General features: G+C 36.8%; 56 protein-coding genes, 2 tRNA genes, 2 pseudogenes and 2 other annotated features (1 of these 62 running past the window's edge). Of the genes and pseudogenes, 8 read left to right on the forward strand and 52 right to left on the reverse strand.

All coding sequences use genetic code 11. The features are described 5' to 3' along the window. The 4 genes and pseudogenes from exsA to nadB form a co-directional block, all read right to left on the reverse strand. Nucleotides 1–896, reverse strand: a pseudogene (gene exsA, locus ACXY7N_RS24095) (spore coat assembly protein ExsA); the annotation flags it as partial. 279 nt (nucleotides 897–1175) lie between these two features. Further along, the gene (gene nadA / locus ACXY7N_RS24100) at nucleotides 1176–2282 is read right to left on the reverse strand and encodes a quinolinate synthase NadA (RefSeq protein WP_488592645.1); all 1107 of its coding nucleotides are present in this window, start codon (nucleotides 2280–2282) and stop codon (nucleotides 1176–1178) included. Nucleotides 2283–2312: 30 nt separating this feature from the next. After that, nucleotides 2313–3146: a carboxylating nicotinate-nucleotide diphosphorylase gene (gene nadC, locus ACXY7N_RS24105; protein WP_098560915.1), complete on the reverse strand. Its 834-nt coding sequence runs from the start codon at nucleotides 3144–3146 to the stop codon at nucleotides 2313–2315. 19 nt (nucleotides 3147–3165) lie between these two features. Beyond that, the gene (gene nadB, locus ACXY7N_RS24110) at nucleotides 3166–4695 is read right to left on the reverse strand and encodes an L-aspartate oxidase (protein ID WP_016086151.1); all 1530 of its coding nucleotides are present in this window, start codon (nucleotides 4693–4695) and stop codon (nucleotides 3166–3168) included. Nucleotides 4696–4847: 152 nt separating this feature from the next. Between nadB and ACXY7N_RS24115 the strand changes: the two genes are divergently transcribed. The 3 genes from ACXY7N_RS24115 to ACXY7N_RS24125 all read left to right on the forward strand — a co-directional run bounded on the left by ACXY7N_RS24115 (nucleotide 4848) and on the right by ACXY7N_RS24125 (nucleotide 7269). Next, nucleotides 4848–5990 carry an IscS subfamily cysteine desulfurase gene (locus ACXY7N_RS24115; protein ID WP_016135378.1) on the forward strand — a complete coding sequence of 381 codons (1143 nt, stop codon included), beginning with the start codon at nucleotides 4848–4850 and terminating at the stop codon, nucleotides 5988–5990. Next, nucleotides 5990–6532 (forward strand): transcription repressor NadR, encoded by a 543-nt coding sequence (locus ACXY7N_RS24120; protein WP_016086149.1) that lies wholly within the window; start codon nucleotides 5990–5992, stop codon nucleotides 6530–6532. The genes ACXY7N_RS24115 and ACXY7N_RS24120 overlap by 1 nt, the downstream gene beginning before the upstream one ends. A gap of 89 nt (nucleotides 6533–6621) precedes the next feature. After that, nucleotides 6622–7269, forward strand: a complete 648-nt coding sequence (locus tag ACXY7N_RS24125) for an MOSC domain-containing protein (RefSeq protein WP_016135379.1) — start codon at nucleotides 6622–6624, stop codon at nucleotides 7267–7269. Nucleotides 7270–7362: 93 nt separating this feature from the next. Here ACXY7N_RS24125 and pheA read toward each other — a convergent pair whose 3' ends face one another. From pheA to hemA, 32 genes are all read right to left on the reverse strand, one after another. Next, nucleotides 7363–8214: a prephenate dehydratase gene (pheA, locus tag ACXY7N_RS24130; RefSeq protein ID WP_016086147.1), complete on the reverse strand. Its 852-nt coding sequence runs from the start codon at nucleotides 8212–8214 to the stop codon at nucleotides 7363–7365. A gap of 96 nt (nucleotides 8215–8310) precedes the next feature. Next, the gene (locus ACXY7N_RS24135; protein WP_488592646.1) at nucleotides 8311–10224 is read right to left on the reverse strand and encodes an ABC transporter permease; all 1914 of its coding nucleotides are present in this window, start codon (nucleotides 10222–10224) and stop codon (nucleotides 8311–8313) included. Nucleotides 10225–10273: 49 nt separating this feature from the next. After that, nucleotides 10274–12196, reverse strand: coding sequence for an FtsX-like permease family protein (locus tag ACXY7N_RS24140; RefSeq protein WP_488592647.1), 1923 nt, complete (start codon nucleotides 12194–12196; stop codon nucleotides 10274–10276). After that, nucleotides 12171–12947: an ABC transporter ATP-binding protein gene (locus ACXY7N_RS24145; RefSeq protein WP_000114530.1), complete on the reverse strand. Its 777-nt coding sequence runs from the start codon at nucleotides 12945–12947 to the stop codon at nucleotides 12171–12173. The genes ACXY7N_RS24140 and ACXY7N_RS24145 overlap by 26 nt, the downstream gene beginning before the upstream one ends. Before the next feature lie 93 nt (nucleotides 12948–13040). Continuing rightward, a complete protein-coding gene (locus tag ACXY7N_RS24150; protein WP_088084377.1) occupies nucleotides 13041–14123 on the reverse strand; it encodes a HAMP domain-containing histidine kinase in 1083 nt (360 codons plus the stop codon). Continuing rightward, on the reverse strand, nucleotides 14113–14820 hold the full coding sequence (locus tag ACXY7N_RS24155) for a response regulator transcription factor (protein WP_016135383.1): 708 nt from the start codon (nucleotides 14818–14820) through the stop codon (nucleotides 14113–14115). The genes ACXY7N_RS24150 and ACXY7N_RS24155 overlap by 11 nt, the downstream gene beginning before the upstream one ends. 137 nt (nucleotides 14821–14957) lie before the next feature. After that, complete coding sequence (obgE, locus tag ACXY7N_RS24160) at nucleotides 14958–16244, reverse strand: GTPase ObgE (RefSeq protein ID WP_000497121.1); 1287 nt, start codon at nucleotides 16242–16244, stop codon at nucleotides 14958–14960. After that, nucleotides 16244–16792 carry a sporulation initiation phosphotransferase B gene (locus ACXY7N_RS24165; RefSeq protein ID WP_016086142.1) on the reverse strand — a complete coding sequence of 183 codons (549 nt, stop codon included), beginning with the start codon at nucleotides 16790–16792 and terminating at the stop codon, nucleotides 16244–16246. The genes obgE and ACXY7N_RS24165 overlap by 1 nt, the downstream gene beginning before the upstream one ends. Before the next feature lie 63 nt (nucleotides 16793–16855). After that, nucleotides 16856–17146 carry a 50S ribosomal protein L27 gene (rpmA, locus tag ACXY7N_RS24170; RefSeq protein ID WP_000944957.1) on the reverse strand — a complete coding sequence of 97 codons (291 nt, stop codon included), beginning with the start codon at nucleotides 17144–17146 and terminating at the stop codon, nucleotides 16856–16858. A gap of 3 nt (nucleotides 17147–17149) precedes the next feature. Next, nucleotides 17150–17494 carry a ribosomal-processing cysteine protease Prp gene (locus tag ACXY7N_RS24175; RefSeq protein WP_002008596.1) on the reverse strand — a complete coding sequence of 115 codons (345 nt, stop codon included), beginning with the start codon at nucleotides 17492–17494 and terminating at the stop codon, nucleotides 17150–17152. Nucleotides 17495–17505: 11 nt separating this feature from the next. Further along, nucleotides 17506–17814: a 50S ribosomal protein L21 gene (gene rplU, locus ACXY7N_RS24180; RefSeq protein ID WP_000270907.1), complete on the reverse strand. Its 309-nt coding sequence runs from the start codon at nucleotides 17812–17814 to the stop codon at nucleotides 17506–17508. A 14-nt stretch (nucleotides 17815–17828) separates the two neighbouring features. Then, nucleotides 17829–17906: a sequence feature (ribosomal protein L21 leader region), on the reverse strand. A gap of 77 nt (nucleotides 17907–17983) precedes the next feature. Beyond that, the gene (locus ACXY7N_RS24185) at nucleotides 17984–19372 is read right to left on the reverse strand and encodes an Rne/Rng family ribonuclease (RefSeq protein WP_016135384.1); all 1389 of its coding nucleotides are present in this window, start codon (nucleotides 19370–19372) and stop codon (nucleotides 17984–17986) included. Between the two features lie 67 nt (nucleotides 19373–19439). Next, nucleotides 19440–20300, reverse strand: a complete 861-nt coding sequence (spoIVFB, locus tag ACXY7N_RS24190) for a stage IV sporulation intramembrane metalloprotease SpoIVFB (protein ID WP_016086140.1) — start codon at nucleotides 20298–20300, stop codon at nucleotides 19440–19442. Further along, complete coding sequence (gene spoIVFA, locus ACXY7N_RS24195; protein ID WP_016086139.1) at nucleotides 20293–21039, reverse strand: stage IV sporulation protein SpoIVFA; 747 nt, start codon at nucleotides 21037–21039, stop codon at nucleotides 20293–20295. Before spoIVFA ends, spoIVFB begins: the two co-directional genes overlap by 8 nt. A 133-nt stretch (nucleotides 21040–21172) precedes the next feature. Beyond that, nucleotides 21173–21970, reverse strand: a complete 798-nt coding sequence (minD, locus tag ACXY7N_RS24200; protein WP_000503311.1) for a septum site-determining protein MinD — start codon at nucleotides 21968–21970, stop codon at nucleotides 21173–21175. A gap of 2 nt (nucleotides 21971–21972) precedes the next feature. Beyond that, entirely contained in the window at nucleotides 21973–22659 is a 687-nt protein-coding gene (minC, locus tag ACXY7N_RS24205) for a septum site-determining protein MinC (RefSeq protein ID WP_016086138.1), read from the reverse strand. Nucleotides 22660–22694: 35 nt separating this feature from the next. Next, a complete protein-coding gene (mreD, locus tag ACXY7N_RS24210) occupies nucleotides 22695–23240 on the reverse strand; it encodes a rod shape-determining protein MreD (RefSeq protein ID WP_016086137.1) in 546 nt (181 codons plus the stop codon). Between the two features lie 14 nt (nucleotides 23241–23254). Further along, nucleotides 23255–24106, reverse strand: a complete 852-nt coding sequence (gene mreC / locus ACXY7N_RS24215; RefSeq protein ID WP_016086136.1) for a rod shape-determining protein MreC — start codon at nucleotides 24104–24106, stop codon at nucleotides 23255–23257. Nucleotides 24107–24147: 41 nt separating this feature from the next. Further along, nucleotides 24148–25167 carry a cell shape-determining protein MreB gene (mreB, locus tag ACXY7N_RS24220; RefSeq protein WP_000466737.1) on the reverse strand — a complete coding sequence of 340 codons (1020 nt, stop codon included), beginning with the start codon at nucleotides 25165–25167 and terminating at the stop codon, nucleotides 24148–24150. Between the two features lie 157 nt (nucleotides 25168–25324). Then, nucleotides 25325–26002, reverse strand: a complete 678-nt coding sequence (gene radC, locus ACXY7N_RS24225; protein ID WP_016135385.1) for a DNA repair protein RadC — start codon at nucleotides 26000–26002, stop codon at nucleotides 25325–25327. Between the two features lie 47 nt (nucleotides 26003–26049). Next, nucleotides 26050–26625 (reverse strand): Maf family protein, encoded by a 576-nt coding sequence (locus tag ACXY7N_RS24230; RefSeq protein ID WP_353811027.1) that lies wholly within the window; start codon nucleotides 26623–26625, stop codon nucleotides 26050–26052. Nucleotides 26626–26846: 221 nt separating this feature from the next. Then, entirely contained in the window at nucleotides 26847–27809 is a 963-nt protein-coding gene (locus ACXY7N_RS24235; RefSeq protein WP_353811026.1) for a stage II sporulation protein B, read from the reverse strand. 165 nt (nucleotides 27810–27974) lie between these two features. After that, nucleotides 27975–29276 (reverse strand): bifunctional folylpolyglutamate synthase/dihydrofolate synthase, encoded by a 1302-nt coding sequence (locus ACXY7N_RS24240; protein WP_016086106.1) that lies wholly within the window; start codon nucleotides 29274–29276, stop codon nucleotides 27975–27977. 93 nt (nucleotides 29277–29369) lie between these two features. Beyond that, entirely contained in the window at nucleotides 29370–32015 is a 2646-nt protein-coding gene (locus tag ACXY7N_RS24245) for a valine--tRNA ligase (RefSeq protein ID WP_016135387.1), read from the reverse strand. Nucleotides 32016–32052: 37 nt separating this feature from the next. Then, nucleotides 32053–32285: a binding site (T-box leader), on the reverse strand. Nucleotides 32286–32408: 123 nt separating this feature from the next. Then, nucleotides 32409–33434 carry a spore coat protein YsxE gene (gene ysxE / locus ACXY7N_RS24250; protein WP_016135388.1) on the reverse strand — a complete coding sequence of 342 codons (1026 nt, stop codon included), beginning with the start codon at nucleotides 33432–33434 and terminating at the stop codon, nucleotides 32409–32411. A 62-nt stretch (nucleotides 33435–33496) separates the two neighbouring features. Continuing rightward, the gene (spoVID, locus tag ACXY7N_RS24255; protein ID WP_488592648.1) at nucleotides 33497–34474 is read right to left on the reverse strand and encodes a stage VI sporulation protein D; all 978 of its coding nucleotides are present in this window, start codon (nucleotides 34472–34474) and stop codon (nucleotides 33497–33499) included. 109 nt (nucleotides 34475–34583) lie between these two features. Continuing rightward, nucleotides 34584–35873, reverse strand: coding sequence for a glutamate-1-semialdehyde 2,1-aminomutase (gene hemL, locus ACXY7N_RS24260; RefSeq protein ID WP_016135389.1), 1290 nt, complete (start codon nucleotides 35871–35873; stop codon nucleotides 34584–34586). Then, nucleotides 35873–36862: a porphobilinogen synthase gene (gene hemB / locus ACXY7N_RS24265; RefSeq protein WP_016135390.1), complete on the reverse strand. Its 990-nt coding sequence runs from the start codon at nucleotides 36860–36862 to the stop codon at nucleotides 35873–35875. Before hemB ends, hemL begins: the two co-directional genes overlap by 1 nt. A gap of 20 nt (nucleotides 36863–36882) precedes the next feature. Then, the gene (gene hemD / locus ACXY7N_RS24270; protein WP_488592649.1) at nucleotides 36883–37635 is read right to left on the reverse strand and encodes a uroporphyrinogen-III synthase; all 753 of its coding nucleotides are present in this window, start codon (nucleotides 37633–37635) and stop codon (nucleotides 36883–36885) included. A gap of 2 nt (nucleotides 37636–37637) precedes the next feature. Next, nucleotides 37638–38567 carry a hydroxymethylbilane synthase gene (gene hemC / locus ACXY7N_RS24275; RefSeq protein ID WP_016135392.1) on the reverse strand — a complete coding sequence of 310 codons (930 nt, stop codon included), beginning with the start codon at nucleotides 38565–38567 and terminating at the stop codon, nucleotides 37638–37640. 15 nt (nucleotides 38568–38582) lie between these two features. Further along, nucleotides 38583–39416 carry a cytochrome c biogenesis protein gene (locus ACXY7N_RS24280; protein ID WP_016086099.1) on the reverse strand — a complete coding sequence of 278 codons (834 nt, stop codon included), beginning with the start codon at nucleotides 39414–39416 and terminating at the stop codon, nucleotides 38583–38585. A gap of 17 nt (nucleotides 39417–39433) precedes the next feature. Continuing rightward, nucleotides 39434–40768 carry a glutamyl-tRNA reductase gene (gene hemA / locus ACXY7N_RS24285; RefSeq protein ID WP_016086098.1) on the reverse strand — a complete coding sequence of 445 codons (1335 nt, stop codon included), beginning with the start codon at nucleotides 40766–40768 and terminating at the stop codon, nucleotides 39434–39436. A 415-nt stretch (nucleotides 40769–41183) separates the two neighbouring features. Here hemA and ACXY7N_RS24290 point away from each other — a divergent pair, with 415 nt between their 5' ends. Both ACXY7N_RS24290 and ACXY7N_RS24295 read left to right on the forward strand, forming a co-directional pair. After that, nucleotides 41184–41636, forward strand: a complete 453-nt coding sequence (locus ACXY7N_RS24290; RefSeq protein WP_016086097.1) for a MarR family winged helix-turn-helix transcriptional regulator — start codon at nucleotides 41184–41186, stop codon at nucleotides 41634–41636. A 2-nt stretch (nucleotides 41637–41638) separates the two neighbouring features. Further along, complete coding sequence (locus ACXY7N_RS24295; protein WP_000359777.1) at nucleotides 41639–42055, forward strand: organic hydroperoxide resistance protein; 417 nt, start codon at nucleotides 41639–41641, stop codon at nucleotides 42053–42055. A gap of 30 nt (nucleotides 42056–42085) precedes the next feature. Here the strand turns inward: ACXY7N_RS24295 and ysxC are convergent, their stop codons facing one another. The 8 genes from ysxC to ACXY7N_RS24335 all read right to left on the reverse strand — a co-directional run bounded on the left by ysxC (nucleotide 42086) and on the right by ACXY7N_RS24335 (nucleotide 52225). Continuing rightward, nucleotides 42086–42682 (reverse strand): ribosome biogenesis GTP-binding protein YsxC, encoded by a 597-nt coding sequence (gene ysxC / locus ACXY7N_RS24300; protein ID WP_000869115.1) that lies wholly within the window; start codon nucleotides 42680–42682, stop codon nucleotides 42086–42088. Then, the gene (lon, locus tag ACXY7N_RS24305; protein WP_016086096.1) at nucleotides 42679–45009 is read right to left on the reverse strand and encodes an endopeptidase La; all 2331 of its coding nucleotides are present in this window, start codon (nucleotides 45007–45009) and stop codon (nucleotides 42679–42681) included. The genes ysxC and lon overlap by 4 nt, the downstream gene beginning before the upstream one ends. A 182-nt stretch (nucleotides 45010–45191) precedes the next feature. Further along, nucleotides 45192–46862 (reverse strand): ATP-dependent protease LonB, encoded by a 1671-nt coding sequence (lonB, locus tag ACXY7N_RS24310; protein ID WP_033659894.1) that lies wholly within the window; start codon nucleotides 46860–46862, stop codon nucleotides 45192–45194. A gap of 106 nt (nucleotides 46863–46968) precedes the next feature. Beyond that, on the reverse strand, nucleotides 46969–48228 hold the full coding sequence (clpX, locus tag ACXY7N_RS24315) for an ATP-dependent protease ATP-binding subunit ClpX (protein ID WP_000472285.1): 1260 nt from the start codon (nucleotides 48226–48228) through the stop codon (nucleotides 46969–46971). 264 nt (nucleotides 48229–48492) lie between these two features. Next, complete coding sequence (gene tig / locus ACXY7N_RS24320) at nucleotides 48493–49770, reverse strand: trigger factor (protein ID WP_016086094.1); 1278 nt, start codon at nucleotides 49768–49770, stop codon at nucleotides 48493–48495. A gap of 309 nt (nucleotides 49771–50079) precedes the next feature. Continuing rightward, entirely contained in the window at nucleotides 50080–51078 is a 999-nt protein-coding gene (locus ACXY7N_RS24325) for a hypothetical protein (RefSeq protein ID WP_016086093.1), read from the reverse strand. Between the two features lie 197 nt (nucleotides 51079–51275). Continuing rightward, entirely contained in the window at nucleotides 51276–51524 is a 249-nt protein-coding gene (locus ACXY7N_RS24330) for a hypothetical protein (RefSeq protein ID WP_001983650.1), read from the reverse strand. 287 nt (nucleotides 51525–51811) lie between these two features. Beyond that, nucleotides 51812–52225: a group I intron-associated PD-(D/E)XK endonuclease gene (locus tag ACXY7N_RS24335; RefSeq protein WP_098985950.1), complete on the reverse strand. Its 414-nt coding sequence runs from the start codon at nucleotides 52223–52225 to the stop codon at nucleotides 51812–51814. Between the two features lie 154 nt (nucleotides 52226–52379). On the opposite strand from ACXY7N_RS24335, the gene ACXY7N_RS24340 reads away from it, so the two are divergent. After that, nucleotides 52380–52994, forward strand: a complete 615-nt coding sequence (locus tag ACXY7N_RS24340; protein ID WP_000473869.1) for a PH domain-containing protein — start codon at nucleotides 52380–52382, stop codon at nucleotides 52992–52994. 84 nt (nucleotides 52995–53078) lie between these two features. Here the strand turns inward: ACXY7N_RS24340 and ACXY7N_RS24345 are convergent, their stop codons facing one another. The 3 genes from ACXY7N_RS24345 to ACXY7N_RS24355 all read right to left on the reverse strand — a co-directional run bounded on the left by ACXY7N_RS24345 (nucleotide 53079) and on the right by ACXY7N_RS24355 (nucleotide 54491). Continuing rightward, nucleotides 53079–53279, reverse strand: a complete 201-nt coding sequence (locus ACXY7N_RS24345; RefSeq protein WP_016086090.1) for a hypothetical protein — start codon at nucleotides 53277–53279, stop codon at nucleotides 53079–53081. 547 nt (nucleotides 53280–53826) lie between these two features. Beyond that, on the reverse strand, nucleotides 53827–54246 hold the full coding sequence (locus tag ACXY7N_RS24350; RefSeq protein WP_016135395.1) for an Imm70 family immunity protein: 420 nt from the start codon (nucleotides 54244–54246) through the stop codon (nucleotides 53827–53829). A 5-nt stretch (nucleotides 54247–54251) separates the two neighbouring features. Continuing rightward, nucleotides 54252–54491 carry a hypothetical protein gene (locus ACXY7N_RS24355; protein ID WP_353811024.1) on the reverse strand — a complete coding sequence of 80 codons (240 nt, stop codon included), beginning with the start codon at nucleotides 54489–54491 and terminating at the stop codon, nucleotides 54252–54254. 230 nt (nucleotides 54492–54721) lie between these two features. Here ACXY7N_RS24355 and ACXY7N_RS24360 point away from each other — a divergent pair, with 230 nt between their 5' ends. Next, entirely contained in the window at nucleotides 54722–55816 is a 1095-nt protein-coding gene (locus ACXY7N_RS24360; RefSeq protein ID WP_016086087.1) for a response regulator aspartate phosphatase, read from the forward strand. Next, nucleotides 55813–55935, forward strand: a complete 123-nt coding sequence (locus ACXY7N_RS24365) for a hypothetical protein (protein WP_016086086.1) — start codon at nucleotides 55813–55815, stop codon at nucleotides 55933–55935. The genes ACXY7N_RS24360 and ACXY7N_RS24365 overlap by 4 nt, the downstream gene beginning before the upstream one ends. Before the next feature lie 220 nt (nucleotides 55936–56155). Here the strand turns inward: ACXY7N_RS24365 and ACXY7N_RS24370 are convergent. From ACXY7N_RS24370 to ACXY7N_RS24390, 5 genes and pseudogenes are all read right to left on the reverse strand, one after another. Next, a pseudogene (locus ACXY7N_RS24370) lies at nucleotides 56156–56433 on the reverse strand (tyrosine-type recombinase/integrase); the annotation flags it as partial. A gap of 111 nt (nucleotides 56434–56544) precedes the next feature. Continuing rightward, nucleotides 56545–56618: transfer RNA gene (locus tag ACXY7N_RS24375), tRNA-Arg, on the reverse strand. Between the two features lies 1 nt (nucleotide 56619). Further along, nucleotides 56620–56693, reverse strand: a tRNA-Gly gene (locus ACXY7N_RS24380). A gap of 109 nt (nucleotides 56694–56802) precedes the next feature. Continuing rightward, on the reverse strand, nucleotides 56803–57306 hold the full coding sequence (locus ACXY7N_RS24385) for a metallophosphoesterase (RefSeq protein ID WP_016135399.1): 504 nt from the start codon (nucleotides 57304–57306) through the stop codon (nucleotides 56803–56805). A 13-nt stretch (nucleotides 57307–57319) separates the two neighbouring features. Further along, on the reverse strand, nucleotides 57320–57671 hold the 3' portion of the coding sequence (locus ACXY7N_RS24390; RefSeq protein WP_000815943.1) for an XTP/dITP diphosphatase. 257 nt of this gene lie beyond the right edge of the window; only the last 352 of its 609 coding nucleotides appear in the window; the start codon falls outside the window, past its right edge; it ends in the stop codon at nucleotides 57320–57322.

Consider the following 57671-nt stretch of genomic DNA (forward strand, 5'->3'; position numbering starts at 1 on the left):
ACTTGCGGTGATACTATGTTTCCTATATTTTCTTTCTTTACTTGCGGTGATACTATGTTTCCTATATTTTCTTTCTTTACTTGCGGTGATACTATATTTCCTATATTTTCTTTCTTTACTTGCGGTGATATTATATTTCCTATATTCTCTTTCTTCACTTGCGGTGATACTATATTTCCTACGTTCTCTTTCTTCACTTGTGGTGACACTATGTTATCTTTTTTCGTTTGCGGAGAAATGACGTTATTAGGTTTCATTTTAGTAATTTGAGGAGCAATTAACTCGCTTCCTTTTTTAATTACATCTGAAATTTTATATTCTTTCTTCGCTTTTATTGGTGGTTGCGGCGGCTGTGGTAATACATTTACCGAAAACTTCGTGTTTTCTTTTTCTGCTGGTTTTTGTTTTTCTATAACAGGTGGTTTTTGAATAACAGACGGTTTTTCAACTGGCTTTTCTTTTTGCACTTCTTTTTGTGGCTTTACCTGTACTTCTTTTTGCGGTTTCACTTGCATTTCCTTCTGCGGCTTTACCTGTACTTCTTTTTGTGGTTTTACTTGCACTTCTTTTTGTGTTTGTTGCATAGCAGGTTGCTGTGTAATGGGTGCTGATTGATACGTAACTTCTTCTTCATCTTCTATTCCAAGTGGCGTTGGTGTTGCTGCAAATTCTTTTTGCTGTACTTCTTTTACATATTGTTTTGGAGGTGCTGAACCTGCCCCAGCCTGTTGTTTTACGTGGACGCTGTTTGATGGTACTTTAATTTTCATACCTGGCATGATTAAATCCGGATTACTAAGTTGTGTATTTGTTTGTTTCAGCGTGTCAAAATCCACTCCGTACTTTTTCGCAATTTTCCAAAGGGTATCCCCTTTTTGCACGATATGAATTTTCAAATTTTCCCCCTCCTGTATAACTTATCTATAAGTAACAAATCTCATGAAGTAACCCTTTCTAAATAACGTTAACTTCTTTTCACTTGTATCACTTCTTCGATTTTCAATATCATTAGAAGTGGAATAAGCATAAAGTGAAACTTTAATCAGTGCGCACCAATCGGGCTGCCCATTAATGTGGGATAAAAAAATCGCAATGATTTCTTCAAAACAATGTATGCCCATTTCGTTCTCGTTATGATTATATGCATGAAAAAAAGCAACAGAAATACCGTTGCTTCACACACGCTCTAACATGCGATTTAATGCAAGAATTGCTTCTTCCGTTACTTGTGTATCAACGCTAATAACGTTAATTTCTTCTCCTCTTTCTACCGTTTCAAGCACCCATAATAAGTGCGGCAGATCAATTCGGTTCATCGTTAAACATGGACACATAAATGGATTAAGTGAAACAATTTCTTTATCTGGATGTTGCTGAATAATTCGGTTCACTAAATTCATCTCTGTACCAATTGCCCATTTACTACCAGATGGTGCTGATTCAATCATATCAATAATATATTTCGTTGACCCTGCATAATCCGAAGCAGCTACAACTTCATAACAACATTCCGGATGTACAATAATATTCATATTCGGATGATTTTTTCGTACATTCTCAATATTTTTCACTGTAAAGTTTTGATGTACCGAACAATGACCTTTCCATAAAATCACTTGAATTTCTTCTATATCTCCATCATACTCTAATGAATCTGTATGCGGGTCCCATACTGCCATTTTATCTAACGGGATACCTAAATCGTACGCTGTATTTCTTCCTAAATGTTGGTCTGGTAAAAAGACGAGACGCTCTTTTTGTGTAAACGCCCAAGATACCATTTGTTTTGCATTTGAAGAAGTTACTGTTGCTCCTCGGTTACGACCACAAAATGCTTTAATGGCAGCTGTAGAGTTTACATACGTTAACGGAATCATCGTATCTCCAAATAATTTCGTGAGCTCTTTCCACGCTCTTTCTGTTTGTTCAATATCTGCCATATCTGCCATCGAACAACCTGCGCGCATATCTGGTAAGATGACAACTTGTTCATCCGTCGTTAACATATCTGCTGTTTCTGCCATAAAATGAACGCCACAAAATACAATATATTTCGCCTCTTTATTACTTGCTGCAACTTGTGCAAGCTGCAGCGAATCTCCTGCTGCATCTGAAAATTGTACCACTTCATCTTTTTGGTAATGGTGCCCTGGAATAAATAACGTTTCCCCCATTTTTTCTTTAATTTCACGAACACGCTTTTCCATATCTTCTGTTGACATCGTGTGATAACGCTCCGGTAACATCGTTTCAATCGGTTGCACTTTTTCTAAAATACTCATATTTCTTTCTCCCCCTCTAAGCCACTTTCCTTACGCCTCAATATTGAAACTAATATCAAGTGCTTTCACTGAATGTGTTAACGCTCCAAGTGAAATATAATCTACCCCTGTTTTTCCGTATTTCGATAAATCTTCAATCGTAATGCCTCCTGAAGCTTCTGTAACGATGGCACTTGGCACAATCTTTGAAAACTCTCGAATCTCATCTGGCGTACGGTTATCAAACATAATAATATCTGCACCAGCAGCTACAGCCTCTCTCACTTGCTCCTCTGTTTCTGTCTCCACTTCCACTTTCACCATATGCCCTACTTTTTCTTTCACCGATGTAACAGCTTTCGTAATAGAACCTGCAAAAGCAATATGATTGTCTTTAATCATGACACCATCATATAAACCGAAACGGTGGTTAAATCCGCCTCCGCACAAGACTGCATACTTATCAAACATACGGATTCCCGGCATCGTTTTTCTCGTATCACAAATGCGTGTATGGCTGCTATCTAAAGCAAGAACAGCTTCATGTGTCATTGTAGCTATCCCGCTCATACGCTGGATAACGTTTAATATAACGCGCTCTGCCGTTAATAACGAAGCAATTGGCCCTTGCACAGTTGCGATTATTTCGCCCTTTTCTACAAGATCTCCATCTTTTTTATGAAGCTCCACTTCAATTCTCTCATCAATTAATTTAAATCCTTCTTCAATGACTAAACGCCCCGCAAAGACCCCTGTATCCTTCGCAAGAAACGTTCCTTTTGAAAGTAAATTGTCTGGAAAAATAAGCTGAGATGTTACATCTCTTTCTCCTATATCTTCTAGAAAAAATCGATTTAATGCTTCTTTCACTTTTATCGTATTCATAAAGCCCCTCTTCCCCTCATCACACAAGTTGTAGTTTTCTTTTCACTCGAACGATCTCTTTTTTTACGCTATTTCTATCTGGATAATCACTTCGATAATGACCACCAATGCTTTCTTCTCTTTGCAAAGCTGATACAACTATAAGCTCACAGGCCGTTAACATATTAATAATCGTTATCTCTTCATTCGTAAGAGCATCATGTTGTAGTATCATATTTCGAACACCATACTTACTAAGCCATCTCTTTGCATAAGATAAACTTTGCTCTGTTCGTACAATCCCAACATATTTCATCATGCATTCTTGTATTTCTTCTTTCGCCGGCAAATGCTTGAGAACGATAAACTTCTTTTCCTTCTCAGCCAAGTTGTTCAATCTTTCTTTTGTCGCTTTCGTTAAAATATGTTGTCCTATTCTTTTTCCAAACACAAGACCTTCTAATAATGAATTACTTGCTAATCTATTTGCTCCATGAACACCATTACAAGCTACTTCTCCGATCGCATATAAATTTGGAATGGACGTCTCTCCATCACAGTTCGTTTTCACGCCGCCCATATGAAAATGAGCACCAGGTACGACTGGAATGCATTTGTCATTTATATCGACACCATTCTTTTTACACAATGATGATACAGTCGGAAAACGTTCTTCGAAATTTTGGATAGACTCGATATTCAAATACACTTTCTCACCTGCCAAAAGCTGTTCATGGATCGCTCTTGCCACTACATCACGCGGTGCGAGATCGTGATCAGGATGTATATCCATCATAAAACGCTGCCCTTTTCCATTTATAAGGACAGCTCCTTCTCCGCGAACTGCTTCAGAGACGAGGCCGCAGCATCGCTCGATCGCGTATAACATTGTCGGATGAAATTGTACAAACTCTAAATCTACGAGCTCCCCGCCTGCGCGGTACACCATCGCAAGTCCATCACCCGTAATTGTCTTGTCGTTAGAAGTAAAGGCGTATAAACCACCAATCCCTCCTGTTGCTAACACCGTATAATCTGCAACGTAACGCTTCAATTCTCCTTTACTATTACGAGTTAAAGCCCCGATACATTTATCATTTTCTATAATAAAATCGAGCACCATTTCCTGTTCCACTACCGTAACGTGCGGGGCTACTTCTTGAATGAAATGCTCTAATAAATTCTTTCCTGTCGCATCGCCACCTGCATGTAAAATACGACGCTTGCGATGTGCACCTTCTTTTCCAAGATGAGGACCCGTTTCATCTCCATCAAATTTCATTCCATTTTCAATGAGATTATTCATTTCTTTCGGTCCTTCCTCGACTAAATAACGGACCACTTCTTCCTTGTTATAATGACATCCTGCTACTAACGTATCTTCAAAATGATCATTTGGATTGTCATATGTAGCAACCGCTGCGGCAATTCCACCTTGCGCTAAATATGTATTATTATTACGATTTGTTTCCTTTGTGATAATAATCACATTCTTTTCGTGACAAATCTCTTTCGCAACACGAAGTGCCGCAACGCCACTTCCAATAATTAAGACATCTGCACTTGGCATAATTGTTGCCTCCTACTTTACACTTTTCAACTGTCTTGACACCTATATTTACATAGTTTTAAAATAATGACAAGAGTTTTTTTATAATTCTTATTTTCACTACCATTTAAAAAACAAAAGAAATGTAACTCTTACTAGAGAGAGGACTTTACATGATGATATATCTTGACTATGCAGCTACTACACCTATGAGCGTGGAAGCATTACAAACATATATGAAAGCAGCAACGCAATACTTCGGAAATGAACAAAGTTTACACGACATTGGAGGAACAGCCTCTTCTTTATTACACGTTTGCAGAAAAACATTTGCTGACATGATTGGTGGAAAAGAGCAGGGGGTATTCTTCACGAGCGGCGGGTCAGAATCGAACTACCTTGCGATTCAATCCCTTCTCAACGCCCAAAATAAGAAGCATATTATTACGACACCTATGGAACATGCATCCATTCGAAGTTATTTTCAATCCTTACAATCAAAAGGGTATACGATTACTGAAATTCCTGTTGATAAAAATGGACTCATTCGTTTAGTAGATTTAGAAGCAGCTATTACAGAAGATACTGTTCTAGCGAGTATACAGCACGGAAACTCTGAAATCGGAACCGTTCAAAATATCGCAGAGATCGGGGCACTTTTAAAAAAATATAACGTTTTATTTCATTCAGATTGTGTGCAAACATTTGGTAAACTTCCTATCCATGTTTTTGAGATGGGGATTGATAGTCTTTCTGTTTCAGCACATAAAATATACGGACCAAAGGGTGTTGGCGCTTGCTATATCAATCCGCAAGTTCGCTGGACACAAATATTCCCGGGAACTTCTCACGAAAAAGGATTTCGTCCAGGTACGGTAAACGTTCCTGGCATCGCATCTTTTTTAACAGCTGCTGAGAATATATTAAAAAATCAACAGGAAGAAAGTTTACGTTTTAAAGAGTTACGATCCTACTTTTTAGAGCAATTACAAACACTTCCGCTAGAAATTGAAGTAGAAGGTCATTCTACTTCTTGTTTACCACATATTATTGGGGTTACAATAAAAGGAATAGAAGGTCAGTATACAATGCTAGAATGTAATCGTCGCGGTATTGCCATTTCCACGGGAAGTGCTTGCCAAGTCGGTAAACAAGAACCTTCGAAAACAATGCTTGCAATTGGAAAAACGTATGAAGAGGCAAAACAATATGTCCGCTTCTCTTTCGGACAACAAACAACGAAAGATCAAATTGATACTACTATTCATGCACTACACACAATTGGAAATCAATTTTATAGAGGTGTTAAATCATAATGAAACAAAATGAACAAAAAAAGATTTTAGGTGAAGAAAGACGACAGCTTATCCTTAAGTGGCTTCTTGCTGCAAATGAACCGTTATCCGGGAATGAGCTATCGAAAAAGACAAACGTAAGTAGACAAGTTATCGTGCAAGATATTTCCTTGCTTAAAGCACGAAACGAACCGATTATTGCAACTGCTCAAGGTTATTTATATTTAAAACCGCAAGAGAAACAACAAGCTTTCGAACGCGTAATCGTATGCCAACATAAACCAGCAGAAGTACGTCAAGAACTTACAATGCTTGTTGATCACGGCGTTACGATTAAAGATGTAAAAGTTGAGCATCCTGTATACGGTGACTTAACAGCATCTATTATGGTAAGTAATCGCTTTGATGTAGAACAGTATCTACAAAAAATCGAAAACACAAATGCTTCCTATCTTTCACAACTAACAGATGGTATTCACTTACATACAATTGAAGCGGATTCTAAAGAAAAGTTAGATGCTGCTTGCGAGGCTTTAGATAAAGCAGGATTTCTCGTTTATTAATTAATGCAAAGCACAGAGTTTTTATAATTCTCTGTGCTTTTATTTTGTAAATGATATAATATTGTAATCAATTATAAAGGAGATCAAATATGGGAATTGAACTCGTTCACTTTAGCATTGGCAAACCGAAACAAATGAAATATGGCGAAGATAAAGAAATGATATCAGGTATATGTAAAGATTCTACGGAAGAAGCTTTCCTCTCAAAAGATGGCTTCCTTGGCGATGATGTAGCGGATTTAAAACACCACGGGGGACCTGATCGTGCTGTTTGTGTATACCCATATGAACATTACGCACTATGGGAAAAGGAATTCCAAACAACACTTCCAGCTTCCACATTTGGCGAAAACATTACCGTAACAAATATGTTAGAGCGTGATGTTTGCATCGGAGATACTTATCAACTAGGTGAAGCAATCATTCAAGTGACACAAGCTCGCGTACCTTGTAGCACTATTTCAAAACGCCTCGGTATTCCTGGCATACTGCCGCGCATTGTAGCAACTGGATTTACTGGCTACCTATGCCGCGTTCTTCAGGAAGGTACTGTACGTAAAGATTCAAAAATTACATTACTAGAACGTCAACCGAGCAATGTTTCTGTTTTGTTCTCTAACGAAATCTATTTTCATAATAGAAAAGATAAAGACGGTATTGAAAAAGTTCTTTCTGTTCCAGAACTAGCTGATATTTGGCGTGGTCAGTTAGAAGATCGTCTTGCGAAGTTAAAATAAAGAATCCCACCATTTATAGGTGGGATTTTATTTATCTATCAGACGGTATACTAGCGACTGAACTTATATCGAATTAACTACAAATACTCCCCTTTACAACCAATAAGAAGAATAACTCCCCAGCACCGTAACAGAAAAACCAAGTGCTTCAAGTTCCATCGTTACGCCTGGCAATAATACGTCATCGTATGCTTTATCGACATCGATTAAGAAAAAGTAATTTCCAAGTCCTGTTTTCATCGGGCGAGATTCGATTTTGGATAAGTTTAATTTTCTCCATGCGAAAGCTGATAACACTTGATATAGCGCTCCTGCATAATCCGCAGGTAACGTTATCATAAGCGTCGTTTTCTCCCCGCGATTTTCTCCGTTATTTGGGAGTACCGCTTTCTTTTTCTTATGCAAAACAAGGAAACGTGTATGATTGTTTTTATGCGTATGAATACCACTTCTTACAATTGCTAATCCGTATTTTTCTGCTGCTGCTTCGTTTGCAATAGCAGCGATTTTTTCTTCAGGATGTTCTTTTACATATTGTGCAGCAGCACTTGTTGATGTCATATCTCGAACGGTTACCCCTTTTAGTTCTTCATTTAAAAACTTATGACATTGTGCAATAGCGTGCGGATGAGAATGCACTGCATATACTTCTTCCCACACTTCTGCATATTGCGGATGTACAAGTAAATGCTGCTGAATCGGTACTGTAATTTCTCCTACAATGGAAAGCGGTTGTTCATGTACGAGATAATCGACTGTTATGTTTACTGAACCTTCAATCGCATTTTCTAGCGGTACAACTGCGAAATCTACATTTTCATTTGCGGCTGCATCTATACAATCTGGAATCGTTCGATACGGTACATGCTCTGCTTCCGGAAAAAAACGACTCACCGCCATATTTGTAAATGTTGCTTCTGGTCCTAAATATCCTACTCGAATCATCGTCTTTTCCCCTCTTTTTCGTTTTCTTACTGTTATACCATACTTTTTTATATTCTTCTATGTAAATTTCGAATATTTAAAAAAGACTAGCATGCGCTAGTCTAAATGTTTCTTATATTCTCTTTGAGCGAAAAAGAAATAAACGATGCATGCAGCGATATAAAATAGAATAAACAAGCCTACTTTTCGTAACGAACCATCCATAAAGATCGTATTATGAAACGTATATAACGCAACTGCACTATGCATACTTCCTACTATAATTGGCGCAAAAAATAGCATACACAATTGCCAACGAGAAACCTTCCACACTTCTTCCTTCGTCATTCCAAGTTTAGAAAGTGCCCCGTACTGCTTTCGATCGGATGCAATATTATGAAACCATTTAAAATATACGATACTACATGAAGTAAGAAAGAATAATATACTAATGAATGAACCTACAAATAAAGTAATATCGCCAAACTCTTTCATATTCACATATAACTCCATATTACTTCGAAATGCATTATTATCATCTTGTTTCATATGTTTCCGTAAATCTCCATTTAATTTTTTCGTATTTTCGATATTGGGTAATGTGTATCCTCGATATATCATTTTTTCAGAATCCGGAACCTTATTTGCTATACTGTCAAAATCTTCATCATTCATAACGAAAAACAAACCGTTAATGTGCGCGAGGTGATAATTAAATCGCGCCCCTTCTTTCTGACCGTTAAATACGAATGGATACGTTTGATTCATTACTTTTAATTGAATCTCTTTTTGATTATATACATTCGGATAATTACTTTTATTATAATAAACAAGTGTAACTGTACCTTTTTTCGGATGATATATTTTCTTTTTTTGTTTTCTCGCTTCTTGATTGTATTCACTTTCCTTTATAAGCGGTGCAACTTCGATTTCTCCCTTATTAGACTGGAAGGATGCATACACTCCAACAAAACTCATAGATTGAAAGTCATCATACCCATATTGATGCAATAATTGTTCAACCGCACCTTCCGCAAAGACTTCATGAGAAGAAGTACCTTTTTCTATGTAAGAAAATGAGTGCGCCCCCCCATCCCGCCACATATCTTGCATACCCGAAAAATATAAGAACACCGTACCTGTTGCCGTAACTACAAACGTCGTTGCCATCGACATTAGAAAGAAAAAACGACCATTTTCCTTCATTCGATGTGACAATTGATTCACTATAAATAAGTACGGATATGTATACATAATCTTTTTATTTCGTTTAATCATTTCTAACAATTGGATTGTACCGTGTGTAAAAGAAAAGTACGTACCGAAAAAGACAAGTATAGACACAGGAAAAAAGTATAACGCTATCGTTGGCATCGTCGCTTGTAACGCTAACACATATCCTACTACTAAACAAATAAAGCCGAATATACAAAGCCACATTGATGTTTTCTTCTCTTTTTTATCCGTTCGAAAGCCCTTCAACAACCGAATGATTTTTATATTCCATATACGTAAAGCACTTATAAAAGATAACAGAATAAAAACAACCATATATGTAATAAACGTTACCCCAATCGCTTTCACGTCAAATATGACAGGGAGTTCTTTCGGAAGACGCATTAGCATACTAATCACCATAAAAAAGAGTTTCAAAAAGATCATGCCAATCCCTATACCGAAAATATTAGCAAATACCCCAATCAATATTTGCTCGGTCATAATTACTCCTATTACGTTAGATTTCGTTGCTCCCATTAACATATATAATCCTAATTCTTTCTTACGTGCCTCTATGAAAATAGAAATAGAGTACAAAATAAATATAATGAAAAAAGAAATGATTATAACATTACATACGATAAGTCCCCAGCGTACGTTTTGATACCACAGTGTCTCTTGCATATACGGATGTACAATAACAGACATGTATGCAAAAGACGCAAATATTGCAAAACAACTGCTTAAGAAAAACACTTTATAATTACGCCAATTTCCTTTTATATTTTGCAGCGCTAGTTGCCGAATGTTCATCTATCGTCCCCCTATAACTTACTACATAGGCAAAAAGCTAGAGGTTTCTCTAGCTTTGCACGTGTTTCAAATATCCTCTCTGCGCGATCATAAAGTAAATCGCAGAAGCTACAATGTATGCTCCAATTACAATCGCACCTGATTTCCATAAATCGAGATAAAGCATTTTCCCTAACGTATGAAGAGCAAATCCACTATGAATGGCACCGATTACAATTGGGATAAAGAAGATAACGCCCATTTGTCGAATTGCAATTTTACGAATTTCTTTATCTGTCATACCGATTCTCTTTAACGATTTAAATTGAATACGATCTTGTTCTTTATCGTTAAACCATTTAAAGTATGTCATACTACAAGCGAAGAAGAAGAACAGTACAGCTACAAAGAAACCGATAAACATCGTAATTGCTCCTGATTCTCTTATATTTTTATAAGCGAGCACCGAGTTATTTAATTCCTCTTGCTTATCTGGTGCAACTTCCTTTTTCAAATCTAACACAAGGTCTTCGGTACTTTTCCAGTCTTCTATATAATAACCGTAATATTTCGTCTTTTCTTCATCTGGTACAAGCTTTGCGTATTTCTCAAAATCTTGATCATTCACAATGAGATATTCACCATCATTAAAAACAGAAAATGGAGTTGGCTCATTTAATTGAACAGATTGCTTTTGTCCGTTAATTTTAATTTCATACGGTTTCGAACGATCTATCTTCATCATATCGTTCGCCATATCCATTATGACCATCGTTGCACTACCTGGTGCATTATGAACTTCTCTAACTTGCTCTCTCTTTTGTTTACGTGCTTCAGCATTATATTCTTTTTCTGAAACAATCGCCATCGGTACTTCATGCTCACTGTTAAACATCGTGATTTTTTGAGTTCCAGGAAGTTTTACATACGTTACTTCTCGCGCTTCTTCAAATCCGTGTTTTTTTATTAATTCTTTTGTTTTCCCTTCTTTTATGACATTATGCGTATGAATGCCTTTTTCCTCATACGAAATAGCATGCGGGGTACTAGTTACTGCCTTATAACTCATATCCTCAAAAAATACGTACAGTGTACCAACTGCCGAAGATACAACCGCCGTAATGATAGAAATTACAAATAGAAAACGAGCATTATCTTTCATTTTATAAATAAGATTGCTAAGTACGAACATGTTTGGATATGTATAAAAAGATCTTTTTCTTTTTTGCAGTGCTTTTAATACGACTGTACTACCTTGTGTAAACAGTAAATAAGTTCCGCCTATCGTCAGCCCTACAATCGGTAAAAACAGTATGATAAAATTCATAAATGTCACTTGGAAGCTAAGTACATATGCAACAATAATACATCCTATACCAACTACACATAACGATGTAAATGCAAAAGGTTCTACTTTTTGTTTTCTTGCTTCTCTTAATAAATCAATAATTTGCAAGCGTCCTACTGTCCAAACGCTAAACAATGATAGGATTAAAAATAGAATAAAGTATACACCCGCTGTAATCAAAACCGCTTTACTATTCCATACGAGTGGAAGTGTTTTATCTATTTTCAATATTACGCTTAATGCTTGGAAGAATAATTTTGAACAAAGCATACCAAGCCCAATACCTACTATAATTGCAATACTACCTAACATAAGCTGTTCTAATATAATCATTCGGCCAAGTTGAGATTTTGTTCCGCCTATTAATGTTAGTAGACCAAACTCTTTTTTCCTTGCTCGTAAAAATGTTGAATTTGCATATAAAATAAAAAGTGCTGAGAAGATGACTACAATATAATTCATCGATTCTAATCCTTTTGAAATCATCTCCCTCATACTAATATTACCGCTTACGACATCTGGATGATAAATAAAGGAAGCATACATGAAAAATACGACAATCGATAAACAGCTACTAATAAGGAAAGCTTTATAATTACGCCAATTTCCTTTTACATTACTAAGCGCGAGCTGGCGAAAGTTCATGATATTCTCCTCCTAGCATCGCAAGTACGTCCAGAATTTCTTGGAAAAAGGCTTGCTTCGTTCTTCCTTTATGTATTTCTGAGAAAATCTCTCCATCGCGAATGAAAAGAATACGTTCGCAATAACTCGCCGCTACTGGATCATGCGTAACCATTGCAATGGTTACTTTCTTTTGTTCATGTAGGTCTTGTAACGCGCTCATTAATGATTTCGCCGACTTTGAATCTAAGTTTCCAGTTGGCTCATCCGCTAAAATTAACGTCGGTTCATGAATAATCGCTCTCGCAGCTGCTGCACGTTGTTGTTGTCCGCCTGATACTTCATACACTTTTTTATTTAAAATTTCTTCGATATTTAAAAACTTTGCAATCTCAAGCACTTTCGCATCGATTTCATTTACAGATTTCTTCGCCATTACAAGCGGTAAAATAATATTTTCTTTAATCGATAACGTATCAAGTAAGTTAAAATCTTGGAAGATGAATCCTAAATGTGTACGGCGAAACTCCGCTAATTTTGCGGCACGCATTTGATTAATTTCTTCACCATTTACAAGCACATGACCTGAAGTTTGTTTATCAATTGTTGCTAATAAATTTAAAAGCGTTGTTTTCCCGCTCCCTGAAGGACCCATAATCCCTACAAATTCGCCTTCTTCTATTTTAAAATTTATATCGTTTAAAGCAGTCGTCGCTACTGAACCTTTTGATTGGTACACCTTCGTTAATCCTTTTACTTCAAGAACACTCATTTCTAATCCCCCTACGTGTTTTCTTCTTACATTTACTATAAGAAAAATAAGAAAAAGAAACGAGTGATTTCCCTTACAAAACGTTTTGTTATCTTACAGTTTTGTCATTTTTCTCATTAATGTATGATATTCTTCATCTTTTGCAAATTGGAACGTGAATATTGTCCCTTCTCCTTCAGCCGATTGCACATAAATACCGTGATGTAAATTATCACAAATTTCCTTCGTAATATATAAACCCATTCCAGTCGCTTCTCTCGTTTTACGACCATTTATCCCCGTAAAGAATGGATCAAATATACGCTTTACATCTTGCTCTGGAATACCGATTCCATTGTCCTTAATATGTAATAATACCTTTTGATCTTTCTCTTCAATTTGAAATTGAATTTCCTTTTTCTCTGCTTCCGAAATTTTTGTATACTTAATTGCATTTACAACAATTTGCCCTATAGCAATACTTAGCCATTTTCTATCAGAGGCAATCATACAAGTATCTTCCTCAAACATCACTTTCGGAAATACAGACGATTGAATGAAAGACTTTCGATTTTCATTAATAATACCTCGAATAATATCTATCACATTTACTACTTCTACTTTATAGTCTTTCGCAAACTGCTCTAACCTTGCCATATGTAACGCTAAATCTAAACCATTTAGTATACGATTATTTTCCTCGCGAATACTTTCAACTGTTGCTCTTGCTTCACGATGCTCTTTACCAAACTTCTGTAATAGTAACTCAATAACAGATACTGGTGTTTTCATTTGATGAATCCATTGATTCATAAATATCATTTGCTGTTGTTCTTTTGCATGTTGTTTATGAACTTCATTCATATATTGCTGTCTTAACAGCGTAAACGATTCAACGACCATCTCTTGCTCTGCCGTATAAGAAGTGTCAATAAGTAATGAATCATGTAATGTATTTCCGCCAGTAACATACTTTTCGATCCTCTTTAAAAACACACTCCGTTTTCGGTAATCGTAAATGAGATATACAGTAAAAACAACTGTCCCTAATAAAAGTCCGTATAACCACGTATTCCAATCAATAGATCGCTTTTCTAGAAGACTTTGCAACTGCAAAACGAGCCCAAATAAACAAAGGCTAACAATGTAAGAAAGAATTAAAGAAAAGCGATCCATGAGGTAATCTTTAACCTTCATGCCCTTCTCCCCACTCTGTAAGAAGCGCATAACCATATCCACGTTTCGTTACAATTGCATTTTTAATGCCTAGCTCCTCTAGTTTCTTCCTTACGCGTTTTACATTTACGGTTAATGTATTATCATCAACAAAAGCTACCTCATCCCACAGGGCTTCTAACAGTTCTTCACGCGTTACATATTGATTTGCTTGTTTCATTAAACACTCTAATAAGTAAAATTCATTTTTTGTCAGCTCCGTTTGTTGCCCATGCCACTCAACAATGTGCTGGGATGGAAATAACAACAATCCATTTACACCTAAACAATCACTCTCAGCAACAGAGGCGTACTCACCATAGCCACGGCGAAGTGCACTTTTCACCTTTGCCATGACGATATCTAAATGGAATGGCTTCGTAATGTAATCATCTCCGCCATTCTCAATCGCCATTACTTGATCCATTTCTCCTGTTCTTGCAGAAACAAAAATAATTGGTGCATTCGATACACTGCGGATTTGACGACACCAATAGAAACCATCAAAATACGGTAAATTAATATCAAGTAACACGAGATGCGGATTTACTTTTACGAACTCATCTTTTATATGTCGTAAATCACTTGCTCTAAATGATTGATAGCCATACCTTTCTAAATGCTCTTCTAATATTCCCGCTATTTTTTCATCGTCTTCTACAATTAATATTTTATACATGTTCGTTTTCTCCCCATAAAAAATTCTTCCAAAACCACTCCTTGTTCTATTATAAATTGAAAATTTAATTAGTGGGTATTTTTTCCTATACGAATCAGACATTTACAATAAAAAAAGACTGCCATATTTCGGCAGTCTTAGTCGATAAATTCAAATTCATATTCAAGAATTTTTACAATATCTCCATCTTTTGCACCACGTGCACGAAGCGCTTCATCAATACCCATTCCGCGCATTTGACGAGCGAAACGACGTATAGATTCATCACGTGAGAAGTCTGTCATTTTGAATGTCTTCTCAATATCATAACCAGAAATAACAAATGTGCCGTCACTTTCACGTGTAATTTCAAATTTAAGACTTTCAGCATCAAATTTGTACATTACACTTGCTTCAGACTCCTCGACAACATCGTACATTGGGAATTCTGGTGTTGTTTCTAATAAGTTCGCTACTTCAAATAGTAAGTCACGAACACCTTGTTTCGTTACAGCTGAGATTGGGAAGATTTTTACTTCGTCTCCCACTTTCTCTTTAAATGCTTGTAAGTTTTCTTCTGCATCTGGCATATCCATTTTGTTTGCAACAACAACTTGTGGACGCTCTGTTAAACGCATATTGTATTCTTTTAATTCATTATTAATTGTTACATAATCTTCATATGGCTCACGGCCTTCTAAACCAGACATATCAATAACGTGCACGATTACACGTGTACGCTCAATATGACGTAAGAATTGGTGTCCAAGTCCAACGCCTGCATGTGCGCCTTCAATTAGTCCAGGAAGGTCAGCCATAACGAAACTGCGGTTATCACCAGTTTCAACAACACCAAGATTTGGAACGATTGTTGTAAAGTGATATTCTGCAATTTTCGGACGCGCTGATGATACAACAGATAATAATGTAGATTTACCTACACTTGGGAATCCAACAAGTCCAACATCTGCTAGCACTTTAAGTTCTAGAATGACATCACGCTCTTGACCTGGTTCCCCGTTCTCAGCGATTTCTGGCGCTGGGTTCGTTGCTGTTGCGAAACGTGAGTTACCACGGCCACCACGGCCACCTCTTGCGATTACAGCTGTTTGTTCATGCGTTACTAAATCCGCAAGAATTTGACCTGTTTTTTCATCTTTTACTATTGTTCCTGGTGGAACCTTTACGATTAAATCTTCAGATTTACGACCGTGCTGACCTTTACTCATTCCGTGCTGACCGCGATCAGCTTTGAAATGACGTTGGTAGCGGAAATCCATTAATGTACGTAAGCCTTCCTCAACAACAAAAACAACATCTGCACCTTTACCACCGTCGCCACCTGCTGGGCCACCTTTAGGTACATACTTCTCACGACGATACGCAACCATTCCGTTACCACCGTCGCCGCCTTTTACATATATCTTGACCTGATCTACAAACATTATTTCACCACACTTTTTTCGATTGGTTGTAATATAACTGAGACTTCTTCGTCTCGTACTGTATAAGAAATGGAATACCATTTATTGTTTTGGGTCGCAAGCCAATTCTGTAGTTCTTCTACACTCGTTAGCTTACCACGAAAATCAAAAAAGAAACGAGCATTATCCGCGTCACATTCAATTGTGATACAAACATAATTTTCAACATATACGTCTAAACTATGCTGAAGCATTGAGAAAAATTGATCCGTCCATGTACATACAGTCTCATCTAAGTGAGAGAAGTTATGTAATTTCCCTAATACTTCGTACTCCAATAAGCACGGCTGCTGTTTCCAATTATATGTTAAAATCCACTCTGAAAATAAAGGCATTGATAGCCCCATCAGATTGGATTCTTGTCTCGCTTCTTGGACAAAACGATCGATGAGACTATGAATCTCTTCCACTTTTCCAAGGGAAAGGTTTCCTTTCACCATCTGCATACGATTGAGCCAATCATGTCTTGAATGGCGCAATGCATCTATAATTGTCCATTTTTCATTCATTTAGATACTCCTTAATATAGAAAAACTCTAACCTGCACTCAGGTTAGAGTTTTCCGTGAGTTCTTATGCTTCTTGAGCAACAGGATATACGCTCACTTGTTTGCGGTCACGGCCAAGACGCTCAAAGCGTACTACGCCGTCAACTTTCGCGTATAAAGTGTCATCGCCACCACGACCAACGTTAACACCTGGATAAATTTTTGTACCGCGTTGACGGTAAAGAATTGAACCACCTGAAACCGTTTGACCATCTGCGCGTTTAGCACCAAGACGTTTTGACTGAGAGTCACGACCGTTCTTTGTACTACCTACACCTTTCTTAGATGCGAAAAACTGAAGATCTAATCTTAACATACGTTACACCTCCTGCACTTTTTCTATTAAACGGATATACTTTCCGTAATCAAGTTCGATCGTCTTTAGCGAAACAACTAATCCTTCTAAAAGTATCTGTGCTTTTTCTGCTGTATGAACGTCTAAATCATTAGGCAATTCATACGTTAAGAATCCGCCATCACTTCCGAGTTCAATAGTTGCCTGCACATTACAAAGTTCTTCCACTGCATTTATAGAACCGAACACAACCGCTGTAGTTCCAGCACAGACAAGATCTTGTCCATGTGGCGCATAATTGGCATGTCCAGTCATTTTAAATGATTGGATACTTCCTAATTTCGTGCGACTTATCGTAATTTTAATCATGTTAACCAGAATTAAGCGTTGATAGCTTCAACAACTAGCTTAGTGTAAGGTTGACGATGACCTTGTTTCTTACGATTGTTCTTTTTCGCTTTGTATTTGAAAACGATGATTTTCTTAGCGCGACCTTGTTTTTCAACTTTCGCAGTAACTGTTGCACCTTCTACAACTGGGCTACCAACTTTAACGTTTTCGCCACCAACGAAAAGAACTTTGTCAAAAGTAACAGTTTCACCAGCTTCAACATCTAATTTTTCAATGTAGATTGCTTGACCAGCTTCAACTTTAATTTGTTTTCCACCTGTTTCGATAATTGCGTACATACTTGCACCTCCTCTTATTTACTAAGACTCGCCAAAAACGAGGTAGACATAAATGTCTTTAGGGAACCTGTCTTGTGCGGTTGTAGCATATAGCCGTTTAGGTGCTATAAACTATAACATAAAGATGTTATCATGAATCATAGACGGTTGTCAATAAATGTTCTGCTAACTATTTTTTCCGTTCTACAATTTCTGTTTTACTTCCAAAACGAATAATAGCGTACTTTTCGATCATATCATCTTTGAAGTAAATTTCAAATGGAATATTTTTTTGTAATTCTTTTTGCAAAAATTGTTTTTGTAACTCTTTAGGTGCAGCGATTAATACTGCCTCATCTTCTATATCGCCATATGTGATTAACTCTCTTTCTAACTCATACGCAATTGTTTCATATGACATCACATACCCCGTCGCTTTGCACGGTACACACTCTTCTAGTAATACATCGCGTAAAGAATGTTTTTTACGTTTACGTGTCATCTCCAAAACCCCTAACTCTGTAAACCCGAGCACTCTTGTATATGTGCGATCATTTTGCATAGCAGCTATGAGACATTCTCTTACCTTTTCTTTATCTTCTCTTCTTTTCATATTAATAAAATCAATTAATATCATACCGCCAATATCACGCAGTCTTAATTGACGTGCAATCTCTTCAGCTGCCACTTCATTTGTACGAAGGACTGTATCTTGTAAATTTTGCTTTCCGGTAAACTTGCCCGTATTCACATCAATTACAGTCATCGTCTCCATTTGTTCCACAATTAAATAAGCACCATTCGGAAGCCAAACAATTTTTTGAAGTGCTTTCTCGATCTCACGCTCTATTCCAAAATGGTTAAACATTGAAGACTTTTCATTATAAAAAGATACTTTTTCTTTTCCGACTTTTTCTTCTAATTCTTTTACAATACTTCTTGTATCTACAACTACTTTTTCAATCGTTTCAATTGGATTCTCTTGAAATACACGATCTAAAAAGGTGGCCGGTCGATGAAGCAGTAACGGTGCTTTCCCTTGGCCCTCTTTTCTTTTTAACTCTTCATATAACTGCTGTAACCTTTGCATTTCAGCTTGTATTTCTTCAATTTCTCCTTTTTCAGAAGCAGAGCGAAAAATGTAACCACCGGTCCCTTCTACTTCAATTTGAAGTAGCTGTTGCCTTCTTTTATTGTTTTTTATTTTCCGAGAAACCGCACGCATTTCATCATATGGCATATAAACGACATATTTCCCGGTAAATTCTATGTTCGCTGTCAATTTCGGCCCTTTCGTATCAATTGCTTCTTTCACAACTTGTACGAGTACCGCTTGCCCTTCATGTATACGATATGAAGATGGTACATCATCATATGAAAGGTACGCATGTTTTTCTAAACCGATGTTTACAAATGCTGCGTTCATTCCAGCGATTGTTCTTACGATGCGTCCAACATAAATATGCCCAACAATCTCTTGTTCTTCATTTCGTTTCCATAAAAACTCTACAATTTTTTTCTTCTCTTCAATTGCAACTCGTTTTTCCGATCCAGCGTAGTTCATAAATAACGTTTTCAAAATTATTTCCTCACTTTATAATCTTCTTTGCTTTTACAATAATAAAAGGTTAGTGCTATCGTCAACACTAACCGATTAATTCTTCAACAGATGAAGTTGTTCGTTTTTCAGTAAAATACGCATAGAGCAATTCATTTTCATCCAATGTGTAATGTTCTTTATATTTTCCATGGACGATAATAGAGTGCTTATACCCCCTACGAAATTTTGTGAATATCTTATATAAATGATCTTTTGATTGCACTTCAATAGGTGCAATCTTTTCAATTCCTCTTTTGTTCCCATAATAACGTTCTAATAAAAAACGCATAAAGGCATACCGTCTTTGTTTCCATTCCTGATATAACGATACCGCTAAAAATATGAGTAGTACCCACATCATTACATTGTTGCTATTCCAAAGTAACTGCCAGCCTAGTATTACACTAAAAAAAACACATGATAATTTCATCATCTTTTCATGTGCTTGTAAATAAGGAAAACGATATGATAATACGTTAAACAATACTTTCCCACCATCAAGCGGCCAAATAGGTAGTAAATTAAATGCTAAAATGATTATATTATTCCACATAAAGAAATAATATAAATCCGCATCAAGCCAACCAACTTCAAACAATATATAACCTACCAGCATCATCCAAATATGTTGAATAGGTCCTGCAATTACAACAACAAGCTCCTCTTTCAACGACTTATTTCCATGTTCCTCGAGCTCAGCCACACCACCAAACGGTAAAAGTTGAATCTTTTTAATACGCCAATTATAGTGTGCCGCTGCAAAAGCATGCCCAAGTTCATGGATGAGAACGATACAAAATAACAGTAGTAACTCTTTAAAACGCGCCGTAAAAATACCAATGACAATTATAACCCAAAACAACGGATGCACTGAAATCTTCGTTAAAACATCCCTATATTTAATCAAATGAAATCACCTGAATCGGGTCAATAAATTTTTCATTCTTTTTTATTGCGAAATAAAACTTACCATTTTTATTATTTGCATCATTATTCACTGTTCCAATTTTTTGTTTCTTTGAAACGTAATCATATAATTTCACCGACATGTCATTTAAATTTGCATACCATGACTCAGTGCCATCCGCGTGCTGAATTTGAACTGTATTTCCAAGTTCCTCTTTCTTGCCTGCAAAAACAACTAGCCCTTCATTCACTGACTCAACAGTTGCATTTGTAGCCGTTTGAACAAATACACCTTGGCCATTTTTTTGAAACCCTTGCATCACCTTTCCGGAAGCAGGAATTGCATAATCTTTTTGCTGAATGGTTCCTTCTTTTTTCTCATTAGGCGAATAGAATACGAGTGGTTTTCCAAACTGTTTTTCGTACCATTTCGCTACAGTAGCAAACTGAAATTCTTCTTTCATCACTTTTTCTGTAACAGCTTTCGCACCGTCGAAAGAAGAGGGTGCATTCTTATATAAAATAGCGACAGAAAGAACTAATATTGCTGATAACAAAACTTTAAAGAAAAATACTTCCTTTCGAAATAAAGGATGAATTTCCTTTTCTCCTTCTTCAATAAATACTGATTCACTATCAAAATTCCCTCCAGCAAAATACTGCTCTTCCTCCATCCTTTCTTGCTCTGCCTTCCTTTTCGCAATCCGTTTTTTAATTTCTTCTACACGTCTATTCTTCATACTGTCTCCTTTCTTTCGTTAAGCTGATTTAAGTAGAAACAGTTGTATACAGTTTGTACATATGTATGAGCTAGGAAAGGAAGATATTCGTGTGAAGAAAAAAGAAAGCACTTCGCATATGTGCGAAGTGCTGTTAACGGATTCCAAAGAAGTTTTTCACCTTTGTAAATACCGATACCTTTTCTTGTTCAAATGCTTGTAATGGTACATTCTCACCCAACAAGCGTCTTGCAATATTACGATAAGCTAACGCTGCTTTTCCACTCGGTTGCAACGCTACAGGTTCACCTGTATTTGTAGCACGAATAACTTCATCATCATCTTCGACAACACCAAGAAGCTCGATTGACAATGTACGTACGATTTCATCAACATCTAACATATCCTGTTCATGAAGCATATGACTACGCACACGGTTAATAACAAGTTTCGGTGGTTCAATATCCTCTTTTTCTAAAAGCCCGATAATACGATCCGCATCGCGCATTGAGGATACTTCTGGCGTCGTAACAACGATTGCTTTATCCGCACCAGCTACCGCGTTTTTAAATCCCTGCTCAATCCCCGCAGGACAATCAATTAATATGTAATCGTAATCTTGACGTAATACTTGTATTAATTCATCCATTTGTTCAGGTGTTACCGCTGATTTATCACTCGTTTGTGCTGCAGGTAATAAATAAAGATCATCAAAACGTTTATCTTTAATAAGAGCCTGAGGTAAACGGCAACGCCCTTCAACGACATCAACAAGATCAAATACAATACGATTTTCCAGCCCCATTACTACGTCTAAGTTTCGAAGACCGATATCTGTGTCAATTAAGCACACTTTCTTTCCAGATAACGCTAGGGCTGTACCAATGTTCGCAGACGTTGTAGTTTTACCTACTCCGCCTTTTCCAGATGTAATTACTATTGCCTCTCCCACAGCTATACAATTCCCCTTTCTAACTTTGTTAAATTAGGTCTAAGATGAGTGAGAAGTTGCAGTCGATCGACAACAATGTGATTGTTCTCATTAATATACGCACATTCTGCCGCCTCCGCTCCGTCTTCTTTCTCTTCCGGAGCCCGCATTGCCACATCACTAATTCGAAGTTGCATCGGGTTCATAACAGATGCAGCGATTACAGCATCCGAATCCCCATAATACCCAGCATGCGCAATTCCTCTTAATGATCCTACGACAAAAATATTCCCCCCAGCGATAACCGTTCCGCCTGGATTAACATCTCCAATTAACAATAAATTTCCTTTTACATGTAAAACTTGTCCAGAGCGAACAATTTTGGAAATAGGGACAATTTCTGTTTCTTCTTTCCAAGCTATTGCTTCCGCTTTAGTTATAACATCACTTTCAATTGAATCCACAACAAGATTCTTTTTATTACGAATTAACGTACGAATCTCTTCTTGTTGGACTTCTGTTAAATAACGATTTCCCACTTTCACATGCACTTCAATTAAAGAGCGCCCATCACCATGATAGTAATGTGTAGAAAGCTTTTCGTCCAATTCCTTCAGTAATTCAGAGAATGAACAACAATCATCTAAATGAAGCGTTATTCCGTCTTTTGTCCCTTTTATTGTTACATTTTGTTGCTTTTTTTCTTCCACTAAAGTTCACCCCACCGATTCAATTCGACATAAAATTAGAAAATCCTTTTTTCTTTTTCTTCCATCGCTTTTGAAAGACGCACTAAATATCGTCTCAGTGGGAAACAAACTATCAATAAGAAAATTGCATTTAGCAATAAAGTAGACAGGAGACGATCTGTGAAAAAGACATACGCCGACATATGAGTACGTCCTAACAAAGTTAAAAATCCATACACATAATACTCTAATGCTACAATGCTAGCTAGTACGATAGAAGCAACAATAAATAAATTCAATTGTAGTATCTTCATCACACTATAAACTAAATAAGCTAAAATTGGATACGCAAAAATATATATACCGACAAGTTCTGTGTATACGGTATCAAATAAGAAACCAAATAAGAGTCCGTAATAAATCCCTTGGACCGGACTATAGTACACAGTAATAAAACATAACACAATTATAAAGAAATGAGGTGCTGCTATACTGTCTTTCCAAAAAACCTCTGTTGGAACAACAGTAGCAAACATATTTTCAAATAGAAAAACAAAAAGGAGCAAAAGAGGAAGAGCTGCTCTTTTTAAAATCTTCATCATCTCTTCTCCTCCTCCTATTCTAATGGCGCTGAAGGCGTTTCACGTTTAGCAACCATAAGATGCTCTACGTCATTTAAATCAGCGGCTGGTTTTACATAAGCTGTTTTTGTTAAACCGTATGGATCCGGCTGAACATCAACAATTTTTCCAATTACAAGGCCTTTTGGGAAAATATCACCAAGTCCAGATGTTACAACTAGTTGATCTTTCTCTACCTTAGCATCAGAGCCAATCTTTGTGAAAAGAAGTAAGTGCTTTTCTTTGTCGTAACCTTCAATCAATCCAAAGATTTTCTCGTCACCTTGTACGATAGCAGAAACACGATTTGTTCGGCTCATAGAGCTTAGTAATTCTACTGATGATGTAAACTGAGATACACTTTTCACTCGTCCAACTAAACCTTGTGAAGTTACTACAGCCATATCTTTTTTAATTCCTTGCTGTGCCCCTTTATCAATTCCAATTAAATCGTACCATTTATCTGGATTACGAGAAACAACAGTCGCTGGAATTTCAGTATAACCGCTATTCAACTCTTTTTTACCCGTTAACTCTTGTAGTTTCTTTTTATCATCTTCTAATTGTTTTACTTTTCCTGATAGTTCTGCATAATTATCTAATTTTGCTTTTAATTCTTTATTCTCTTCATACGTGCGCTTTACATCTTCCACATCTTCAAAGAATCCAGCTACGTATTTCGCTGGCTTTTGGAATACACGCTCTACAACACCGACAGTATCTTTAATAAACTGCTCTGGCCACGTCAAACTATTCCGTTCTTTCAATGAGATTCCAATCAATGCCACGAGAAGAATAATACTAACTAACAAAACAATTAATCTTTTGTTTAAGAAAAACTGTGGCACGTTCACACCCTCTTAATTTTACTGATTTTTATTTTGCAATATTATCGAGCAGCAGTTTTGAAAAGATCGATATTGTCTAATGCTTTACCCGTTCCAATTGCTACGCAATCTAATGGGTCTTCTGCAACAAGAACTGGCATATTTGTTTCTTCACTAATCACTTTATCTAAATTACGTAGTAATGCTCCGCCACCTGTCAATACGATACCACGGTCCATAATATCTGCTGCTAATTCAGGTGGAGTTTTCTCTAACGTATTTTTAACAGATTCTACAATTGCATCTACTGTATCTTTTAATGCATCTGCAATTTCTTCTGGCTGAATTAGTACTGTTTTTGGTAAACCACTTACTAAATCACGACCGCGAATTTCCATAGGCTCGATACCTTCTGGCTCGCCTGCAGAACCGATTTCTAATTTTAATGCTTCAGCTGTTCTTTCACCGATCATTAAGTTATAGCTTTTCTTAATGTACTGAATGATTGAATCATCCATATCATCACCAGCAACACGAACTGATTGGCTTGTTACAATACCACCTAAAGAAATGATTGCAACTTCTGTTGTACCGCCACCGATATCAACAACCATACTACCAGTTGGCTCCCAAACAGGTAAGTTTGCACCGATTGCCGCTGCAAATGGTTCTTCAATTGGATAAGCGTCACGAGCACCAGCTTGACGAGTCGCATCAATTACTGCACGTCTTTCTACAGCTGTAATACCAGACGGTACACATACCATTACGTAAGGCTTACGTGAGAAGAATCCATTTGATTTTTGAGCTTGTTGAATGTAATATTTCATCATTGTTGCTGTCGTTTCGTAATCAGCAATTACACCGTCTTTCATTGGGCGAAGTGCCACAACGTTTCCTGGTGTACGACCAATCATTTGTTTTGCATCGCTACCTACAGCAACGATTTGTTTCGTATCAGTTTGTAACGCTACTACTGAAGGTTCACGTAAAACTACACCTTTTCCTTTTACATATACAAGCGTGTTTGCAGTTCCTAAATCTATTCCAAGATCGCGAGTAAAGCCACCAAATCCAAACATATTTTTTATCTTCCTTTCTTGTTTTCACGGACTCATTTTTTCTTACTTTATATTATAAAAACAGTACGTTTTTTATATCTTTATCCTTCTTGTAGATAAATTTCTACAAAAAACTCATAAATCACATTATAAAACAAAATAAGTAAAAAGCATAGTCTTAAATATGACCTTTTTCCTTTAAACTCACGAATTTATGGTCACCTATTATAATATGGTCAAGCACTTCAATTCCGATAATTCGACCGCATTCTACTAAGCGTTTTGTTACTTCGATATCTTCTCTGCTCGGCGTCGGGTCTCCTGAGGGATGGTTATGAAGACATATGATAGAGGCTGCTGCACGGCGGAATGCTTCTTTAAAAACTTCCCTTGGATGTACAATTGATGTGTTTAAACTTCCAATAAAAATCGTTTGCCTATGTATAACTTGATTTTTTGTGTTTAAATATAAACATACAAAATGCTCCTGCTGCAGGAAGCGCATTTCTTCCATCATATATCTCGCACAATCTTCTGGGCTTCGGATGCTATATCTATTTTGATATTCTAAACGTACCATCCTTCTACCAAGTTCAAAAGCGGCTATAAGCTGGGCTGCCTTTGCAATCCCAACACCATGTATACTGACAAGCTCTTCTAACGTTGCATCTTTCAACATACGTAAACCATCAAAGTGATGTAAAATTTTATCTGATAACTTTAAAACTGTTTCTTCTTTAGAACCTGTTCTGAGTAACACTGCAAGAAGCTCCCGATTCGATAAACTCCCAGCTCCTTCTAACAATAAACGCTCCCGTGGCTGTTCTTCTTTGACAACATCACGAATACCGTTCATTTCTCCACCCCTTTTATTTGTTCTCTCAAAGAAAATCCCATGCAATTCTACGCATGGGTTACATCAATATTAAATTGTTTTAATTCCCGAACAAGACGTGAAATTGGTAACCCGACTACACTATAGTAGTCCCCTTGAATATGTTGAACAAAAATAGATCCTTTACCTTGAATTCCATAACTTCCTGCTTTATCAAGAGGCTCTTTTGATGCAACGTATACGTCAATTTCCTCTTCTGTTAATTCCCAAAACATAACTTCTGTACGCTCATAAAAAGTGACTGTTTTGTCTTTTGCTATAATTGCAACACCCGTATACACTTCATGTGTTTTCCCTGATAATAATCGTAACATTTCTTTCGCCTCATCCTCATTAGAAGGCTTTCCAAGAACACGCGAATCATATGTAACAATTGTGTCTGCACCTAACACAATGTGATCACCATTCGTTTCTGCTACCGCAGATGCTTTTTGCAGGGCAAGAGACATAACAATATCAGAAGGTGATGAGTACGCACCAATCGTTTCTTCTACTTCACTTACAACGATTTCAAACGGTACACCTGCTAACTCAAGCAATTCCTTTCTGCGAGGTGATCCTGAAGCTAAAATAATTTTTCTCATATTTTCTCCTTCCTTTCTCACATGAAGCAGAATCATTTACAACAATCGTATCAAAGGAATAGTTTGTCCACAAATGAAAGAAATATTATTTTCTCTAAACAAAATAATACTTCCTTACTAAAATACGATTATATTCCTGCCATAGAGAAAGCGCTTTGCTCTAAATTCAAAAGAAAAGAAAGAAGTACCTATACCTCTTCCTTCGTCATTTCATTATCCTATTATTTCACCTTTTGTGAAACAATTTTTTCATATGAAAGTATACCATCAATAATAACTTGATTTAATTTCGCCAAAGATTCCTTATCACCTTTTCCATCCTTCACTGTTTGCACAGCTACTGACGTATACATATACAATTTCTTCGCTTCTTCTTGCTTCATACTTTTCCCTTCTTTTTCAATCGCTTTCCACTCTTTTTCAATCGCACCTATATCTTTTGTATTACTTTTTCCACTAGCTTGTACGCTGGAAGCATATTTTGCTAAATGAGTATATAATGGCTGTACTTTTGTTAAAAACGCCCCGACTTCTTTATCATCTTTAAGTAACGCTTTATCTGTTATATCCCAGTTTTTTTTCAATACGGAGACATTATCATTTTTATACTGCGTCATTAATTGATTTATGCCCTGTTCATCGCTAGCAACACCAACAACTAATGCATACTTATCACCGCTCGGTTTTAAAGCTGCGACGCCTCCATTGCCTTTCCACTCTTCAAGAGCAGCCTGTCCCTTTTCTTCAGAAGAATAAATTCCTCCTTGAACAAAAAATAATTTCATTGGATCTAATAACGTTCCTGTCTGTGCTTTTGTTTTTTCCTCTTTTGGTGCTGGTGTTTGTTCTGCCGTTCCACCCACCTTTGATTCTTCATTTTGCATCTGCTTCGAAGCTGTTACTTCACTTCCCCCTGTCGCCCCTTGTCCTTTAAGTAACTGTAGCATTCCCATCCCAAACGCCGTACCAATAACAATCGCAGTTGCAACGATTGCAATTAATGTATTGCTCCACTTCTTTCGTATTTTTTCCGTAGACGCTAATTTCGCTTTTTGAAACGGAACAACGTTTTTTGGTCTTTCACTTTCTACTACCATCCATTCAAATTCATCTTTCTTCTTCTCCTCATACTTCGCTTCTGTTCCATTCACTTTCACTGAGATCGTTCGTGATTGCTTGTCCATACACTCACACCTCACCTCTTATCGTTGTCCGCATCATATCATATTCATTTCACAAAAAAACGAGATATTTGTCAGAGGAATTCGCCAAATAACCCTATATATTTATCTTATATGTATGCATTTGACTTCATTTGTAGAACAAAAAAACTAGATAGCAAAGACTATCTAGTTTTTTTCGCGAATATATTTTCGAACTTCCGAAATGAAATAAAGAGAACCTGTTATGATAAAAACATCATTTTCTCCAAGCATTTCAACCTTCGTATCAATTGCCTCTTTCCAATTTTCAAAAATTAATTTTGACTCTTTCTTTGAATACGATGCAAGCTCACCTGCTGAAATAGCACGATCAAAGGCGAATGTTGTAAAAATAATTTCATCGGCGATGGTTTCTAATTGCCCTACCATATTATGCAATTGTTTATCACCAAGGGCAGTAAATAAAACTATTACATTTTTATCTTTGTAATGTGATTCTACCGTTTTCACAAGACTTTCAATACCTTCTGGGTTATGAGCACCATCTATAATAATATCTGGATTACTTTGCAGTTTTTCAAAGCGCCCCACCCAATACGCTTCCTTTAATCCAGTTCTTATTTCTTCTTCCTCAATTAAAAATGATAAATATGTTTTCACATACATGACTGCCATAAGTGCAAGTGCTGCGTTTCCTACTTGATGACTGCCTTTCATTGAGATTTGCACATCTTTAAAAGAGGCGAAAGGACAAGTGAAATCGAACTGTTCTCCATCTTCGCTAGACTGTTTATGTAACGCTGTAAAATGCTTGCCCATCTCGTATAAGTTTGCATGATTTTCCTTTGCAACCTTTTGAATGACTTGCAATGCTTCCTCATCTTGTACACCAGTAATAACTGGAACACCAGACTTAATAATCCCTGCCTTTTCATATGCAATTTCTCCTAGTGTATTCCCTAAAATATGCATATGATCGTGGCCGATATTTGTAATAATCGTGAGAACAGGATGAATAACATTCGTAGAATCAAAGCGCCCTCCAAGCCCTGTTTCAAATAAAACAACATCGCAGAAATTGACTTTACCGAAATAACAAATTGCCATAACAGTAATAATTTCAAACTCAGTCGCTTCCCCTAAATCCGTCTCATCTAGTTTTTCAACGACTGGCTTTACCATCTTTACAAGTTCAGTAATCTCTTCATCTGCAATTGGTGTTCCATTCACACTAATACGTTCGTTAAATGTTTCAATATAAGGAGAGGTAAATGTTCCTACCTTATATTTTGCGTCCTCTAACATGTAGCGCATATATGTTAACGTTGAACCTTTTCCATTTGTACCAGCAAGATGAATACATTTTATGTGACGCTCTGGATTTCCGAGCTCTTCTAGCATCCATCTCATTCTTTCTAATCCTGGTTTAATACCAAACTTCAATCGGCTATGAATCCACCCTATCGCTTCTTCGTATGTATGTATCACGTATGCTTTCCCCTTTCAACAGACAACCTTTATACTCCTATTATACGCAAAGAAAAGAGACTCACCAATATAGTGAGCCTCTAAAAAAACATTTTACTTTTCAAGATCTACTAGACGTTGACGAACTGCTTCGCGTTTTTCTAGGTAATCTTGCTCTTTCGCACGCTCTCCTTCAATAACTGCTGCAGGAGCTTTCGCTACGAAACCTTGGTTTGAAAGTTTCTTCTGTACACGTTCTACTTCTTTGTCGAACTTCTCAAGTTCTTTCTCAAGACGCGCTCTCTCTTCATCAAGATTGATAAGATCAGCTAACGGTAAGAATAACTCTGCACCCGATACGATTGCAGTCATTGCTTTTTCTGGCGCTTGTAAATCCGTTTGAATTGTTAATTCGCTTGGGTTACAGAAACGCTCAATGTAAGAGCTGTTTTTCGTAAGTTGAGCAAGTACAGCCTCATCTTTCGCTTTAATTTGCATTTGAACTTTTTTGCTCATTGGTGTATTAACTTCTGCACGAATGTTACGAACAGAGCGAATGATATCAACTAGAAGGTGCATTTCTGCTGCAGCTTCTGTATCTTGTAAATCTTCGCGAACTGTTGGCCACGCCGCTACTGTAATAGACTCGCCTTCATGCGGTAAATGTTGCCAAATCTTCTCTGTTACGAATGGCATGAATGGGTGTAACAGACGCATTGTTCGGTCTAATACGTAAGCTAAAATAGAACGAGTTGTTTTCTTAGCTGCTTCATCTTCACCGTATAGTGGAAGTTTCGCCATTTCAATGTACCAGTCACAGAAATCATCCCAGATAAAGTTGTATAATGAACGACCAGCTTCACCGAACTCATATTTATCCATGTTACGTGTTACGCTTTCGATTGTTTCGTTTAAGCGAGTTAAAATCCACTTATCCGCAACTGATTTTTCACCAGTTAAATCGATTTCTTCATACTTCATGTCATCCATGTTCATTAATACGAAACGTGATGCATTCCAAATTTTATTAATGAAGTTCCAAGTAGATTCTACTTTCTCCATGCTGAAGCGTAAATCTTGACCTGGTGCGCTTCCTGTTGATAAGAAGAAACGCATTGCATCTGCACCGTACTTCTCGATAACATCCATTGGATCAATACCGTTACCAAGAGATTTACTCATTTTACGACCTTGCTCATCACGAACTAAACCGTGAATTAATACATCTTTAAATGGACGCTCGCCTGTAAACTCTAAACCTTGGAAAATCATACGAGATACCCAGAAGAAGATGATGTCATAACCAGTTACTAAAGCATCTGTTGAATAGAACTTTTTAAAGTCTGCTGCCTCTTCATTTGGCCAACCAAGTGTTGAGAACGGCCATAACGCTGAACTGAACCACGTATCAAGTACGTCGTTATCTTGATTCCAGTTTTCAATATCTGCTGGTGCTTCTGTACCTACGTATACTTCACCAGTTTCTTTATGATACCAAGCTGGAATACGGTGTCCCCACCATAATTGACGAGAAATACACCAGTCGTGAATGTTTTCCATCCAACGTAAATATGTGTTTTCGAAACGCTCTGGTACGAACGTTACTTTCTCTTCTTCTTTTTGTTGAAGCTCTACTGCCTTTTCAGCAAGTGGAGCCATTTTTACGAACCATTGTGTTGATAAGTAAGGCTCAACTACTGCACCACTACGCTCACTATGACCTACTGAATGCATATGAGGCTCGATTTCTACTAATACGCCCGCTTCTTGTAAATCTTTTACTAACGCTTTACGGCATTCGAAACGATCCATGCCGTTATACTTACCAGCTTTTTCGTTCATCGATCCATCTTCGTTCATTACTAAAATACGTGGTAAGTCATGACGGTTACCTACTTCAAAGTCATTCGGGTCATGAGCTGGTGTAATTTTTACAACGCCTGTTCCGAAATCTTTTTCTACGTATTCATCAGCAATAATCGGAATCTCACGGCCTACGATTGGAAGTGTAACTGTTTTTCCGATTAAATGTTTGTAACGATCGTCTTCTGGATGAACTGCTACTGCTGTATCACCAAGCATCGTTTCTGGACGAGTAGTCGCAAGACGAATATGACCAGAGCCATCTGTTAATGGATAGTTCATATGGTAGAATGCACCTTGAACTTCTTTATGAATTACTTCAATATCAGAAAGAGCTGTGCGTGTTGCTGGATCCCAGTTGATAATATATTCACCGCGGTAAATTAAGCCTTTTTCGTATAATTGAACGAATACTTTATTAACCGCATCAGATAAACCTTCGTCTAATGTGAAACGTTCACGAGAATAGTCTAGTCCTAAACCAACTTTCCCCCATTGTTGACGAATGTGAGACGCGTATTCCTCTTTCCATTCCCAAGCTTTTTCAAGGAATTTCTCACGGCCAAGATCGTAACGTGAAATACCTTCTTCACGAAGTTTCCCTTCTACTTTCGCTTGCGTTGCGATACCCGCATGGTCCATTCCTGGAAGCCATAATACATCGTAACCTTGCATACGCTTCGTACGAGTTAAAATATCTTGAAGAGTTGTATCCCAAGCATGACCTAAGTGTAACTTACCAGTTACGTTCGGAGGTGGAATTACAATTGTGTATGGTTGTTTCTTCTCATCTCCTGTTGCTTCGAAATATTTGCCTTCAAGCCACCATTGATAAAGGCCTTCTTCAACGGACATATGATCATATTTAGTTGGTAAATTCTTTTCCGTGTTTGACATTATTTTCCCTCCTTAAAATAAAAAATGCCCCTCATCCAAAAAGGACGAGGGACATCGCGGTACCACCTTTATTTACAAACAAATTCAGGAATTTGCTTATACTCTTAATTTGATAACGGACAAATCCGTCTTTTCCTAATGAGAACTATTCCGTTCAGAAAAGATGCTCCAGGGCTACCTTCTAACATAACTATCTAGAGAATCTCCCAGCTAATGATTCTCCTCTCTGAAGACGTTTCTTGTTATACTCTTCCCCTTCAAGGCATTTATATGATTGTTAATTATTATATACAATAGTGTAAAAAACGAAACCCTATTCGTCAAGATAAATTTAATACTACGGCTTTTTGGACGAGCGAAAAAAAAAGATAAGTAGAGATACTACTTATCTTTTTATCCGTTCCCTTGCTGGGCAGCTTGTAATTGCGACAGGAAATATTCTATATTGCTAACGAGCCAATGCGATTGTTGTAAGCTCTTTACTCCAAGAAGTTCATTTTCCTCATTACGGCTCTCTCTTCTTTTCTTATAAGACTGAATTTGCCGAATAAATTGTGATGGATACGTCATATACGCAAACATGAGTAGTTGCTCTTCTTTCGTAAAAGGGAAATTTTTTTGGTACATTTGATACCATTCAAACCGATCACTTCGTGCAATTGGATATGTGTTTAACGACCGAGAATAAAATCCCACAATATCTTGCACAGGTGTTGCAAACTTTGATTTTTCTAAACTAATAAAATAGCCATTTCGTTCATAGTCGAATAAAAAGTGATTAAGTGATACGTTACCATGTACAAACGTAATGCGTGTTGTCTCTTTTTCTTTCATCGCATCGTTCCACTCATTTAATTGCTTCGTTGCAAACTCACGCGCCCTCATTACATGATGATAGTACGTACAATATTGCAGTTCAAATGGTGACATATACCACTTCGCTTCAGATTCTACGAGAAACTCTTCTAGCATTTCGCCATCATTCTCCCAGCGATCGGATATATTTGTATAATGTTTTTCTAGATCCTCTTCAGTATACGTTTCTTCTTTTACTGTTTTTTGATGCAACGTTCCGAGAGTTTGAAACATTTTATGGTATTGATCATTATCCTCGCCGTTCCCTTCCGCACGTTCTAACCAAGGCATTAAATAATAATTATACGTCCCGTCACTTAAAATATAATTTCCATCTGTCGCATGGTATATAGGTACATAATTTGAAAAACCTTTCTCCTTCAAATATTGAATATGATGCAGAAAGTTATTCCGCTCTAACTTTCTGCCTTCTATTTTCTTGAGCGCATATGGACCTTGATTCGTATAAATTTTCGTTACACTTCCGTGCTCTTCCATATGCTGCGTATCCAATCTATATTGCCTTACAATGGGTTCATAGCGATTTCGTAATTCCATATCCATACGAATAACCCTTTCTATTCAAAACATAGCCTTTAGAAAAATAAGTGAGTGAAAACACTCACTTATTTCGCTTTTGTTCTTGAAACGGGAATATAGATAATTTGCCCTGTAGTTAAATATATATCTTCTGTTTGATTAACACGATATAAGTTTTGTACAGACGTTTCATAACGATCTGCAACAGATTCAATTGTATCCCCTTCTTGCACGAAATACATTCTTAACTTTGTAAATTCTTCTTCCGGCTCTTTCGTAAATAATTTCGTTAAATAAAGCGCATTTTCATCTCGCTGTGAATACGTTTCTTCTTCTTGCTCTTCTTGTTTCTTCGCTTTTTCTTTCTTGAAATCTTTTCTTCCGAACAATTCAAATTGTGGCGTTGTTTCTTTCTCCTCTTCACTCTCTACAAATTCATGTTCCTCTATTTCCTCTTCCTCTACTTCCTGCTCTTTTCTTTCTTCTAGTTGGAACGGTTCAAATGCGTAATCTTCCCACTCATTTGATTCCTTATAGGCTGGTTCTTCCATGTGCGGCGTTGGTCTATTTTCATCCTCTTGTACTGGATCATCTTCTAACTCAGCATACGCCGTTTCTTCCTCTTCATCCTCGATTCTTTCTTCATCACATAAACCAGTGATAGATATATCCGCTAATAATTGTAAGCAACCATTTTCCTTTAATTCATAATCAAATTCCTCGATAGATACATATAGTTCTTCAATTACTTTCACACGGTTTCTTGGAATTGATATTTCAAGTGGAAAGGAATGAACAAGTTCATTAATCCCATCTTCCCTTGTTTCTACATAATCAATTGACTTCGCTGGTGATAGATCTCTTAATGAATAAGCTGAATCATCTTGCCGTGCAACATACTCTCCCGTTAAATCTAATTGCCCTCTCACGATAACTTCATGATCAAGCTCTTCTATCTCAACGTCTGGATCTAACGAAATTGACAAAAGTTCTTCGACTTCCTGTCCTTTTTGGAACCAAACAGATTCTTTTAATGAAAAACGTAATGAATGATCTGTTGCCACTTCTTTTCCCCCTCCCAAACTATATGTCATTACAGATTTATGTGTGGAAAGCGGACTTTATGAATAAAAAAAATCGCTCCCCTTATGGAGAACGATTTTCTTTCATCAATTAAGCTTTTAATTTTGACATTGCAATTTCAGCCGCTGCAATCGTCGCCTCAATATCTGCATCGCTATGTGCTGTCGATAAGAATAGACCTTCGAATTGAGATGGCGGTAAGAATACACCTTGTTCTACCATTTCACGATAGTAAGCCGCAAAGAATTCTAAGTTTGAAGATTTTGCTGCATCGTAATTAATAACTGGTTCATCTGTAAAGAAGATACCAATCATAGAACCTGCACGGTTAATGCGATGCGGAATACCATGTTTTTCAGCCGCTTTACGTAAGCCAGCTTCTAACATTTCAGCTTTACGCTCGAATTCTACATATGATTCTGGCGTTAACTGCACTAACGTTTCATAACCTGCTGCCATTGCAAGTGGGTTACCTGATAAAGTACCCGCTTGGTAAATTGGCCCGCTCGGTGCAACTTGGCGCATAATTTCTGCTTTACCACCGTATGCTCCTACTGGTAATCCACCACCGATTACTTTACCTAAACAAGTTAAGTCAGGTGTTACACCGTAATAACCTTGTCCACAATTGTAAGCAACTCGGAATCCTGTCATTACTTCATCAAAAATAAGCAATGCACCATTTTGCTCTGTTACTTCACGAAGGCCTTCTAAAAATCCTGGTTGTGGTGGAACAACACCCATATTTCCTGCTACTGGTTCTACAATTACACAAGCAATATCATCACCGAATTGTTCGAAAGCGTATTTCACACTTTCTAAATCGTTATACGCTACTGTAATCGTATTTTTCGCTACGCCTTCTGGTACACCAGGGCTATCTGGTAAACCTAGCGTTGCCACACCAGAACCCGCTTTAATTAATAACGAATCACCATGACCATGGTAACAACCGATAAATTTCAAAATTTTATTACGGCCTGTATAACCACGAGCTAAACGTAGCGCACTCATTGTCGCTTCTGTTCCAGAGTTAACCATACGTACAATCTCAATTGATGGTACACGCTCAATAACAAGTTTCGCTAATTTATTTTCAATTTCCGTTGGGGCACCGAAGCTTGTACCTCTTTCAGCAACAGCTTTTAACGCTTCAACAACACGATCATTTGCATGGCCATGAATTAAAGGACCCCATGATAATACGTAATCGATGTATTCATTTCCATCGATATCATATACTTTAGAGCCTTTTCCACGCTCCATAAACAATGGATTCATACCGACAGACTTAAAGGCACGAACGGGGCTATTTACGCCACCAGGCATTAAATCTTGTGCTTCTTCAAACGCTGCAATCGACTTATCAAACTTTTTCATTATTTAGCGCCTCCTTCTTGTAACCATCTTGCTGCATCTTTTGCATGATACGTAATAATTAAATCTGCTCCTGCACGTTTCATGCTAATTAATTTTTCAAGTACAACTTCTTTTTCATTAATCCAACCATTTTGCGCTGCCGCTTTAATCATCGAATATTCGCCACTTACGTTATAAGCAACGACTGGTAAATTAAAGTTATTTTTCACATCACGAACGATATCTAAGTAAGAAAGAGCTGGCTTTACAATTAAGAAATCTGCCCCTTCCATTACATCTGATTCTGCTTCACGGAATGCTTCCATACGGTTCGCTGGATCCATTTGATATGTTTTACGATCCCCAAATTGTGGTGCACCGTGTGCCGCATCACGGAATGGCCCGTAAAATGCTGATGAATATTTCACAGCGTACGACATAACTGGTACATGTCCAAAACCATTTTCATCTAATGCATGGCGAATTGCTGTTACGAATCCATCCATCATATTTGACGGCGCAATAATGTCCGCTCCTGCTTTCGCTTGGCTTACAGCTGTTTTCGCAAGGACTGCAAGAGACTCGTCATTTAAAATAATACCATCTTCAATTACACCGCAATGACCATGGCTTGTGAATTGACATAAACATGTATCCGCAACTACTACTAGATCAGGGAATTCACCTTTAATTTGCTTAATTGCACGTTGCACAATTCCATGATCACAATATGCTGATGATCCAACTTCATCTTTTTCAGCAGGTAAACCAAATACAATAACAGAACGAATACCTAAATCAACAACCTCTTGCATTTCAGCTTGTAATAAATCTAAAGACATTTGATATACGCCTGGCATAGAAGGCACTTCATTACGAACATTTTCGCCTTCTAATACAAAAATAGGGTAAATAAAATCTTCCGTATGTAAAAACGTTTCACGCACAAGCGCACGCATATTACCGCTTTGTCTTAAACGACGATGACGATTAAATTGTAAAGAGTTCATAGATTTCTATCCCCATTCTTTTATTTTATAGATTCACAAACGCATTGTAGTAATGCTTCTACAGTGTAATCTTTCGGCATAATAATATGCGGAAAATAAAGGCTCGCCTCTTTTTCCGTAATAGGCCCTATACAAGCAATTGTACATTTTTTTGTCCATTCTCTCCAGTTTGTCCCCTCAAGTAAACGAACAAAACTAGTAACAGTTGAAGGACTCGTAAATGTAATAATGTCTACTTTCTCTGCTTCTAACGTTTCTATAAGCTCTCGCTTTTTCTCTACATTTTCTTTCGCACCATATACGATTATCTCATCTAGAGAAACACCAATTTCGCGAAGTGCAACTGGAATTACATCTCTTGCTAAATTCCCTTTCGGAAATAAAATGCATTCGTTTCCACTTAATTTTTTTGCAAACTCTTCTGCAAATACTTCTGCAACAAATGAAGTTGGAACAAAGTCCACTTCATAGCCCCGCTTTTCTAACTCTAAACTTGTTTTCACGCCTACTGCAGCAATTTTAGTCGTTACGGGTAGCTTCTTTCCCAAACGATCTAGAAAAAAAGCTACCCCATTTTTACTCGTAAAAATAACCCAGTCATAAGAATGTAGCTGTCCTGCTATATGTTGAATTTGCCTATGAGACATACCTTCCATACGCAAAAGCGGAATTTCCAATGGAATTCCGCTCTTTTCTTTCACCGCTACACTCATTTGTTTCGCTTGATGCTGGGCACGTGTAATCAATACCGTTTTGCCAGCGAGAGCGTTCATATTTATTGTTGCCCCTTATTTGCAGCAAGAATGAGTTCTTTTGCGCCTTGTTTAATTAAACGGTCCGCAGCCTCTAATCCTACTTCCTTTGGATTAGTTCCTACTACTGTCTCTTTCAATAAAACAGAACCATCCATAGACCCGACAAGAGCTGTTAATTCGATTGCATCGTTTTCTGTAAGAGTTGCGTATCCAGCGATTGGAACTTGGCATCCACCTTCAAGTTTATGAAGAAATACTCGTTCTGCTGCCACTGTTCTTTCTGTTACTGCATCATTTATATGCGCTAACAACTGTAGTAAATCCTTATCATCTTCACGGCACTCAATTGCTAATGCGCCTTGTCCTACAGCAGGTACACATAACGTCTCATCTAAATGTTCTGTAATAACTTCATCATCCCAGCCCATTCTTTGTAATCCAGCTGTCGCTAAAATAATTGCATCGTAATCTTCTTCTTTTAATTTACGTAAACGTGTATCGATATTTCCGCGAATCCACTTCACTTGTAAATCTGGTCTCGCAGCTAATAATTGTGCACTACGTCTTAAACTACTCGTACCTAAAATAGCGCCTTCTGCTAACTCTTTAAACGATGCTGCGTTTTTTGAGATAAAAGCATCACGAGGGTCAACACGCTTCGGTGTACAGCCAATCATTAATCCTTCCGGAAGTACGGCCGGCATATCTTTCATACTATGTACAGCCATATCAATTTCTTTCGTAAGTAACGCATGTTCAATCTCTTTAACAAACAAACCTTTTCCGCCTACTTTTGAAAGAGTAACATCTAAAATAACATCGCCTTTTGTGACGATTTCTTTCACTTCAAATTCATATGGTAATCCTAGCGCTTTTAACTGATCAATAAACCAGTTTGTTTGCGTTAATGCTAATTTACTCTTTCGTGACCCTACAATAATTTTGCGCATAATTTTCTCTCCTCATTATAAATACCAAAAGTGGAAGTTGGATAAACTGCTTAATAGAAAAATATTAATTAGCATTACGAGAAATGCTCCAATGTTCCACTGCACGATTTTCTTCCCTTGCAACACATCTGCCGCTCGTAAATATAGGCCAGCACAATATACAAATAGAACGACAAAAGACCCGATCACTTTCGTATCATACCAATGGAAATTGTCCAATTTTGTATATCCCCATATGCATCCTAATAAAATAGCTAGTAAGAAAAATGGAACAGAAAATAAATTTAATCCGTAAGACATCGATTCTAACTTCGGTAAATTCCCCAATCTTCTTAATCTCGCATTCCATTTTTTCTTTTTTAATAGGCGATATTGCAATAAATACATAATAGAAAAAATGAACGATACAGTGAACGTTGCATAAGAAATAATAGCCATACCAACATGGACATATACAAGTTCCGAAACTAATTGCTCTGCAAGTACCGGCGACATCTTTCCGAGCGGTGTAAAAATAGAAAAAGCGCTTACGCCAAATGCGACAACATTTGTAAAAAAGACTAAAAAATCGATTCTCATAAATCGATTAATGACTAATGACATCGTAATCAATAGCCAAACATAAAAATAAATCCCTGATAATAAAGTTAATATAGGATTCGTTTCTGAATCTGTAGCCCGAAGTAACATGAAGATAGACTGCAGAACCCATACAATCGAAAGTAACCAAAAAGCAAATCGGTTCGCCTTTCGGTTACTTTGGAAATAATCTATAAAATATAAACTAATGCTACAAGCATATAAAATAATTGCAATATGATAAATAATACTGTTATTTAAAAAGCTCATCCGATCATCCTTCCAAATTATAAAGATGGAACGGATGGTGTCCATGCTCTTTTATGTTCTACTTCTTCCGCACAACTCTCTACGTCTTCCATTTCTAAATCGAAAATCTTTGCAAATAACGCTAATTTTTCGTCCGCTCCCTCTTCCGCAGCTATTTCTTTCGCTACTAAAATTGGGTCTTTTAATAATTGATTAATAATACTTTTCGTATGCTTACTAATTACTTTTCTCTCACGATCACTAAGATTCGGTATTTTTCGTTCCAGACTTTCCATCGTTTCACTTTGGATAGCAAGCGCCTTATCACGAAGAGCTGATATTAACGGAACAACACCAAGTGTACTTAACCACGTTTTAAATAAAACAATTTCCTCTTCAATCATAAATTGAATTTTCTCTGCTTCTTTCAAACGTTCAGCACGATTTGCTTCCACTACTCCTTGCAAATCATCAATGTCATATAAGAAAGAACCTTCTAGCTCATCAATCGCTGGATCAATATCACGTGGCACTGCAATGTCAACCATAAATAAAGGACGACCAGAGCGCATTTTCTCTACCTTTGTCATCATCTCTTTCGTAATGACATACTCAGATGCACCAGTTGAACTAATTAAAATATCTGCTTCTAATAGTGCACATTGCAATTCACTTAAAGGCTTTGCATGTCCCATATATTTCTCAGCCACTACTTCTGCTTTTGAAAGAGTCCTATTCATGACTGTTACTTTACGAGCACCGCTTCCATATAAGTTTTGCAGCGCCAGTTCACCCATTTTGCCAGCACCAAGAATAAGTACATGACAATCTGTTAGCTCGCCGAATATTTTCTTCCCAAGCTCGACAGCAGCATAACTAACCGACATCGCACTTTCACCTATTGTCGTTTCTGAGTGCGCACGTTTCGCTAGCGTAACTACTTGCTTAAACAATTCATTAAAAATGGTGCCTGTTGCTTTTACTTGTTGCGCTTCTAAAAAGCTATCTTTTATTTGACCTAAAATTTGCGTTTCTCCGACTACCATAGAATCTAAACCGCACGTTACGCGGAATAAATGATCTATTGCACCATCTTGTTCAAAAATAGTTAAATATGGTGCGACTTCTTCTATTTCAAGCTGAAACCAATCAGCTAAAAACTTCTTAATATAATACCGTCCCGTGTGTAATTGATCGACAACAGCGTAAATCTCAGTGCGATTACAAGTTGATACAATGACATTCTCTAACACGCTCTTTTGATTTTGTAATGTAGTCATTGCTCGCTCTAGCTCTGCTGCCTGAAATGTGAGTTTCTCACGAAATTCTACAGGGGCTGTTCGATAATTTACACTAACAACAAGAATATGCACGCAGCATGTCCCCCTTCACCCGTTTTATCACTTTATCTACTATCATAATACAACTTTCCTCTTATGAATCTGACAATCGTGTGAACAACCGATTATTTTTTATTTATTCTCCGTATGTAGGAAAGGAGATTCAGTAAAATTAATAAAGTTTTTCTACTTTATAATGATTATAAATTAATAACTCTATTTGTACGTTACCAAAAAAAGTCCTCATAATCAAGTGATGGAAACTATTCCATATAAATTATAGCATCATCTTTCCTATCTTCTTTCATCATGAAGGAAAATATGTATGATTGTTCCAAAATGTAGCACATACTTTCTCCATACAATGTATTTGACATTGTACTTTTTTTTCGTTATATTGATTTTACAAAATTAAATTGCGCACAACTTAATTAGAAGGGAGTTATGTATGACGGAGAATTCTTTGCATCTAGATAACCAACTTTGTTTTTCTATTTACGCTTGTTCTAGGGAAGTTACCCGCTTTTACCGTCCCTATTTAGAAGAAATGGGTATTACGTATCCCCAGTACATTACTTTACTCGTACTATGGGAACAAGACGGACTAACAGTAAAAGAAATTGGAGAGCGTCTATTTTTAGATTCCGGTACGTTAACACCTATGTTAAAACGGATGGAATCATTAAACCTTGTAAAACGTGTTCGTTCCAAAGAAGACGAACGAAAAGTTTGTATTGAATTAACAGAACAAGGTAAAGATTTAAAAGATAAGGCTTGTTCATTACCGACAACGATGGCTACAAATTTAGGAATTACAGAGCAAGAATATCGTTCTTTATTAATTCAATTAAATAAACTAATTGAAACAATGAAAACAATTAATGATAGAAAAGGGGAATAAATATGGATAAATTATATACTGCTTCAGTAACAGCTACAGGCGGAAGAAATGGGAAAGTAGTTTCAGATGATGGCATATTAAATCTTGATGTAAAAATGCCGAAAGCACTAGGTGGTGCAGGCGGAGAGGCAACAAATCCAGAACAACTATTTGCTGCTGGTTATGCCGCTTGTTTTGATAGTGCCTTACAACTTGTCATTCGTACAAAGCGTGTGAAAGTGGAAAGTACAGAAGTAACTGCTCACGTTTCGATTGGAAAGGATACAGATGGAGGTTTCGGCCTATCTGCTGTACTTGATGTACACGTTGCTGGCGTTTCTCATGCCGAAGCACAAGAACTTGTAGAAGCTGCTCACGGTGTATGTCCTTATTCAAAAGCAACGAGAGGTAATATTGAAGTTACATTAAACGTAAGATAAAAGTATATATAAAAAAACGCGCGACATTTGTCACGCGTTTTTTGTTTTTGTCATTCTATGAATTGCCTTCCACGCTTCTTCTTTTCCAAGTCCTGTTTCAGAAGAGAATAGAACAATTTCATCGCCAATTTCAACAGCAAGCGTTTCTTTTACAACTTTTAAATGCTTTTGCCATTTCCCTTTCGGAATTTTATCAGCTTTCGTCGCAATAATAATTGTTGGGATTTCATAATGCTTTAAGAAATCATACATCATCACGTCATCGTTTGTTGGTTGGTGACGTAAATCAACTACTAATACAGCTGCGTCTAATTGCTCACGCGTTGTAAAGTATGTTTCAATCATCTTGCCCCATGCTGCGCGCTCTGATTTAGATACTTTCGCATATCCATAACCTGGAACGTCAACAAAATGCATCATCTCATTGATTAAGAAAAAGTTTAATGTTTGCGTTTTTCCTGGTTTAGAGGAAATACGCACTAACTTTTTACGATTTAAAATTTTATTAATAAAGGAAGACTTCCCGACATTTGAACGACCTGCTAATGCAATTTCTGGTAAATCACTGTCTGGATATTGTTCTGGTTTAACAGCACTAATTACAATATCTGCTTTTGTTACTTTCATTGTTTCACTCCTACTAATGCGTGCTCCAATACTTCATCTAAATGAGATGCAAGCACAAACGTAAGGTTTTCTTTTACGCTTTCTGGAATATCATCTAAATCTTTCTCGTTTTCTGCTGGCAAAATAATTTTTGTTAAGCCTGCGCGGTGAGCACTTAATGTTTTTTCTTTTAAACCACCAATTGGTAATACACGACCACGAAGTGTAATTTCACCTGTCATCCCCACTTCTTTACTTACAGGAATACCTGTTAGTGCAGAAATAAGTGCCGTTGCCATCGTAATACCTGCTGACGGTCCATCTTTTGGAACTGCCCCTTCTGGAACATGAATATGAATATCATTTTTCTCATGGAAATTCGGATCAATCTGAAGCTCTTCTGCACGAGAACGAATATAGCTAAACGCTGCTTGTGCGGATTCTTTCATAACATCCCCAAGTTTCCCTGTTAAAATTAATTTCCCTTTACCTGGCGCTACAGAAACTTCAATCGCAAGTGTATCGCCGCCTGCTGCTGTATACGCTAAACCTGTCGCCATACCAACTTGGTCTGTTTTTTCAGCTTGCCCATAACGGAAAATGTGCTTACCCAGTAAATCAACAACATTTTTCTCTGTTACAACAATGCGCTTGCGTTCTGCTGTAACGATAATTTTTGCTGCTTTACGGCAAACTTTTGCAATTTGGCGCTCTAGCGTACGAACACCAGCCTCACGTGTATAATAACGAATAATTTCAAGAAGCGCTTCATCACGTACTTGTAAATTACCTTTTCGTAAGCCATGCTCTTTTAATTGTTTCGGCAATAAATGTTCACGAGCAATGTGAACTTTTTCAAGTTCTGTATAGCCAGCAATCGAAATAATTTCCATACGGTCAAGCAACGGACCTGGAATACTTGAAAGTGTATTAGCAGTTGCTACAAACATAACTTTCGATAGATCATACGGTTCTTCAATGTAATGATCACTGAAATTATGGTTTTGTTCTGGGTCTAACACTTCGAGTAATGCTGCTGATGGATCTCCACGGAAATCGTTAGACATTTTATCAATCTCATCTAATAAGAAGACTGGATTAACTGTTTTCGCCTTTTTCATACCTTGAATAATGCGTCCTGGCATTGCTCCAACGTACGTACGACGGTGACCACGAATTTCAGATTCATCGCGTATCCCACCAAGGGATACACGGACGAAATTACGATTCAATGATGTTGCAATCGAACGTGCTAACGAAGTTTTCCCGACCCCAGGAGGTCCTACTAAGCAAAGGATAGGTCCTTTTAATGAATTCGTTAACTTCTGTACAGCTAAATATTCAAGTACGCGCTCTTTCACTTTCTCCAGACCGTAATGATCTTTGTTTAAAATCTCTTCAGAATGAGCAAGGTCAATCATATCTTCTGTTGCTTCTGTCCACGGAAGCGCTAATAACCAATCCATATAATTGCGAATAACACCGCTCTCCGCAGAACTTGCTGGTAACTTTTCATAACGGTCTAATTCTTTCAGTGCAGCCTTCATTGTTTCTTCAGGCATTCCCGACTTTTCAATTTTCTCACGAAGTTCTTCAACTTCCCCGCCCTTACCTTCTTTATCGCCAAGTTCAGTTTGAATCGCCTTCATTTGCTCACGTAAGAAATATTCTTTTTGCGTGCGCTCCATTGAACGTTTCACTTTTTGTCCAATTTTCTTTTCTAAACTAAGTAACTCTTGTTCATCTTGAATAATTGAAATAAGTGTATGTAATCGTTCCTTCACAGATACAATCTCTAAGATTTCTTGTTTCTGCTTCGTTTTAATTGGCAAGTGAGAAGCAATTAAATCCGCTAATCTTCCTGGCTCTTCTACATCAGCTACCGTTGCAAATGTTTCATTTGAAACTTTTTTCGAAACTTTAATATATTGTTCGAAATGCTCCAGTAACGTACGCATAAGAGCTTTCTCTTCTAGATCATCTTCCACTTCTTCCGTTACCGTTTTAATAGAAACTTGCACTGCATTTTCTTCTTCGATAAACTCTACTACTTCTGCTCTATGTAAACCTTCTACAAGGACACGAAGCGTACCGTTTGGCAACTTTAACATTTGCTTCACTTTCGCCACTGTACCTACACTATATATGTCATCTTCTTTCGGATCATCGATATTCATTTCTTTTTGCATCGCTAAAAAGATGATATTTTCATCCATTGCCGCCTGCTCTAGTGCTTGTATCGATTTATCACGTCCTACATCAAGATGCAGAACCATCGTTGGATATACGAGAACGCCTCTTAATGGTAGGAGGGGTACGATTCTTTCATTCGTATTCATACTAGACATAGCACCTCCATAATAAAATAAACTCCTGTTCAACTATTTTATATTACAATACATCTAGATGCAATTGCAGAGATTCTCCGCAATTGTAAATCCCTCGTTTTTTCTCCCTTATGAAAAGAAAAAGACTCCGCTTAAGCATACAAACTTAAACGAAGTCTGGCAAATTTTATTATCGTTCATCCTCACATTGACTGTGCATCTGTTTCGTCTACAGCAGTATGTATATCAAGCTCTCGATGCATATTTCCCTGCATAAATGTTAGCTCAAATACTTCTTTTAACTTACGAACAGGAATGATTTCAATTCCTTTTATTGTATACAAAAACGGTTGCATGTTTTCAGCAGGAATGATAACTTTCTTAGCACCCGCTTTTTTGGCAGCCTTTATTTTTGCGTACACACCACCAATAGGTTTCACTTCCCCGTGTATACTTATCTCACCCGTCATCGCTACTTCATTATCCACATACGTACGATGCACTGCTGAATATACACCTGTTGCCATAGCGATTCCTGCCGAAGGCCCATCAATCGGAATACCACCTGGAAAATTAATATGTATATCGTACCCTTCTGGCAACACATCTAGAGAACGAAGTACTGTTAATACATTATCTACAGAACCTTTCGCCATACTTTTACGGCGAATTGATTTTGTTTGACTACCAATACTTTCCTCTTCTACAATTCCAGTAACATTTACCGACCCTTTATCTTTCGCCTTGATTGCTGTTACTTCAATTTCTAATAACGCGCCTGTATTCGGTCCGTATACAGCAAGTCCATTTACAAGACCAATTCTTGGAATAGGATAAATACGTTTTTCATATTTCGGTGTAAGTTGACTAGAGTGAACAACCCACTCTATATCTTCATCTTTAATGAAAGAACGTTCTTCATTGATTGCCATGCCAGCAGAAATTTGTACAAGATTAATCGCTTCTCGTCCATTTCTTGCATACATCCCGATCATTTCAATACCATTTTCACCTATTTGCATTTCCACTTTGTCAGCTGCATTCTTCGCAACTTTTTGAATTTCTTCTGTATCTAACTCACGGAAAAACACTTCTAAACAGCGCGACCGAATAGCAGGAGGAATCTCCTCTGGCGAACGTGTCGTCGCACCAACTAAACGAAAATCAGCTGGTAAACCTTTTTGAAAAATGTCATGTATATACGTTGGAATCATCGTATTCTCTTCACTGTAGTACGCACTTTCCAAAAACACTTTTCGATCTTCTAGCACCTTTAACATTTTGTTCATTTGAATCGGGTGTAGTTCTCCGATCTCATCAATAAACAAAATACCACCGTGCGCATCTGTTACCGCACCTTTTTTCGGTTGCGGAATACCTGCTTGCCCCATTGCACCAGCACCTTGATAAATCGGATCATGCACCGAACCAATTAAAGGGTCTGCAATACCACGTTCATCAAACCTTGCTGTCGTCGCATCCAGTTCAATAAATGTTGCATTCGTGCGAAATGGAGATTTCGGATTTCGTTTCGCTTCTTCTAATACAAGACGTGCTGCCGCTGTCTTTCCCACACCTGGTGGACCATATATAATCACATGCTGCGGATTCGGGCCACAAAGAGCCGCTTTTAACGACTTAATCCCGTCCTCTTGCCCTACAATATCTAAAAAGGATGTAGGACGCACCTTTTCCGCAAGCGGCTCTGTTAAAGAAATCTCGCGCATTTTACGAAGCTGTTCTAATTCTTTTTTCGATTCTCGATCAATTGAAACTTTTTGTGTTCGCTGATTTCGAAGTAAATGCCAAAAATACAATCCGACAATTACGCCAAAAACAAGTTGAACAAGTAAAAATATATTTGTCCAGCTCATCATTTATTTCCTCCCGCAATTTTTTATCTCTTAGTATTTCCGCGGAGGAACATAGCTAAACATAAAGAAAAACAGCAATTATAAAAATTGCTGTTTCTTCTTCGCATTATGCAGATGTTTTTGTATCAAGTACAGTACCATCTTGTAACACCAATTTCGGTGGTTCATTATCAGCTACTGTTTCTTTCGTAAGAATACACTTCTCGATATCTTTGCGAGATGGAAGTTCGAACATTACATCCAGCATCAAACCTTCAATAATAGAACGAAGTCCACGAGCACCTGTTTTACGTTCAATTGCTTTTTTCGCAATCTCAACTAGTGCACCTTCTTCAAACTCTAACTCAACATCGTCAAGCTCCAATAATTTTTGGAATTGCTTAACAAGTGCATTTTTCGGTTTCGTTAAAATATCTACAAGAGCATCTTCATCAAGCGGCTCTAGGTTCGCAATAACTGGAAGACGACCGATAAACTCCGGAATTAAACCGAATCTTAAAAGATCCTCTGGTAAAACGTGAGATAAAACATGCTTTTCATTCACATCAGCATTTTTCTTCTCAGCACCAAATCCAATTACTTTCTCACCAAGGCGACGTTTAATAATAGGCTCGATGCCATCAAACGCTCCACCACAAATGAATAGGATGTTCGTTGTATCAATTTGAATAAACTCTTGATGCGGGTGCTTACGACCACCTTGAGGTGGAACGCTTGCTACAGTACCTTCTAGAATTTTCAGAAGTGCCTGCTGTACGCCTTCACCAGATACATCACGTGTAATTGATGGATTTTCGGACTTACGTGCCACTTTATCAATCTCATCAATATAAATGATTCCTTTTTCCGCTTTCTCTACATCATAATCAGCTGCTTGGATTAATTTTAGTAAGATGTTTTCTACATCTTCCCCTACATATCCAGCTTCTGTTAAAGATGTTGCGTCCGCGATCGCAAATGGAACATTTAAAATACGCGCTAATGTTTGTGCCAATAATGTTTTACCACTACCAGTTGGCCCAATAAGTGAAATATTACTCTTCGCTAATTCTACATCATCAATTTTACTGTTAGAATTAATGCGTTTGTAATGGTTATATACCGCTACCGCTAGTGCTTTTTTCGCGTTATCTTGTCCGATGACATACTCATCTAAGATTTCACGAATTTCTACCGGTTTCGGTACATCTTTGAATTCTACTTCTTCGTCCTTCGCAAGCTCCTCTTGTACAATTTCAGTACAAAGCTCGATACACTCGTCACAAATGTAAACACCTGGACCTGCAACTAGCTTTCGAACTTGCGTTTGTGTTTTACCACAGAAAGAACATTTTAATTGACCTTTTTCATCATTAAATTTAAACATATTTTCACACCCCTTACAAAGTGCTAATCTCTTGCCTTCGTATGTACACGATAAATGTATCGTATGTAAATACATATTATGTCACTACGTGGCGAGAAATACAAATAATATGACTAGTTATGTACAAATAAAAAATTTTTAAAACTTTTGAAATATGTATATTCGACTTGTAAAGGAAGTTTTCCTTCTTCATCGAAAAGTTTTATAAATATATTTCTATATTTATAAAACAAGGCACGATTAAAATCGTGCCTTGTTATTTTATTATGCAGCGTTTTCTACTAAGAAGTCTACAGCTTTACGCACTTTAAGATCTTCAGATAAAGCGTCTACGCTTCCAAGAGCTTGCTTGATAGCGTCTACTGGCATACCGTACATTTCAGCCATTTTTTCAACTTCTGCAGTTACTTCTTCTTCAGTAACTTCGATGTTTTCAGCTTCAATGATAGCTTCAAGAACAAGATTGATTCTTACGCGTTTTTGAGCGTCTTCTTTCATTTGCTCTTTTAACTTGTCAGCGTCAGTACCTGTGAATTGGTAGTAAAGCTCAAGGTTCATACCTTGTTGGCTTAAACGTTGCTCGAATTCACGAACCATACGATCTAACTCAGTGTCGATCATAGCTTCTGGAATTTCGATTTCAGCGTTAGCAGCAGCTAATTCTACTACTTCGTCACGTACTTTGTGCTCAGCTTCATGCTTTTTGCCTTCTTCTAAGTTTGTACGAAGTTTTGCTTTTAATTCATCAAGAGTTGCAACCGCTTCGTCTGCTTCTTTAGCGAACTCGTCGTTTAACTCAGGAAGTTCTTTTGTTTTGATTTCGTGAATTGTTACTTTGAATGTAGCTGGTTTACCAGCTAATTCAGCAGCGTGGTACTCTTCTGGGAATGATACTTCAACTTCTTTAGAATCACCAGATTTAAGACCAATTACTTGCTCTTCGAAACCAGGGATGAAAGTACCAGAACCGATTGCAAGAGAATAGTTTTCGCCTTTTCCGCCTTCAAATGCTTCGCCATCAACGAAACCTTCGAAGTCGATTACAGCTGTATCACCATTTTCAACAGTTCCTTCTTCTTTAACAACTAGTTCAGCTTGACGCTCTTGTAAAGATTTTAATTCGTTCTCTACATCTTCGTCAGTTACAGTTGTTTCAACTTTTTCTACTGCTAAACCTTTGTACTCACCTAATTTAACTTCAGGTTTCACTGTAACTTTTGCAGTGAAGATAAGGTTAGCATTTTTTTCGAACTTCTCGATGTCGATTTCAGGATGATCAACTGGGAAGATACCAGCTTCATCGATCGCTTCACCGTATGCTTTTGGTAAGATGATATCTAAAGCATCTTGGTATAAAGATTCGATACCAAAGCGTTGTTCGAATAACGGACGAGGCATTTTTCCTTTACGGAAACCTGGTACGTTGATTGTTTTTACTACTTTTTTGAACGCAGCGTCGATAGAGTTGTTTACTTCTTTAGCATCAACTTCGATTGTTAAAACGCCTACGTTACCTTCTAATTTTTCCCATTTTGCAGCCATTTATTCTTTCCCTCCAACTATAATAATGTATGCACATACCTCTATAGATTAAAATCTTCATTATCTCTTTTTTGAAATAACAAAAGTACAAATAATCCTCTAGCCAAAGCTTTCAGATATAATGTTCCAATCTACTAATTGCCTAAAAGACAATTACGGTATATTTTGTTCGAGAATAATATGAAACATATTAAGTAAGAGAATTACACTTCTCTTCTCTTACAAACAGGCAGATTTCTGCCTTTTGCAACCCTTACATTATAACATAGAATATGCTCGTTTCAAGAACCGAACGATTCTTTTTCATAATTATACGGGCAAATATCCTTCTCTTTCAACACGTAATAACCATTGATAGGCAATATGAAACTCTTCTAATTCAATATTATACGCTGTCATAAGCTCTTCTTCATCAATAGTCAATCCGAAACGCTTTCTCCCAATTCTCTCTAAAACAGCAGCCCAAATCTCCACCTTATCCATTAATAGAGCGAATGGGAAAACGCCAATTTGCAATTCTTTCCAATATGTAACCATCGCATCAAATATATCGGGATAATTTTGCTCTAATCGACTTGATAATGTATGTATAATGTTATCGGATTGCTCCTCATTATGACCTGTAAATGCTGGAATCACCTTGATCGTATTCCCAAACTTTTCAACCTCTATCTCTTCTTCTATTTGATTTTCTATCATTTTATACAAAATAGAAGTTTTCAAATAAGGGTGCTGTTTTTCGTCTATTAAAAATTTCTTTAAAATAGGTAATGCAAGATCCAAGTCTTTTAACGAAAGTTGCTGAATTGCTCTTAATTTTTGCCCAAAGCTTTCTCCAAACATTTCATTAGTAAACTCATCTAATTCAAAATTCGAATCGACTAGTGACGTATCTACTTCATTTAACATACCTTCTGCAAATAAAGCGAGCTGCGCTAATTTGTCCTTTTGCTCAGGCATTATATCTTTCGTTTGCAAAACTTTTTCAACGGTTTCAATAACGCCTTCATAATCATTTGTTTGAACTAAAATCGTCACATATGTTTCAAGAATATCACCAAATAATACAGCTCCCGTTTCAAGCAACTGTTCACATTTGTCTTTCGCTTCTTCCATATGTTTTAATTCTAACAAACAAATAACCGAAGCTAGTTCCGTTTGTTCCGTTTCTGCATTATACTGACGTAATATTTCAAAGCAACGCAATGCATCTTCGAATTTCCGCTCTTTCAGCGCTAAAAAACCTTCATCAATATATCGCTCTGATAGTTGCGGAAACAATACGACCGTATTTTCTTTTTTATCCATACGTCCGCCTCTTTTTCTAGATTTTAATTATCTTTAAAGTAAATATATCAAATGAGTAATGAGAATACAACATCCCAAAAACCTTTGTTTGAAATATAGGAATATTTAATTTTTATATTTCAATATAAACAAATCCTTACTCAAAATTAAAAATGTGCAAATAAAAACCCTCAGCAATGAAAGCAGAGGATTCATCATTAATGGAAAGCTTTTATAATAGTGGGGTATATAACAAGGGTAATAATTTGGAGAACAATGATTGCCATAACAATCATGCTAAAATAGAAGATTGGTTTACTTCGCTTCATTAAAAACATAATAATAAGCATCGTACAAGCAAACAAACTTAAGAAGAACAAACTCGTTGTCGAACTAAGTATACCACTCGGGACAAAGAACAATAACACTACACTACAAGTACCTATAATTCCAAATAACCATTCCATTCATTCACTCATTCCCTTTCCCTCTCACCGCAGTTTTCTCTAAGCGATTAAATGTTTTACAACATCAACTACATACGTTAATTTTTCATACGCTACAAATCCAAAAGCTACTGTTAAACCCGTTACGATTAACCCTTTCATCATTTCTTCCTCCTCGTTTTATCGTTGTTACCTTCATTATAGAGGATTAGCAATTTGTTACCATCGAACTTCCTTACAGTTACCTTACAGAATTGTAAGATTTCAAAAAAGGTATAAAAAAACACCTCATATCACTTGAGGGGCTTTCACGGAATTTCTCTATAATCACTTGCAAAATTAACTTTTTTCTCTTGGTTATTTTTCGGAGAATCGGCCCTTAAACTAATAGATTTACTAAATAATTTGGGATTGAAATAATAACAGGAATCTGTTTGAGGACAATATACGCAATACACATCTATTTCTTCTTTATTCACTTCTTTTGTAGCGACTCCGCTGGCCGTAGAATAACTAGAACGGAATCTAACTTCAAGAATCCCCCTCGAATTTAATTCTCTATATTTCACTTGCACTCTCTTACATACTCCATCTTTATACACTACAAGATCGAATGGCGAATGCTCTGTTTGTGGTATTAAAATCATATATCCTTTTTCATACAAATCAACTTGAGCTTTTAAAACCGCTAAATCTCCTTTTGTTTTTGTATGGTGGTGCACTTTTACTCAACACCTTTTATATATTTTTTAAATAACATTGATTCCTTTTCTTAACTTACCTTCAAATGTTTTTAATTATAAGAAAACACTTTATTGAAATCGTGTTAATATATTTTTATACAATTAAGAATTTAATTTAAAAGGGGGATTATGTATGTTTAAAAAAATGGCTGCAGATGTATTAGGACTAAGTGATGTAGGATCTGTCATTACACCAAAAGATTACGATAAAGTTGATGCTGATGATTATGTGATGCATGAAGATGGGGAGAAAATTTATTTTCTAATTAAATCAAAATCAGATGAATATTGTTTCACAAACAAAGGATTAATCCACCTAGATGGTACGAGCGCAACAAGTAAAAAACGCACACTACGCCGCTTTAGCTATAGTAAATATCAAATTAAAAACGTAGCACTTGAAACTGCCGGAACGATTGATTTAGATGTAGAAATTAAGTTTCAAATGGGCGATGAGCATTATTCAATTGATGTTCACAAAAAACATATTGAAGAATTAAAAGATTTATATAAAGCTTTACTTAAAATTGAAGAAATCTCATACGACAACGATATTACATTGCAGTATGCACATAAAAGTCTAGATATGGCATCTAATGCTTTTAGCCGCATTTCAAACGCACAAGTAAATTTAGCAGAGCAATTTAAAGAAATGAACGAGATCGCCTTTAACTGGCTCGTTGATACAAAGAAACAATATAACGTGAAAGATTACGGTTTTGTTTTTGAAAAATTTATTAATAACTAAACAAAAACCCTTGTTATCAAAAGATAACAAGGGTTTCTTAGCGTCCCAAGAAAGATTCGAACTCCCGCTCCGCCCATTTCCGTACTATTTTATATATTTGGATCGCAGTCTTAATATATCTTCTCCTTCGCGAATGCCTGCCGATCCCTTCCTCACATTTTTTACAACAGTCCAATTCGGGTTAGTTTCATCACCGATGTTCTGCACTGTAAAGTTGCCGTCACCATATTTTCGGTGACCTTCTGCCAATTTCTCCGTTAAATCATTCTCTTTAGATTTCGCCATCTTTTCGCCATCTCCCTTTTTTATACAACCTGCTTAAACTGTCCAGCCAATCACACGTCCAGTCAATTGGAGATTCTCGTTTTTCGCTTCTATTAATTGTAACACATTGCCGGGGATAAGTTCCGATAACGGATACTCAATCGCACTAGAATGGTAAAAAGTTTTATAACATTCTAAGTGAAAAATTAGGAGAATACGGATGTGGATTTGAGTTCCATCATAAGCCTATTGATTCTTTAAATTAAATATGAGGAACAGGCCGCATAAACGGCGCTCTTTTTTAATGCACTTTAATCTGTTACATATACTCATTATCATATATCCCGTTATAATATTTTTAAACTTCTTGCACATACATTAATTTGTAGACAAACAAAAAACCTTGTTATCAAAAGATAACAAGGTTTTGTTAGCGTCCCAGGAGAGATTCGAACTCTCGATCCGTCTTTAACCTATATATAAACATCAGTATAATCCGTTTGTTGAATAGTTCATTATTTCGGTCAACTGACTATTTGTTAAAATTCTACCTTGTTGTTTAAGGAAATTATTTACCTAACTTCTCAACTTTTACATCTGATTTGCAATCCTCCGACTCCTTTAGGGCATTTTTTAACAAAGTAAGAAAGTCTTTCCCTTGAATAGAATGGTAGTTTGCTAAGTTAGTTATTTTAGAAGGAATTTTATCTCCCCAAGGTGGTCTTTTAGTTAAGTCCTCAATGTCCCATAGTACCTCTGATGGAGGTATTTTACTTAATGTTTCTCTGATTTCTTCTACATTTTTTAAAGCCTCAGGGACATCTTGCCACTTTAGTTTATCAAAATATAAGTCTTTCATTAGTAGAGGATATTTAGTTCCCCATCCCTCAGGTTCAGTGTGATAAGAGATTGTTGAGAAAAAGCTGTGTAAAAAGTCAGGGTGTCCTGCCTCATAGAAAAATATGTCTACAGAAAATCCAACTGCCATTTTCATCAGTCCTTTTTAATAAATTTTATTTCAGGTAATGTATTAGCTTTTTTATGTATTTCTGCTCTAATTTCCCTCAGAATGTCACTAGAAACAGTTTGTCCTCTTGTATCTATAATGATAGTTTGCTTTGTGCCTTCAGGCAAGTGAATGGCTTGTTCCATACCTTGAATGGTAGCGGAACATACAGCGTTCATGCTATGAGTTTGGCTTTGTACTTCTCCCAAATACATATTTAAACTCATGCATTGACCCTCCTTCTTTATACAGTATTTTACAAGAAAATTATACCATGTCTGGTTATTTCACTGTGCCAAATATTTGAAATTACTAACAGGGAGAATGAATGCAATTAGTTACATAATTGAAAATAAAACTGTTACACAAATGTTGAGAAATATTGAAATTCAATTCCCATTAAATTCTATTCTTGCTATCATTATTTATAAGAATATTCAAAAAGGGAGGGGATTTCATGGACGTTCTAATAAAGGGTAATGAACAAATTTCAAAACTACTTAACGAATGGTATCAAGAAATACGTTCACGTAATATAGATAATGCCCATTGTTTAAAAGAAGAAATTAATTCTATTATTCACACTAACGAAGCAGACCCAAAATTGTTACTCTACTATTACCTTTTAGATTTCGGTTATAAATATTTAGTGGATAATTTAAGTATTTCAAAAAATAGCTTTGATAAAATTGAATCTTTTAATATTCCCACAGATAACTTTTTATCTTACTACTACCATTTTTATAAGGCTATTCATTCTAACGCAATCGGTAATTATAGCCTTGCTAAAGAACATTATGATAAAGCAGAAATCTTACTTAAACACATTCCTGATGAACTTGAAAAAGCAGAATTTCATTATAACTTAGCAACATATCATTATCATATTTATCAAGCACTTTTAGCCATTAAGCACGGTACAAAAGCTAGGGACATATTTTCTAAACATGAAAGCTATGAATTAAAAACAGCCTATTGCGATAATTTATTAGGATTAGCTTGTACGCATTTAAGAGAATTTGAACTAGCTGAAGAATACTTTGTTACTGCAATGAACACATTCCAAAAGCAAAAAAATGAGAAAGCAATCTTACTAGTTCGTCATAATTTAGGCTTAATGTATGCGAGTCAAAATCTCTCTATTTCGGCAATTCGATACCTTTCAGAAGTTGTTGAAAAGAAACCTCATAATTATAAAGCTATTTTTGTTAAAGCCAAGGAACACGTCAAGCTAGGTGAGGAAGAAATTGCGTCTCAACTCATTGAAAAAGGTTTAACTATCTGCAATGAATTAGGAAATCAAGAATATCAATACCGCTTTACAATTCTAAGAAAAATAAATAAAAAAGTTACTGCCGAAAAATTAGAACAAGCTGTGCTAGCAGGAATGAACTACTTTAAAAACGAAAGATTATGGGAGTATGTTCAAGAATACATGGAAGCAGTAGCAGTCCAATTTCATAACGAAGGAAACTTTGAACAAGGAAGTAAATATTTCTATTTAAGTTATGAAGCTAAAAAAGAAATTTTTAAAAAGGAGGCGTTAAAGTGAAGAAAGTATTATTAGGAATGCTATTGATTACAATTGTAACGATAGGCACACATACTTCAGTTAACACTCAAACAGCTATTCATATTATACAAGGTTTAGCTGATGGTGATACAGGTTGATTTATTAAAAACATAGGACGCTTACCTATTCTTAGGACAGCGTTCTTTTTTATCTAACTTTAACTTTGAAAGGATTGAACAACGAAAATGTTTGATGGACTAACAATAGAGACAATAGGCAAGTTTGCACCTGTATTCACTACAATTATAGCCACCTTACTTATACCAGCTGTATTATATAGTGTTAATCAACTTGTAATAGCGACAACAACTAAGGAAGTTGGTAAATATGATTAACGTTTAATTCTTCTAAGTATTGCGTATCTGTTATCTTCGTAAAGTGATTAACGTGTAAATAGTAGTCGTTTATCGTACGCTCACGTAAGCCTGTCGCCTTCATTTGACGCACACAACTATTTCGAGTGCTTTGTCGATTGTTAAATTAAACGTATAACGACCCTCTGCGGTCTCTTTCTTCCGCGGATCACTTTTTAATCTATCGCTAAAAACATTCGTTAAATCTTCGCTAACCGTTAAAGAATCACGTCTTTTGGACATAAAAAAATAAGCCTCCTAACTCGTTAGCGACCGCACATTGTACGATTCAACTTACGAATTAAAAGGCTTATATATTGCGGACTTTGACGTCACCGCAAAAGGTTTTGTTAGCGTCCCAGGAGAGATTCGAACTCCCGACCGTACGCTTAGAAGGCGTATGCTCTATCCGGCTGAGCTACTGGGACATGGAGCGGGTGAAGAGAATCGAACTCTCGACCAGAGCTTGGAAGGCTCTTGTTTTACCACTAAACTACACCCGCATATGTTATTTTATTTTTCTTCGTTAGCGCTGTTGCCCTATCGACAATATTTATTATATGTATAATCATACATAAAGTCAACACCTTTTTTAAAAGAGGATAATTTTTCTTATCCTCTTTTAAAAACTGCTTGTTCAACTAGTTGTCCGTCTAATGTTTCAAAACGAACTTCCATTTGATTTTCATCCATTTCTAATAAAGCAAATGTCTTTTCTACACGCTGACGCGGTAATAAAATACTGCCTGGATTAATAAATAAAACGCCGTCGATTAATTCCGCACCTAATACGTGCGAGTGTCCGAAGCATGCAACTTGCGCCCCTACCTCTTCTGCACGGTACGCTAATGTTTGTAATGTCATTTTCACGTTATGACGATGTCCGTGCACAACTACGAAACGAATGCCATCTACATCAGTTACAATTTCATCTTGAAAGTTAGCATAATCACAATTCCCTTTTACAACATGGAAACCTTGCAGCTCTTCATGAGCAGGCGTTAGCTCTGAATCACCGCAATGAATCATGACATCTACTTTTCCTTCATATTTCTCTTTTAACTGCTGCAATTCCTTCACAGAGCTATGACTATCGCTTACGATTAAAGCTTTCATCAATCTCTCTCCCCTATTCTCCTAAAAACCATTCAGGGATTTTTTCTTCTAACTTACGCAGAGCACGTCCGCGGTGACTAATGGCATTTTTCTCATCTGAACTTAGTTCCGCCATCGCTTTTTTATATTCTTCCACATAAAAAATCGGATCATATCCAAAGCCGTTTTCCCCGCGGCGCTGTTCTAAAATAAATCCTTCACACGTCCCATTTACAATAACAGGCTTTTTATCACCTTCAGGGAAAGCCACTGCTAATGCACAGTAGAAACGAGCTTTACGTTTTTCAAACGCTACTTCATTTAATTCTTGCAAAACTTTATCAATATTCGCTTGATCATCTTTCGGCTCCCCAGCAAAACGAGCT

The organism is Bacillus sp. 5w2 (assembly GCF_054353775.1).

Bases quoted from the DNA above. Each gene is read 5' to 3' on its own strand.
- nadA (WP_488592645.1), bottom strand. From the start codon at position 2,282: ATGAGTATTTTAGAAAAAGTGCAACCGATTGAAACGATGTTACCGGAG.
- nadC (WP_098560915.1), bottom strand. From the start codon at position 3,146: ATGAATACGATAAAAGTGAAAGAAGCATTAAATCGATTTTTTCTAGAA.
- nadB (WP_016086151.1), bottom strand. From the start codon at position 4,695: ATGCCAAGTGCAGATGTCTTAATTATTGGAAGTGGCGTTGCGGCACTT.
- ACXY7N_RS24115 (WP_016135378.1), top strand. From the start codon at position 4,848: ATGATGATATATCTTGACTATGCAGCTACTACACCTATGAGCGTGGAA.
- ACXY7N_RS24120 (WP_016086149.1), top strand. From the start codon at position 5,990: ATGAAACAAAATGAACAAAAAAAGATTTTAGGTGAAGAAAGACGACAG.
- ACXY7N_RS24125 (WP_016135379.1), top strand. From the start codon at position 6,622: ATGGGAATTGAACTCGTTCACTTTAGCATTGGCAAACCGAAACAAATG.
- pheA (WP_016086147.1), bottom strand. From the start codon at position 8,214: ATGATTCGAGTAGGATATTTAGGACCAGAAGCAACATTTACAAATATG.
- ACXY7N_RS24135 (WP_488592646.1), bottom strand. From the start codon at position 10,224: ATGAACATTCGGCAACTAGCGCTGCAAAATATAAAAGGAAATTGGCGT.
- ACXY7N_RS24140 (WP_488592647.1), bottom strand. From the start codon at position 12,196: ATGAACTTTCGCCAGCTCGCGCTTAGTAATGTAAAAGGAAATTGGCGT.
- ACXY7N_RS24145 (WP_000114530.1), bottom strand. From the start codon at position 12,947: ATGAGTGTTCTTGAAGTAAAAGGATTAACGAAGGTGTACCAATCAAAA.
- ACXY7N_RS24150 (WP_088084377.1), bottom strand. From the start codon at position 14,123: ATGAAGGTTAAAGATTACCTCATGGATCGCTTTTCTTTAATTCTTTCT.
- ACXY7N_RS24155 (WP_016135383.1), bottom strand. From the start codon at position 14,820: ATGTATAAAATATTAATTGTAGAAGACGATGAAAAAATAGCGGGAATA.
- obgE (WP_000497121.1), bottom strand. From the start codon at position 16,244: ATGTTTGTAGATCAGGTCAAGATATATGTAAAAGGCGGCGACGGTGGT.
- ACXY7N_RS24165 (WP_016086142.1), bottom strand. From the start codon at position 16,792: ATGAATGAAAAATGGACAATTATAGATGCATTGCGCCATTCAAGACAT.
- rpmA (WP_000944957.1), bottom strand. From the start codon at position 17,146: ATGTTAAGATTAGATCTTCAGTTTTTCGCATCTAAGAAAGGTGTAGGT.
- ACXY7N_RS24175 (WP_002008596.1), bottom strand. From the start codon at position 17,494: ATGATTAAAATTACGATAAGTCGCACGAAATTAGGAAGTATCCAATCA.
- rplU (WP_000270907.1), bottom strand. From the start codon at position 17,814: ATGTACGCAATTATCGAAACAGGTGGAAAACAAATTAAAGTTGAAGCT.
- spoIVFA (WP_016086139.1), bottom strand. From the start codon at position 21,039: ATGAAGAATAGACGTGTAGAAGAAATTAAAAAACGGATTGCGAAAAGG.
- mreD (WP_016086137.1), bottom strand. From the start codon at position 23,240: ATGATGAAGATTTTAAAAAGAGCAGCTCTTCCTCTTTTGCTCCTTTTT.
- mreB (WP_000466737.1), bottom strand. From the start codon at position 25,167: ATGTTTGGATTTGGTGGCTTTACTCGCGATCTTGGAATAGATTTAGGA.
- radC (WP_016135385.1), bottom strand. From the start codon at position 26,002: ATGAACGGTATTCGTGATGTTGTCAAAGAAGAACAGCCACGGGAGCGT.
- ACXY7N_RS24230 (WP_353811027.1), bottom strand. From the start codon at position 26,625: ATGAGAAAAATTATTTTAGCTTCAGGATCACCTCGCAGAAAGGAATTG.
- ACXY7N_RS24235 (WP_353811026.1), bottom strand. From the start codon at position 27,809: ATGGACAAGCAATCACGAACGATCTCAGTGAAAGTGAATGGAACAGAA.
- ACXY7N_RS24245 (WP_016135387.1), bottom strand. From the start codon at position 32,015: ATGTCAAACACGGAAAAGAATTTACCAACTAAATATGATCATATGTCC.
- ysxE (WP_016135388.1), bottom strand. From the start codon at position 33,434: ATGGATATGGAATTACGAAATCGCTATGAACCCATTGTAAGGCAATAT.
- hemL (WP_016135389.1), bottom strand. From the start codon at position 35,873: ATGAAAAAGTTTGATAAGTCGATTGCAGCGTTTGAAGAAGCACAAGAT.
- hemB (WP_016135390.1), bottom strand. From the start codon at position 36,862: ATGAACTCTTTACAATTTAATCGTCATCGTCGTTTAAGACAAAGCGGT.
- hemD (WP_488592649.1), bottom strand. From the start codon at position 37,635: ATGAACGCTCTCGCTGGCAAAACGGTATTGATTACACGTGCCCAGCAT.
- hemC (WP_016135392.1), bottom strand. From the start codon at position 38,567: ATGCGCAAAATTATTGTAGGGTCACGAAAGAGTAAATTAGCATTAACG.
- ACXY7N_RS24280 (WP_016086099.1), bottom strand. From the start codon at position 39,416: ATGAGCTTTTTAAATAACAGTATTATTTATCATATTGCAATTATTTTA.
- ACXY7N_RS24290 (WP_016086097.1), top strand. From the start codon at position 41,184: ATGACGGAGAATTCTTTGCATCTAGATAACCAACTTTGTTTTTCTATT.
- ACXY7N_RS24295 (WP_000359777.1), top strand. From the start codon at position 41,639: ATGGATAAATTATATACTGCTTCAGTAACAGCTACAGGCGGAAGAAAT.
- ysxC (WP_000869115.1), bottom strand. From the start codon at position 42,682: ATGAAAGTAACAAAAGCAGATATTGTAATTAGTGCTGTTAAACCAGAA.
- lon (WP_016086096.1), bottom strand. From the start codon at position 45,009: ATGTCTAGTATGAATACGAATGAAAGAATCGTACCCCTCCTACCATTA.
- lonB (WP_033659894.1), bottom strand. From the start codon at position 46,862: ATGAGCTGGACAAATATATTTTTACTTGTTCAACTTGTTTTTGGCGTA.
- clpX (WP_000472285.1), bottom strand. From the start codon at position 48,228: ATGTTTAAATTTAATGATGAAAAAGGTCAATTAAAATGTTCTTTCTGT.
- tig (WP_016086094.1), bottom strand. From the start codon at position 49,770: ATGGCTGCAAAATGGGAAAAATTAGAAGGTAACGTAGGCGTTTTAACA.
- ACXY7N_RS24325 (WP_016086093.1), bottom strand. From the start codon at position 51,078: ATGGATAAAAAAGAAAATACGGTCGTATTGTTTCCGCAACTATCAGAG.
- ACXY7N_RS24330 (WP_001983650.1), bottom strand. From the start codon at position 51,524: ATGGAATGGTTATTTGGAATTATAGGTACTTGTAGTGTAGTGTTATTG.
- ACXY7N_RS24340 (WP_000473869.1), top strand. From the start codon at position 52,380: ATGTTTAAAAAAATGGCTGCAGATGTATTAGGACTAAGTGATGTAGGA.
- ACXY7N_RS24345 (WP_016086090.1), bottom strand. From the start codon at position 53,279: ATGGCGAAATCTAAAGAGAATGATTTAACGGAGAAATTGGCAGAAGGT.
- ACXY7N_RS24350 (WP_016135395.1), bottom strand. From the start codon at position 54,246: ATGGCAGTTGGATTTTCTGTAGACATATTTTTCTATGAGGCAGGACAC.
- ACXY7N_RS24355 (WP_353811024.1), bottom strand. From the start codon at position 54,491: ATGAGTTTAAATATGTATTTGGGAGAAGTACAAAGCCAAACTCATAGC.
- ACXY7N_RS24360 (WP_016086087.1), top strand. From the start codon at position 54,722: ATGGACGTTCTAATAAAGGGTAATGAACAAATTTCAAAACTACTTAAC.
- ACXY7N_RS24385 (WP_016135399.1), bottom strand. From the start codon at position 57,306: ATGAAAGCTTTAATCGTAAGCGATAGTCATAGCTCTGTGAAGGAATTG.